Here is a 55,223-nt window from a genome sequence, read left to right on the forward strand (position 1 = left end):
TAAGAGTAAAACGGATGTGCGTAGAGTTACAGGCTCATCGGGCTGTCTCCAGATAGTCGAGCGGATTGTGGACGCGGCGCAGCGAGCGCGACGCTTGCGGCGCCGGTTACTTGCACGACGAAGGGCAACGCCACAGATCGACCTTTGCCGACGATCGCGGTCGTTTTACATAGGCTGCAAAGCTGGTTCGAGTCGAGTGACCGGTTTCGGGTGTCGGCGTGCGTCAGGAACGTCGATAGATTGCTCGCGAGGCTGAAGACGACGAGCTACGACGTAATCGTGCTGAGCTGCAGCATGGAAGGCTCGCCCGCCGACGACTTCGCGTTTTTGCGCGAGGTGCGCCTGGCGTGTCCGGATACGCCGGTCGTTGTTTTTACCAACGCAACCCACGCTCACACGCTTGCCGAGACGCAGCGCGCGGGCGCGGCGGGCCTCGTGAGCACGCACGAGGGCGCGGGCGAGTTCGAACGCGTATGCAAGCGCGTGCTTTCCGGCGCGAGAGGGATCGTCTCGGCGCGCATCGCCGCTTAGACGCCTCCCCCCGCCACGGACCACTAGACAATTCCGATCATGCGCGCAGATACGTGGCTACCACCGCGCTCCTGAGCCGATCGAGTGCTTGCTGCCGCCGTTTCAATATCAGAAGAGATTCGACCATCATCAGATCGTGTTTCAGGCGATCGTCCATTATCGAGGCGGCTTCGATCTGTTTAATCAGCGTGTAAATCCGAACCGCGCACTGTTTGTCGCTCAAAAGCGACGTGTCGAGCTCTTGTTGCAGACATTGAATGGCGCTGACGAGGTCATATTGATTCATGCGGCGGGCATAAGCGAAAGAGGTTTGCAAGCGCGTCTCTCGTAGTAAGCAATGCGTATGCCCTAACGCGGTGAAGCGTGAAAAGCAAAGCACAATAAAACGTTTGTTGCGTGCATTCCGAAGCTTTCTAATTACAGGCTCGAATTCACGACGAGCCGACAAGATGGCTGACCTGACATCCACGCGCGACACCTATCGCTCGGGACACGCGTCTCGCGCGCTGATTTCCAAAGACGTGCTCTACCGATGGCTCTCCTGGACCATCCCCGCAATCGTGGTGCTGCTATGGGAAATCGCGGCGCGCCTCGGACTGATCGCGCCGCAGGTCCTCCCGGCACCGAGCAGCGTCTTCGAAACGGCCGTCCACATGGCGCAAAACGGCGAACTCTTCGTGCACCTGGGCGTGTCGCTGCTGCGCGCCGCGGGAGGCTTCGTCATCGGCGGAACGATCGGGCTCGCGCTCGGCATCGCCGTCGGATTCTCGCCGCTCGCGCAAGCGCTCCTCGACCGCTCGATCCAGATGGTGCGCGCCATTCCTTTCCTGGCGATGCTGCCGCTCGTCATCGTCTGGTTCGGCGTCGGCGAAATCGCCAAGATCTTTATGGTCGCGCTCGCGGTGCTCTTCCCGATCTACATCAACACGATGCTCGGCATTCGCCAGATCGATTCGAAACTGATGGAACTCGCCCGCGTGATCGGCCTGAACCGAACGGCGATCGTGCGACGAATCATCCTTCCCGGCGCGATGCCGTCGATCCTCACCGGCGTGCGTTACGCGCTCGCCCACGCGTGGCTCGCGCTCGTCATCGCCGAGACGCTGGCCACGACGAAAGGCATCGGGTTCCTCGCGATGGACGCCCGCGAATTCCTGAACACCAACGTCATTCTGCTCACCATCATCATCTACGCGATCATCGGCGTCGTCGCGGATGCGCTCGTGCGCCTGCTCGAAGCCCGCTATCTCTCGTGGCACGCGAACTACGCGAAAGGGGCGCGCACATGACGGCCATCGTTACGCGCCGCGACGCGCGCGTCGGTTCGCCGGCGCTGGCGGTGTCCGTGCGCGGACTGCAAAGACGCTATGGCAGCCGCGTCGTCATCGATGCACTGGACCTCGATATTCGCAAAGGCGAATTCGTCGCGCTGCTCGGCGAAAGCGGATGCGGCAAGACAACGCTGCTACGCGCGCTCGCGGGGCTCGATTCCCCCGACGCCGGGTCGATCCGCGCGCCGGAACGTCCGTCCGTCGTGTTTCAGGAGCATCGCCTGCTGCCCTGGTCGACGTTATGGCAGAACGTCGCGCTCGGCTACGAGAATACGATTGGCCGGACGGGCGCGGCGCGCGCGCTGGCCGAAGTCGGACTCGCCGGCCGCGAGGACGACTGGCCGCGCAATCTGTCGGGCGGTCAGGCGCAGCGCGTGGCGCTGGCGCGGGCGCTCATCCACGATCCCGCGCTGCTGCTGCTCGACGAGCCGTTCGCCGCGCTCGATGCGCTCACGCGCATCCGCATGCACGGTCTCGTCAAGGAACTCGTCGCGCTGCATCGGCCAGGCGTGCTGATCGTCACGCATGACGTCGACGAAGCGCTCACGCTCGCCGACAGGATTCTCGTCATGCGCGCCGGACGCATCGCGGCGTCATTCGAACCCGGCGAACACGCGCCGCAGGCACTGCGCCCCGCCCTGCTCGCGGAACTCGGCGTCCGGTCTCACTGATCACTTTTCCATAAGACAAGAAGGACGAGCATGAACGACTCATCGCTGAGCCGCCGCCGGTTGCTGCGCGCGGCGGGAGGCCTCCTGGCCGGCGCCGCGACCGGCGGATTGTTCCCGGCACGCGCGGCCGAGCCGCGCAAGCTGACGCGCAACACCGATACGGTCCGCATCGGCTGGGGTTACGGCAGCCTGCCCGACATCGCGAAGCAGCGCGGCGTGTTCGAGAAGACGCTCGCCGCGAAAGGCATCAAGGTCGAATGGGTCGGCCCTTTCCCGAACCATGCGCCTTCGATACAGGCCGTGGTCGGCGGCAGCGCCGACTTCGGATTCTGGGGATCGACGACTCCCGCACTCGCCGCGATGCTCGCCGGCTCGCCGATCGTCTTCACCGCGTTCGACATCTATTCGCCGCGCTCGACGGCCATCATCGCGAAGAAGTCGAGCGGCATCGAATCCGTCGCCGATCTCGCAGGCCGCAAGGTCGCCGTCAACCGGTCGGGGCTTGGCGAATTCCTGTTGATCGCCGCGCTGGAGAAGCATCGCGTCGATCGCGACAAGGTCCAGTTCGTCTATCTGAATCCGCCCGACGCGGCGCCCGCCTTCGCGCAAGGCAAAGTCGACGCTTGGTCGATGTGGTCGCCCGGCGTCGACATCTCGCGCTTCTCTAACGACGCGAAAGACATCTTCAACGAAGGCCGCGATCTGGATTTTCTGATCGATTACAGCTCGCTCGTCACGCGCCGCAAGTTCACCGAGGAGAATTCCGAGCTGATCCGCGCGGTGATCGATGCGTATTACGTCGAAGGCGCGTGGCAGTCGGCGCATTCCGCCGAAGCCGAATTGCTCGTGCAGCGCGAGGGCAAATATCCGGATCAGGTGCGCGACTATCTCGCAAGCCTCAAGCGCGTCAATCAGTTTCACGAGCCCGACGATGCCGCTTTCATCGCGCAATTTCAGCGCGCCGCCGACTGGCTGGCCGAGCGCAAGATCATCAACTCGCGCATCAAGGTCGCGGATTACAGCATCAAGGTGTGAATCGAGGAGCGCACGAATGTCTGACGTCAACTATCCGACGAGCGCCGGACCGACGCTCGTCTCCCCGCTGTCCGCCGCGCTCGGCTTTTCGGAGATCGTCGGTGACATCGCCGCGACTGCCGCCGAGCGCGAACGCGGGCACCGGCTGCCGCACGAAGAGATTGCAAAGCTCAAGGCGCTCGGCTTCGGCGCGCTGCGTCTTCCCGTCGATGCAGGCGGAAGCGGCGTTTCGCTGAACGGGCTTTTCATCGTCGCACGCGATCTCGCCGCGGCGGATTCGAACATCGCCCACGCGTTTCGCAATCATCTGTGGCAAGTGGAAGCCGCGCTCCGGAGACGCGAGCAACCGTTCCATGCGCGCGTGCTGGAGCTGACCGCGCAGAAGAAGACCATCGGCCTGAGCTTCGTCGACAGCGACGTGGTCGCCGCCGGCGCGCGCCCGACCAAAGTCCTCAGTCGGCTCGAATGGGATGCGTCGCGCGACGTGTACGTCGGCTCCGGCGACAAGATCTACGCGACGGGCAATCTGTATAACGACGCGTTCACCGGCCTCGCCGTGGAAAGCCGCGCGGGCCGCACCGTGCAGTACGTGCTGGAACGCGGCGCGGGCGTCGACGACGACGATGACTGGCAAGGCTTCGGCCAGCGCCTCACAGGTTCGGGAACGGCGCGGTTTCGCGATGTGACGGTTCCAGCCGCGCAGCTTTATCCGCCCGATCCGCCGAAGTCCGATGAAGCCGCGCCCTGGGGCTTCACGTTTCATCAGGTTTATCTCACCAACTGCATCGCGGGCATCGTGCGGCGCGTGGCGCTGGACGCCGTCGACGTGCTGCGCGCGCGGGGACGCAACTTCTATCACGGTGAAGCCGCGCATCCCGTCGATGAACCCGTGCTGCAATCGCTGCTCGGCCGTATCCGCGCGTATTCGGCGAGCGTCGAAGCGATCGCGGATCGCGCGGCCGGCGCGTTGCAGCGCGCATGGGATCGACACGGCACACGCGACGAATACGAGGCGACGCTCGCGGCCACGCTCGCGGCATCGGAAGCCAAGGTCGTGATCGACGATCTCGCCCCGCAGATCGCAAGTTGGCTGATCGATCTCGGCTCGGGCTCCGTCGTGTCGCGCGTCGGCGCGCTGGACCGGCACTGGCGCAACATCAAGGTGATCGCGTCGCACAATCCGCGCGTCTACAAGGAACGCTTTCTCGGACAGAACCTGCTGACCGGGCAATTGCCGCCCACGGGCGCGTTCTTCTGATCGCGCGCGCCGTCCCTTGTCGAAGGCGGACGGGACGGCGCGCTTTCTTAGTCGAGCAGACGTCGCACGCGCGGCACGACTTCGTGCGCGAAGCGGGCCATGTCGGCCTCGAAGGGCTGGAATTGCAGCATGAAGAGTTCGATGCCCGCGCGATGAAAGTCGACGATGCGCCGCGCGACGGTGTCGTAATCGCCGACGAGGTCCGCGGCCGTGCCGCCGTTCGACCCGACGCGCGCCGATCGCGCGAAGGTCTGGTGCATCACCGCGTTCGGATCGGTATTGGCCTTTTGCCGTTCGCGCAGCGGCTTGTCGAGTTCCGCCAGCGCGAACAGATGTTCGAGATGAGCCTGCGCTTCGTCCTGCGTCTCGCGCGCGATCACGAACGCCGACAGGCCGAAGCGCAAAGGCTCGTGCCCCGCCGGGCGCGCGCGGGCGGAGACATCGGCGATCAGGGCCGCAACGTCGTCGTGCGGCTGGCCGTTGATGAACCACACATCGCCATGCGCCGCGACGAGCGAGCGCGCCGGCTCCGACTCGCCGCCGACATAGATGCGCGGACGCGCGCGAAACGGATCGGCGGGCCGTAACTGATAGTCGTCGATCCGGAAGTTGTCGCCGCGATGCTTCACGGCTTCTCCGCGCAGCAACGCATCGACGACCGAGATCCACTCGCGTCCGTACGCATAGCGCTCGTCATGCTCCGCGAAGCCGATGCCCGCGCGCTCCAGCTCCGGACGATTCCACGCATTGACGAGGTTGATCGCGAAGCGTCCGCCGCTGATGTGCTCGATCTGCTGCGCCATCTTCGCGAGCACGACCGGATGATAGAGATAAGGCTTGATCGCCGCGATGATCTCGATGCGCGACGTAAGCGCAGCCAATGCCGCCGATGCCGTCCACGCTTCGAGCTGATCGAGCGAAGGATCGTGCGGATTGATCGTGTGCTGGGCGACGAGCACGGAGTCGTAACCGAGGCGCTCGGCCTCTAGCACGAGCGCCTTGTTGCGCGCCCACGAGGCATCGTAGGGCTCGGCGGGATCCTGCAACGCCGCGCGACTGCCATGCACGAGCGCCCAGACCCCGAAGCGGGGAAGATTGGACATCGCTTGAATGAACCGAAGGACAGGTTGGAGAGGATGCTCATGCTAACGCCGGGCCCGCCCGCGGCGATCCAATTTCTATCGATAAGGAATTATTCATTTCGCATTTGAAGACTCGGGAAACTGTCTTCCTGAGCGCAGTTCTTCCGATAACCATATGACGGCGCACGGCGAATATGCGAAGCACGCGCCGCGTCATTTGCTACGCACGATTGCTTCGTAGCCGCGGCACGCAAAGTGCCTATAGTCGAAGGCTTCACCACATCATTTCGTCCGTTCCATGAAACCTTCGATCCATCGCCGCGCGCTGATCGCCGGCATCGCATCCATCGTTCTCGCTGCTATGGCGCCCGTTCACGCAAACGCCGAAACGCGCGAAGTGGTCATCGGCTATCAGGACATGGTCGTGCCCTGGCGTTATGCGCAGGCGAGCGGCGCCGTCGAGAAAGCCACCGGATACAAGGTCACGTATCGCAAGCTCGGCAGCGGCGCGGATGTCATTCGCGCGCTCGCATCGGGCTCCATTCAGTTGGGCGAAGCCGGCTCCAGCCCGATCGCGGCGGGCTTGTCGCAAGGCGTCGACCTTTCGCTGTTCTGGATTCTCGACAACATCAACGACGCCGAGGCGCTCGTCGCGCGCAACGGCTCGGGCGTAAGCAAGCTCGCGGATCTGAAAGGCAAGACGCTCGGCGTGCCGTATGTGTCGACGTCGCATTTTCATGCGCTCGTCGCCTTGCAACAGGCAGGCGTCGATCCGTCGACGGTGAAGATCGTCAATCTGCGTCCGCCGGAGGTCGCGGCGGCGTGGGAACGCGGCAATATCGACGCGACGTATATCTGGGACCCGGTGCTCGCCAAAGCCAAGCAGAACGGCAAAGTGCTGATCACGTCGGGCGAAGTGGCGAAGGAATCGGGCAAGGCGACCTTCGACGGCTTCGTCGCGTCGCGCAAGTTCGCGCAGGACAATTCGGCGTTCCTGAACGGTTTCGTCAAAGTGCTCGCCGATACCGACGCGCAATACCGCGATCACAAAGCCGACTGGACCGCCGCGTCGAAACAGGTGCAGGCCGTCGCGCAGGAATCCGGCGCGAATCCCGCCGACGTGCCCGCGAGTCTCGCGCTCTACGCCTTCCCGAGCGCGGGCGAGCAGGCGTCGCCGACCTGGCTCGGCGGCGGAGCGCAATCCGGGGCGGCAAAGTCGCTCGCGGCAACCGCTCAGTTCCTCAAACAGCAGGGCACGATTCAGAACGTGCTCGCGGATTACTCCACGGGCGTCGATCCGCGCTTCGTGCAGCAGGCCGCGAAATGACATCGCTTTCCATCCGCAACCTCGGCGTCACGTATGAGGGCGCGAGCACGCCCGCGTTGCAAGGCGTCGACTTGCAGATCGGCAGCGGCGAGTTCGTCGTGGCGCTGGGTGCATCGGGATGCGGCAAGACCACGCTGCTGAATTGTCTCGCGGGTTTCCTGGAGCCGACCGAAGGCGAAGCGTCGCTGAATGGCGAACCGATCGACGGGCCCGGCGCCGAGCGTGGCGTCGTGTTCCAGAAGCATGCGCTGATGCCGTGGCTGAACGTCATCGACAACGTCGCGCTTGGCTTGCGTTTTCGCGGCGTGAAGCGCGACGAGCGCCGCGAGATCGCGCGTCGCACGCTCGCGCTCGTCGGCCTCGCGCAACATGAACACGCGAAGGTCTACGCGCTGTCGGGCGGGATGCAGCAGCGCGTCGGAATTGCGCGCGCGCTCGCGAGCGATCCCGAAGTATTGCTGATGGACGAACCGATGGGCGCGCTCGACGCCCTCACGCGCGAAACCGTGCAGGAACTCGTGCTCGACGTTTGGGCGCGCACCGGAAAGACGGTGTTCTTCATCACGCACAGCGTGGAAGAGGCACTCTTTCTGGCGACGCGCCTCGTGCTGATGACGCCAGGTCCGGGCCGCATCGAAGAGGTGCACGAACTGCCCTTCTCGCGGGACTACGTTCGCAGCCGCGATGCGCGCGCCGTCAAATCGTCGCCCGCGTTCATCGAATGGCGGGAGCGGCTGACGCGCCGCCTGCATCGCACCGAGACGGAGGCGGCGTGAACCGGCCCGCTCACGATGTCCCGCTGCCGAACGCCCCAAGCGCATCGCCAGCCACGCGACGCGTCACCCGCACGAAGCATCGCGCGCGCTATCGCGGAATGCCGGGCGCGGGGCCGACCGCGCTGCCCAGCGCGCTGTGCGTCGCGACGCTCGCGGCATTGTGGTGGGCGGCCACGCATTTCCACTGGCTGCCGCCGCTCTTTCTGCCTTCGCCCGAGGCGGTCTGGCAGGCGTTCATCGACGCGTTGCACGGACGGCTTCAGGGCGGATTGCCGCTCTCGGAGCATCTCTTGTGGAGCGTGATCCGCGTGTTCGGCGCGTTCGCGCTCGCGGTTGTCACGGCGGTGCCGGTCGGAATTCTGATGGGCGTGAGCCGCATCGCGCGCGGCGTGCTCGATCCGCCGCTCGAGTTCTATCGGCCGCTGCCGCCGCTCGCGTATCTACCGCTCGTCGTCATCTACTTTGGTATCGATGAAACCGCGAAGATCGTCGTCATCTGGCTCGCCTGCTTCGCGCCGATCGCGATGGCCGCGCGCGCCGGCGTCAGGAGCGCGACTGCCGAGCAGGTGAACGCCGCGTGGTCGCTCGGCGCGAACTTCGGGCAAGTCGTGCGGTTCGTCGTGCTGCCCGCCGCGCTGCCCGAAATACTGACGGGCCTGCGCATCGCCGTGGGCTTCGGCTGGACCACGCTCGTCGCCGCCGAAATGGTCGCCGCGACCGCCGGCCTGGGCCAGATGGTGCTCAACGCGTCGAGCTTTCTGCGCACCGACGTGGTGGTGATGGGCATCGTGCTGATCGGCGCGATCGCGTGGATTTTCGACTTCGGCATGCGCGCGCTGGAGCAGCGGCTCGTGCCGTGGAAAGGACGCTGAGCCGCAAGGGCCTGGCGTCGCGGCGAACTTGGAATCGGCTGGACTCCTGATCCAGTAAGGGTTCCCTATCCGGCAATAAGGAAAATTAATTATTGACGTACTGCTGCTGAAAGGCAGAATCTCTCGGAAACAATCCTTATAACTATTTCAGCGGCGCGACACGCTGAGAACAGATTTCCTTCCGCCATGCGTTGACGTGGTCTCTATACATGGAGAACAAAATGAGAAGGATACGAGGGATGGTCCTGGCTATTTCATCAGGAGTATTGATCAGTGCATGCGGCGGCGACGCCGGCTCCGATGTCTCAGGCCAGAGCACGAAAAGCATCGCAGGACAGCCGGCTTCACAGACCGAATCGACGACCAAGGGCTACGCGTTGTCGACCGTCATCTGGAGCCGCGTTCCCATCGGCGTGTGCTGGAACATGAACAACGCGGATTTCGCGCGCTTCGCGTCGGCACGAAACTGGAGCCGCCTCGCAGTTCAGGAGACCTGGGAACAGCATTCGGGCGTGCGTTTCACAGGCTGGCAGCAATGCACGAATGACCCCAATTACTTCGGGATCCGAATCAGCGTCGATGACAGCGCGCAGAGCGGGCCGCATACTTTCGGCCTCGGCGCGATGCTGAACAACGCGGTCGGCGGAATGGCGCTCAACTTCACGTTCAGGAACTGGAGTCAAAGTTGCCAGGGACGCGAAGAATACTGCATACGCCGCATCGCCGCGCACGAATTCGGTCACGCGCTGGGCTTCGCGCACGAGCAGAACCGGCCCGACACGCCTTCGACCTGCAACGAGCCCGCGCAGGGCACGAACGGCGACACGACGATCGGCGCGTGGGATGTCGCTTCGATCATGAATTACTGCAATCCCGAATGGAACGGTGACGGCAAGCTGAGCGCCACCGACATCGACATGGTGCAGAAATACTATGGGCCGCCGCCTTCCACTCAGACGGTGTACACGCTGACGCGTGCGCAGGCGCCGGCGCGGATTACCGCCTACGAGTTTCCTTCGCGCGCTGTGAAGGCGTCGATCGATCTTTCGCTGGGCGGCGACTATCAGCGCGTCGATCAGATGTTCGCAAGCGCCGACGGCAAGCGGCTGCACGTGCTGATGGAGCGAAATTCGACGTCCGTCGATCTCGCCACCATCGACACCGCGAGCAACAAGGTCGTGCGCGTCACGCCCATCGGTCCGATGTTGACGACGTTCACCGGCTATGGTTTTCAGCCCGCGTTGACCGGAAATCAGGTCTATCTGTGGAACAAAAATATCATCGACGTCGTCGATACGGATTCGGGAACGCTCGTCAGAAAGCTCGTGCTGCCGAAAGAATTCAGCGTCATCAAGATCGCGACGGCCGCCAATGACAGCGAGCACATCTTCGCGCTCGCGAACGAGCGGGGAACGAGGCTGGAGGTGCTGCGCATCGAATCGGCGAGCGGCTTCATCAGGGGCGGCTATCCGGCCGGTTCGGCGCCGGCGGCGCCGCGCGATGAGTTCACCGTCACGCCGGATGCGAAGAAAGCGTATTTCGTCGGATTCGCGTCGCCGAATGCACAGGGCAATCTCACGGAGATGGACCTGGAGAGCGGCTTCACGCGCGTGCTGACCGATCTGCCGGAGAAGAATCCGAAGTTCATCGCGGCGATCAACAATCAGCAAATCCTCTTCGCCGATGACAATGCCAACAGCCCGAGTTCGGTCATCCTCTACGACGTGACGAGCAGAAGCAAGACGACCGCGCTGAGTTCGTCGAAGTCGATGGCGTATCTCCAGTACGAGCCGAAAACGAAATCCATTCTTCTGGAGCAAGACGGCGTCTGGTCCGTCAATCAGTTGAGGCAGCGCGCGGACGGAAAATACAGAGACGTCGATCTCGGCCTGCGATCGTTCAGCAGCGGTTCGGCGTATGGCGGCGTCGCTCCGTTCGTGCTCGTGACGCGTTGATGTTCAAGGCGGCGCGCCAGTGGCATGATTGTCGGGTCGACCCGATCGTGCAGCGCTGGCCCGGAGGTGGCACATGTCCGTCTTTCTCGAAGTCGAGCACGTCACGACCTATCGCTACAACACGCCGGTGGAATTCTCGCCGCATCGCGTGATGTTCCGGCCGCGCGCCGCGCACGATATCCGCGTGCTGTCGGCGACGCTCGCGGCCGCTCCGCACAGCACGCAGTACTGGATGCACGACGTGTTTTCCAATTCGGTCGCGGTCGTCGAGCCGCGCGTGCCCGCCGACACGCTCGAACTGCGCGCGCGTTTCGTCATCGAGCATTTCGGCATCAGGAATCTGGAGTTGCCGGTCGCGCCCGAAGCCGAGAATTATCCGTTTCAGTACGCCGACGAGGACCGGCTCGATCTGGCGTCTTTCCTGCCGCCGCAGTATCCCGACGATCAGCCGATGCTGCGCGACTGGGTCGCGCAGTTTCTGCCCCGGCGCGGCGTCACGCACACGCGCGACATTCTGGGGAACATCAACGCCGCCATTCGCAGCGACTTTCAGTATCAGTCGCGCGACGCGATGGGCACGCAGCGTCCGTCGGAGACACTGAACCGGCGCAGCGGCACCTGTCGCGATTTCGCGCTGCTGATGATGGAAGTCGTGCGCGGACTCGGACTGGCCGCGCGCTTCGTGTCCGGGTATTTGTACGATCAGGCGCTCGACACGCCCGCTGCGCCGGCCGTCCGCAACACGGGGCTGCAGCAGGGCGCGCGACAGATCGAGAGCCGCGACGAGCCGCTCGTCGTCGGCGCGGGCGCGACGCACGCGTGGCTGCACGTCTTTTTGCCGGGCGCGGGCTGGGTGCCCTACGATCCGACGAACTCGCTCGTCGGCGGCACCGATCTGATCCGCGTCGCGTACACGCGCAAGCCCGAACAGGCGGCGCCGGTGTCCGGATCGTGGTTCGGCGCCGCCGAGGACTTCGCCGGGATGGACGTCAGCGTCAGCGTGCGGCGCATCGAGCCGCCGAGCGAGCCGTTGGCGTCGGCGGCGATCAAAACGGACTGATCCCCGACATGCCGCCATCGACGGCAAGATCGGCGCCGGTCATGTATTGCGATGCATCCGTCGCAAGGAAAAGGATCGCCGATGCGATCTCGGCGGGGTCGGCCGGGCGCTTCATCGGGATGACTTTCGCCCACTCCAGCAATTGCGTCTCCGACATGCCCAAGCTGTCGAAGATCGGCGTGTTCGCGACGCCCGGCGAAATACTGTTGACGCGTATGCCGAGCTCGACGAATTCGGCGGCGAAGCTTTTGGCCAGAGAAACGACAGCCGCCTTCGACGCGCAATATGCGGAGAAATTTTTCGTGCCCTGATTGGCCGCGAGCGATGCCACGAGAACGATCGATGCCGGCCGCGCGAGCGAAGGCAGCGCTTCGCGCACCGTCGCATACACGCCGCCGACGTTGATGTGCAAGACATCGGTGAATTGTTCCAGCGAGGTTTCGCGCACGGGCGTCTGCCGGGAAATGCCGGCGTTGGCGACCAGAACGTCGATCTCGCGCTGAAAATGCTCGACTGCGGTTTTGTAGAGACGCTGCATGTCGGCCGGACTGGCGGCGTCGGCCACGACGCACAGCGCATTCTCGCCGAGCGTTTGCGCGGCCTGACGCAGCTTCTCCTGGTTGCGTCCGCTGATCACGACGCGGGCGCCCTCCGACACGAACCGTTGCGCGGTGGCGAACCCGATGCCCGAGCTTGCGCCGGTCACGACCGCCAGTTTTTTATCGAGCAGCATCGTTTCATCCTTGCAGGTTGATGACGAGGGCGCGACCCGAGCGAAGCGCGCGCGTCGAATGCCCCGAACCTTTCAGATCGCCCGCGACGAACACCGAGCCTTCCGCGAAGCGCCGCGCGATGTCCCCGTCCTGCACCGCGATTTCAAGCTCGCCTTCGAGGACGACGACATACTGGCGCGACGGCGGATTATGACGATCGAGAAAATAGCCTTCGTCGAACTCATGCACCAGCACGCTCTCGCACGGCTGCGGCGGCGATAGCGTCACCGAAATGCCGTTGAACGGCACGGCGACGGTTTCGAACACGCGAATGGTCCTGAATGCCGAGTGCCCGTCGGCGTCGGTGTAGATCTCAGCGCAGTCCATGACGTCTCCTTGTCGACGATCCGCTTCGAAAATGTCACGCCACCGCTCCCTGGCCCATGCGTTCGCGCACCGCGCCGCAATGTTCGACGAGCTTGCCGCGCGTGGCGACGAATCGTTTGAGCTGCGTATCGATGTCGTAGAACCAGATGTTCGCGACGAACCCGTACAGCGCGGCATCGATGCTCGCGGGCGCGTCGCCGAACATGAACGGACCGTCGCCGAGCAGATTCGCTATTGCCTGGAGACTCGCGATGCCGCGCGCATACACGGCGTCCGGCTCGTATCTGCCGATGCCCTGATATCGATAGCGTTCGAAGTTGTATTTGCACGCGCCTTCGAGCGCGTCGGCGCCGATGTCCGGATGCTGCGTCAGGAGCGCATCGCGAAACTGCGGCCAGTAGCGGTCGTCGCGCCAGCGCGAGTACGACATCACCCAGTAAAGATCGTCGAGCGTGCGGCGGACCAGCAGATCGAGATCGCGCTGCGCGGCGCCCAGCGCGTCGTCCAGTTCGATCGCGTGCTTGCTCTTCAGATGCGCGATGATCGCATCGCTGTCGCCGATGGTTTCATCGCCGTCGACGAGATACGGCAACTGCCCGCGCGGCGCGGCGCTCGTGTCCAGCACGTGACGATGCTCGAATGGCAGGGCCGCGAGCTTCAGGAACGCGAACACCTTCAATCCGAACGGATTGTTGTCTTCGAGGCCGAACAACTGAGGATACGAATAGAGCGTGATCATCGACGTCTCCGTGCGTCCGCCAGCAAGGACGCGCCAAGTTCGTTACGATTCCCGGTTGGCCTTGCATCTTCCCGTCACGCGTCGCGCCGCTTCCGCGCGCCGCCACACACGAAAAATACTATGCCCACGCCGCCTCATGCCATCGGTTTTACACTCGATCCGCTCGATCGCGTATCGGAGAAGCGCGACGATGAAACCTACGTCGCCGGCCTGCGCGACGATCCCGCCACGCGCTTTCTGCTGTTCGTGAACAACGTGCCGCTGTTCAAGCGCGCGGACGGTCACGATCCGCTTTTCGTCGCGCAGGAAATCGCGGCGCTCGGCGCGCCCGCGCAGACGGTTCTTCTCGGCCGCGACGCCGACCGCCGCGCGCTGTTCGCCCATTCCTTCGATGCAGAAACGCCGAGCCTCGCCGATGTCGAAGCGGTCGAACTGCGCCCCATCGCGATGCAGGGTCTCGTGTCGCCGCCGCTCGTCAGCGCGCTCGGCGAAGCGCGATCGATGCTCGACTGGCATCGCCGGCATCGCTTCTGCGCGAACTGCGGCCATCCGACCGATTCGGCGGGCGCGGGCTGGCGGCGCATCTGTCCGAACTGCAAGGCGCAGCATTTTCCGCGTGTCGACCCCGTGGTCATCATGCTCGTCACGGATGGCGAACGCTGCCTGCTCGGCCGTCAGCCGCAATTTCTGCCGGGGATGTATTCGTCGCTTGCGGGCTTCGTCGAGCCGGGCGAGACTTTCGAGCACGCGGTGTATCGCGAAGTGCTGGAGGAAGCGGGCATCCGCTGCACGGACGTGCGCTATTTCGCGTCGCAGCCGTGGCCGTTTCCTTCATCGTTGATGATCGGATGCTTCGCGCGCGCCGTCACGACCGATATCACCATCGACAGGAACGAGCTCGAAGATGCGCGCTGGTTCACGCGCGAGGAGATCCGCGCGATGCTCGACGGCACGCACGAACAGGGACTTTCCGCGCCGAAGCCCTTCGCGATCGCGCATCATCTGCTGAAGGCGTTCGCGACGCGCGAGGTGGACTGAGTGGGCAGCTTCGCGGCGCGGCTTCGGCGATCGGTGCAGAATCCGAACCTGTGTTGCGCGGGGCGCGGCGAGAGCATTCATCAGACATCGGGTGAACGACATGAACATGAAAGGCGGCATGCATATCTGGCTGATCCGGCATGGTGAGACCGAGTGGAGCAAGTCGGGCCAGCACACCGGCACGACCGACATTCCGCTCACCGACGAGGGACGCAGACAGGCGCGGGCGCTCGCGCCGGTGCTCGCGTCGCAGTCTTTCGACTTAGTTTTGACGAGCCCGATGGGCCGCGCGATCGAAACCTGCCGGCTCGCGGGTCTGGGCGATCGCGCGACGGTGGAGTCCGAGCTTCACGAGTGGAATTACGGCATCTACGAAGGCCGCACCACGCCGGAAATCCGTGAAGAGGCGCCGGACTGGTCGGTGTGGTCATCGCCGATTCCGGAGGGCGAAAATCTCGCGGATGTCGGCAGGCGCGCGCAGGCGCTCATCGACAAGCTGCTCGCGACGAATGCGATGAACATCGCACTTTTTTCGCACGCGCATTTTTCGCGCGTGTTCGGGGCGCAGTGGGCGACGGGATCGCCGGCTCTTGGGGCGCATCTCGCGATGGATACCGCCGCGATGAGTGTGCTCGGGTTTGAGCGCGACGTCCGCGCTATTGTTAAGTGGAATCTCTTGCCTTTTTGATGTTTTTTGCGATAGGTCCCGTGATCGTGTCGGCCTTTTTTTTCGCCGGATCGCGTTTTCGTGTCGGTGCATTAGGACAGGGGCAACGCCAATAGACCGACACCAACACGGGATCCGGCGAAGAACCATAAAAACCATCATCAGCAAAAAGCCCATACCAACGGTGCCTGCGAAGTTCCTGCGATCCGCCATCAAAACCCCGTCTCCCGCTCTACTTGACGTTGAGCTGAACCGATGCGATCAGTTCCGACAAACCGAGCCAGAGAATTTGCACGCCGATACAAAAGATGATGAACGCGAAAAGGCGCATGGCAATCTGCGTTCCGACGGCGCCAAGCAGGCGCTCCAAATGCCCCGCGAATCGCACGCACACATAGATGCTCGCGCACAGAACGACAAGCCCGACGCCCACGCCGGCGAGATGCACCGGCTGCAGCCCATGACGCGGCGAGCCCGTGCCGAGCGCGATGGCGACCGCGATCGCACCCGGCCCGACGGTGATCGGCAGCGTCAGCGGATAGAACGCCTTCGCACGCAGCGACGCGCCGCCGCGCGGCGTGGGCGCGGGTTCGGCGCCGTCGTCGTCATCGGGCGTCTGAAGCAGGCTCCAGCCCGCCATCGCGACGACGAAACCGCCCGCCACGCGCAACACCGGAATCGAGATCCCGAAAAACGTCAGCACATAAGCGCCGATCAAAAGCGACGCCAGCAAGATCACGAAACTGTTGATGCAGATGCGCCGCGCGAGCTCGGCGCGATCGGCGTCGCCGATATGCGGCAGCATGCTCAGCACGACGAGCGCCGTCGCGGGAGGATTGATGATCGGGAACAATCCGGCGACGATCACAAGGACCGTCTTGGCGAATTCGTTGAGCATGCGCGTCGTTGTCCGTCGTTCGTTGGCGTGCTGCAAGCCCGGACATTGTGCACGCTAAGCCGGCGCGCGTGCGCGCAATGACGGTCCGATCAGACGAACGGTGCGGTGAGAATCAGCGTGCATTCGGTGAGAAACGAGCCGATCCCGACGCCGATCAGCACGCGCGCGACGATCGTCCATACGCGCCGATCGACATTGCCCGCGCAGCGCCACGCGAGCGTGCACCACAGCAGATACAGCGCCGAGCACACGGCGAATACGCCGAGCATGCCGGGCCAGAACCAGACGGTGATCAGCAGAAATGTTTCGGGAGTGACGCCGCTCGTCCAGAGGTCGAGATAGACGAACCACCACGCGAGGTGGATCGGCACGCCCAACAGCCACCAGACTTTCCAGAAGCGTTCTTCTCCGCGCCAGGCCTTGCGCAACATGCGTCGTCGTGAGTGGAAAGAGGCACGCATTTTACTCCACGCGTTGCGCGCCCTTTCCGCGCCTTCAGGCCGACAGGCTGCGGCGTTTCGCTTCCATGCGCGTGATGAGCCGCTGCAGCACGTTCTCCGCGGCGGCCGAAAGCCGCACGAAGCGAAAGCCGACGACGTAACGCACATCGCCGCGCGGCGTCGTCACGGAGCGCGGCGACACGAGTTCGAGATCGACGGGCAAGGCCGCGCCCGGACCGAGATGAAGCACGACATCGCGGAACAAGGTGCCGCGCTCCGTTTCCGCGAGACGCGGCGTGTCCATGCGCAGCGCGATGCCACCGAGCGACAGGTCGTGCACTTCGTGGCGGAACGCTTCGCCGTCGGCGAATGCGCCTTTCGCGTAGAAGGGTTCGAGAACCGGCGTCGGCACGCGGAAGTATTCGCGACGCTGGAACTGATAGAGCTTCTCGGGGAACGGCACTTCGAACGCCTGACGTCCTTCGTGGGTCACGGCGCGCGCGGCGAGCGTCGTGAATTCGACGCGCACGCCGTCCGGCGCACCCTTGAAATACAACTGCCGCGCTTCGAGCAGCACACGATTGTCCGCCTCGACGCCGCCCCAGTCGAACACGATGCACGCTTCGCGCGCGTCGGTTTTCAGCAGTTGCGTAACGATCTGTCCGCGCCCGCTCGTCACGGTGAGCATGTCGCCCCGCTGCACGAGCGTTCGCAGAACGATCGATATTTCAGATGGCGTGTGTCGCGCGAAGCGCTCATGATCTTCCGCGAATTTTTCGATGTCTGTCGTTTGCGGCAACGGTTCGGCGAGCATGATGGTCCAATCTAGTTATCAGTTTGGGACAGCGAGCGACGACTACCTGCTTTGCCTTATGTTGCCCGAAAAAAAACGGCTTCAGTACATCGGTAACGACTAGATTTTCACGGCAATTCAGCGTTTTGCAGAGCAGCAAACCATTTGTCTTACGGATAACGTTCTAAAAATGAGAAGGCCGGGCGCGAACACCCGGCCTTCTCGCGCTTCATGCGACACGCGTCACGCGAGCGTATCGAGTTCGCTTGCGAGCGCGCGGCGTCGGATAGGCGCGAGCGCAGCGCCCATGCGTTCGCCCTGCGCCTCGCTGATGAGGCTCATCAGGATTTCGCCGAAGCGCGGTTCGTCCACGCCCGAGATGATGTACTGCCACCGATACGCATCGACCAGTCCCGCATGCACGCGCGCCTCTTCGTCGGCGGAAAGCGCGCGGTCGAGTTGCGATACGAAGTAATGCGCGTCGGCGGCGGCTTGCGCCTGCATCATCCCGTCGATGGCCGCGACTAGCTCGATCAGATCGCCGATCGCGGCATCGCGCGCGTCGTCGTCGAGCCGCGCGTCTTCGCGCATCCACTCGAGTTCGTCGATGATCGCGTGCTGCGACTCCTCCTTCCAGTGGAACAGGAAGATGTCCTTGAATAGCGGCGACAAGCTCGCGTCGCTTTCCATGCTCTGCCGGTAATGCACCTGCGTGACGATTTCGACGCAACACGTCAGCGCGAGAATCGACCACGTCGATTTGCCGAGCACGAACGCGGCAACCTCGTCGGCCTGCGCGATGAAGCGATAGCCCGGCGGCAGCGTTTGCGCGGCGAGCGCTTCCACGCGGCGAAACAATTCCTGATGCTTCAGCTCTTCGTCGGTGAACCGCACGATCGCTTCGAGCGCGGTCTGATCGCCGAGCGCATGATCGCGGCCGACCTCGAGCATCTTCGCGCCGACGAAACGCTCGATCATGCCGAACATGTTGGCGTACGTGCGGCCCTGAACCTGCGACATCAGACGGCGTTCGCGCGCGTCGAGGAACGGCAGACGATGCACTTCGGATAGTCCGTCGGGCATGAACTTGTGCGCGGGATCGAAATGACGGCCGCGCAATACGTCGCGATCGATGTCCCAGCGGATGCGGCGGGACACTTCGATGCACTTCGCATAACGTTGCTGCGGGGTGATTTTCCTGGATTGAGACTCGTGCTGAACGGCTTCCATGTGCGAACTCCGGAACGACTCTGCGTCGATGACTCTGATGAATGCGCGCCCTGCAATCCGCGCGCTGCGTCGAACAGGTCTGCGTAGGGTCGTGCGCCGCGTCACCGTTCTGCGAATCATTCTCTGCAACGGCCCGCTCTCGCACATGAGGCGCATGTCCCGGCTGCGCACCGGGACACGGCATTTGGCGGCAATGAAGGGGGACGCAGGTCCCGAAGCGCTCAGGCGGCGGGCGCGTCGAAGCCCGCGCGGCGCGCGAGCACGATGGCCTGCGCGCGGTTTTCGACTTCGAGCTTCGCGAAAATGCTGGTGATGTGATTGCGCACGGTCTTCTCGCTCAACGCGAGTCGCGCGGCGATCTGCGCGTTGTCGCGCCCGCCCGCGAGCAATTCGACGATATCGCGCTCACGCGGCGTCAGCGCGGAGAACGCCGGATCGCTCACGTTCGATGACGGCAGAAACCCCCGCACTTCCTCGCGCCAGCGTTGCCACGCAGGCTCGGATTCGAGCGTGATGTGATTTTCGCTATCGAGCGGCACGAAGCGCGCGCCGGCAATCTGCCCGGCGAGCAGGCGGCTTTCGTCGAACGGCACGCGCGCATCGCCGCTCGCGTGCAGCACGAGCGTCGGACATTGCACGCGCGGCAGCAGCGCCACCACGTCGATCTCGTTGAACACGCGCATGATGCGCGCGGCGTTGCGCGGCGTGGTCGTCAGACGTTCGAGTTCGTTGAACCAGTGATGCTGCTCCGGCGTGCCGCCGGGAATGAACTGCGTCGTGAAGAACTGGCGAAACGCCGGATTCTGCTTGCCCCAACCGAGTTCGGCGAGCTTCACGAGCATTTCGGCTTCCTCGTGCAACGCCGGATCGCACGAGCGTTTCAAACGGCCGCGCGCGTAGCCGCCATGCAGCACGAGATGCGTGACCCGCTCCGGATGCGCGACCGCATACGCGATGGCAATCGACGCCCCCTGCGAAATTCCCAGCAGCGGAAAGCGTTCGAGGCCGCTCGCATCGGCGACGGTTTCGAGATCGCGCAGCCAGGCGTCGAAGGAAATTTCGCCGACGTCGCGATCGGAGAGACCGCAGCCGCGCTGATCGTAGCGAATCAGCGTGTGACGGCCGCACAGTTCGAGCATCAGATGGTTCCAGACCGGGCTCGTGAAATCGAGCTCCAGATGACTGAGCCAGTTCGCCGCCTTGATGAGCGGCGGGCCGGAGCCGCACGTCGCGTACGCGATGCGCACGCCGTCGCTCGCCGTGCAAAGGCGGATATGCTGCCGAGGCGTGGACGGGCGCGGCATCATCGGAACGATGTGTAAGTAGGGACTACCTAAAAAATCGATGCACGCGCGGCGGCTCGCGCGATTGCTCATGCTTGCGCGTAAAGCTTTGGAAAGTCAAGGAATAGACAGTCAGGGACGGCGCGCGCCGCGCATCTGGCTCGTCAGGTCGCCGTGATGCATGATGAGCGCGCGCAGCGACGGCCACATATGCATGTAATGCACCATGAAGCTGTCGCGCGACTGAAGCTGATACGGCGTGTTGATGGTCGCGCAATCGAGCAGATGGCGCGAGTCGGCAAGGCCATGCCGTGCGAGCACCTTGATGAACACGTCCTGGTCGCCGCCGCTCGCATAGGTCGACGATTTATCCGCGATCGCGCCGATGCTCTGCTCGATTTCCGTCAGCACGTCGAGATTTTGCGGCGTGTTGCGAAAACCCATGATGCCCGAGTTGAACTGCCAGCTTACGTCCGTCGCGAGCACGCGATCCCGCTTCTCGCATAGCGGTTCGAGCCGCCGGCTCTGATCGGCGACGAGCACGTCGGCATCGATCCAGAAGACCCATTCGTGTTCCGGCAAATGGCGCAGCAACACCCAGGGCTTGATCCAGTTGCCGCTCGCGCCTGCGCCCGCTTCGGTCGGCACGTCGCGATAGAGATGCAGCGCGTAGCCGTGACGCTCGCAATAGCGGCGCACGTTGCGCTCGGCGATCGCGCCGTATTCGCGGATATTCGGCGTATGAAGCATCGCGAGCGCGATGGACGCGCTTCGGTTCGACGCTTCGTAGCGTGTTTCATCGGCTTCCGGCTGCGGCAAGGCGAGATACGGCAGGCCGCGCGCCTGACACTCGTTGATGTGCTCCGCGAACAGATCGCGCAAGTCGGCGAAGACCGGCTGATTCTTCGGCGCATCGGGCATATCGGCGAGCGCAAGAGAGAACGCGGGCCATTCCGCCCATATCGGCGACACGTTCAGCGCCGCGAGCACAACGGGATGATGGCCTTCGATCGCCTCAGTGAACGGCCGAGGTCCTAGCGCACTCAGCAACTGCGCTTCGCTCGCGAGCGCCCTGCCGAACCTGGCGCCCTCGCAGATGCGTTGGACCTGCTCGCGCGCGGCCGCCGTGTTGCGCCAAAGCTGAAACGCCGCCATGACGTCGCCGGGGTTATCGTCACGATACGAGACGATCCAATCGCGGTTTTCCCCGCGCATGAGCGTCTCGCACGGAATGTCGCGTAACAGCAGGCAATCCTGCGTGATCAGCAACACGAGATCGCCCTCGGCACACGCGCGCAGCTTGCGCAACAACACCTGATACTTCAACAGCATTCGCAGATGTGCCCAGCCGATCGCGGCCGTATCGACATACTCGTGCGGATAAGCAAGACGCGCGCAATAGCGGCGATGATTTTCGAACGACGCGCGCGCGGTGTCGTCGGCAAAAAAACTGATGACGTGAGTCGTCATGGCGATGCTCCAAAATGCCGGGTGTCGGGGATTTTGGTCCCGTCATCGGCGCGCGGGCAAGCGCAAGGACACTTTGTTTCGTCGTCGATTGTGACGGCTGCGAACGTTTCGCTCAGCGCTTCGCGCGCAGCGGCAGCGTCGCGATGAACTGATCGACCGCCGCGAAAAGCGCCGCACGCCGCACGCCGTCCTGCGCCTGAATCGACAGACCCGCGAACAATGTCATGCACAGCGCGGCGAGCGCCTGAACATCGGTGCGAGCGTCGAGCTCGCCATTTTCGACGCCCTGCGCGAGCCGCGCCGCGACGATCGACGCGACCTTGCGCCGGCGCTTCTGCATCTCGGCGCGCAATTGCGTGTGCTCGCCGCCGACGGACATCGCGCCCAGAAAGATCATGCAGCCACGCGGAGTCTTCCTGCCGGTGAACAATTCGACGCTCGCGCGGAACATCGCGCGCAGGCCGTCGCGCACGGATTCGTGCGCCTGCAACTGCCTGAGCGCCGCGCCGCCTTCGGCTTCCGTGTACAGCTCGACCGCCTCCCGATACAGATCCTCCTTGCTGCCGAACGCGGCATAAAGGCTCGGCGAATTGATGCCCATTGCTTCGACGAGATCGGCCATCGAACAGGTGTCGTAGCCTTTCGCCCAGAACAGTTCCATCGCGTTTCGCAACGCCGCTTCGCGGTCGAATGCGCGCGGCCGGCCGCGCGCCCTGTGCTGCGTCTCGTGCATTTCCGACGACATGTCTCACTCCTTTTCGATGCCTGCGATTAGTGCGTCCATCGAAATTCTGAATTATGTGTCGATCGTAACAAAATAACTGGACGCTGTCGCACGCCGATGCTTAAATATCTGTATCGATCGTCACATAAACATCGGAACCATCTCAGGAGTGTCGCCATGAAATCGACTTTGTCCGCGCTCGCAGCCGCTTTGCTGCTGGCAAGCCCGCTGGTGTCGTTTGCGCAAGCCACGGAAACGGCTGCATCGCCTGCGCCGTATTCGGTGTTCGTCGATCAACCCACCGGCTTCACGTTCGTGAAAATGCCGTCGGGCTGGAAGTTCGTCGGCGCGGTCTCGCAGGAAGAGGCGCAGCATGTGCCGGCGAACGTGTTCACGTCGGTGTTGCCCGCGGATTCCGCGCGCAAGATCGACACGGTATCGGTCAGATAGGCGTTGGGCTGGAAACCGCATCGATTTCGATATCGAGCAAAGCCGAGCTCATCGACTTGCCGTGCGCGTCGAGCGCGAGCGAACGCGTGACGCCGCCGCCGAGCGCATCGCGCAAAACGAAATTGAACGCGTGCAAGAGCGGCAGTTCGTAACGCACGACATCGCCCTTCACGACATCGGCGAGATGCGCTTTCACGCGCTCGGGCGTCAGTTGCGCGCGCAGATGCGCGTAGTGCTTCGCGTCGAAGCAGATCACCGACACGTTCGACGTGTTGCCTTTGTCGCCGGTGCGGCCGTGCGCCAGTTCACGCAGTTTCATCGCTTGCCTCCACGAATTCGAAAAGGGGCTTCACGTGTTCGCGCGCGAGCAGCACGGACTGCACCGCGATGACTTCCCGCGTCGCCTTCGTCACGCCGCCGCCGCCCGCCGGGCCGTTGGTATAGAGCGTTTCGATCTCGTTGCCGATGCGCGCCGCCTCCTTCGCGCTCGACGTGCGTCCCGCGACGCGCACGCGCACTTCATACGGCTCTTCGGCGTTCGATGCGAGCGCGTCGCCGTAAAGCGAATTGACGCCGATGAGGTCGAAGCGCAGTTCGCTCGTATCGATGCACATGATCGACAGCCGTTCGCGCGCGATATCGAGCGCGAGCCGCGCGCGTGCGACCGCGCCCGGACCGCCGTAGGAAATCTGACCTTCGCCGATATAGCCATCGACATAAGCGACCGATGTCTTCAGCGTATCCGTGCGCGCGTGGCCGCGTCCGCCGGTCACGCGCACGCGGTCGCGCGCTTCCTGCGCGACGCGAACTTGCGTGAAATCCGCGACGACGTCCGGCTGAAAATAACGCGCCGGATCGTGAATCTCGTAGAGCAGTTGTTCCTTGCACGTCGCTTCGGTCACGCAGCCGCCTGCGTGCGGCACCTTCGTCACGATGACAGAACCATCCGCGCTCACTTCCCCGATCGGGAAGCCGAGACGCGCGAGATCGTTCACGTCCTTGTAACCGGGGTCGGCGAAATAACCGCCCGTCACCTGACCCGCGCATTCGAGCAAATGACCGACGACGGTCGCCTGTCCGAGCGTCGTCCAGTCGTCCATCTTCCAGCCGAATTCGTGGATGAGCGGCGCGGTGAATAGCGACGGATCCGCAACGCGGCCGGTCAGCACGATGTCCGCGCCCGCCGCGAGCGCAGCGACGATCGGCGCCGCGCCGAGATACGCATTCGCCGACACGATGCGGTCCGCGTACGCGCTCACATCGTCGCCGGATTCCTCGAAGCGCAGACGCGAACGCAAAACGACATCGAGCACGTCGTCGCCGGTGACGGCTGCGATTTTCAATCCGTCAAGGCCGAGCTCGCGCGCGATCCTCGCGGTCTTCTTCGCCGCCGCACGCGGATTCGCGGCGCCCATGTTCGAGATGATCCGCACGCCATTTTTCGCCGCGACGGGCAGCACGGCGCGCATGCGCGTTTCGAGCAACGGGTCGTAACCGAGTTCGGGATCGTTGCGGCGCGACTGCTGCGCGATCGCGATCGTGCGTTCGGCAAGGCATTCGAACACGAGATAGTCGAGCGCGCCGTGCTCCGCGAGTTCGACGGCAGGCTCGATGCGATCGCCCGAATAACCCGCGCCCGCGCCGATTCTGATGATGTCTTTCATGGTGCTTTTCCTTTACAGCGGGAACACGCCCAGCACGACGCACGCGATCGTCATGACGACCGACGCGCCGAACAGCAGCGGGAACGTGAACTTCTGATGATCCGCGAGATCGATGCCGCACAAGCCGACGACGAGAAACGTCGCGGGCGTGAGCGGGCTCACGGGAAAGCCGGTCGTCATCTGACCGAGGAGCGCCGCCTGGCCGACATGCACCGCCGGCACGCCGAGTTGCGACGCCACTTCGGCGATCACCGGCAACACGCCGAAATAGAACGAATCGGGATCGAAAAGCATCGAGAGCGGCATGGACAGCAGGCCGAGCACGACCGGAATGTGGCCGGCAAAAGCGGGCGGCACGAAACCGACCGCCGCCTGCGCCATCGCCTTCAACATGCCGCTGCCCTGCATGATGCCGGTGAACACGCCCGCCGCGAGCAGAATGCCGGCCATCATCAACGCGGCGCGAGCGTGCGCGTCGATGCGCTTTCGCTGCATGTCGACGTTCGGATAGTTCACCATCAGCGCAATGCACAGCCCGACCATGAACATGATGGCGGGCGGAATCTTTTCGCCCATCGCGACCATCGTGCCGAGCACGACGACCGTCAGCACGATGTTGAACCAGAAATTCTTCGGGCGGCGCAGCGACTGTTCTTCGGGCGTCAGTTCGCGCTTCGGAAGCGGAATCGCGCCGTTCGCGCTCGAATAGCCGAGACGCTTTTCCTCGCGGCGGCCGAGCCACCACGCCATGCCGAACACGAACACGAGCCCGACGGCCTGCACCGGAATCAGCGGATTGAACAGCAATGAAATCGGCAGATGCAGCGACGCCGATGCGCGGATCATCGGCCCGGTCCACGGCAGAAAGTTGATGCCCGCCGCCATCGAAACGGCCGCGGCGAGCACGCGCTTGTCCATGTTCAGGCGATCGTAGAGCGGCAGCATCGCGGGAATCGTGACGAGAAAGCAGACGGCGCCCGAGCCGTCCAGATGAATCAGCAGCGCGAGCAGCGTCGTGCCCATCACGATGCGCGTCGGTTTCGTGCCGACCGCGCGCAGGATGCGATCGATGATCGGATCGAGCGTGCCCGCGTCCGTGATCGTGCCGAAGTAAAGGATCGCGAACACGAACATACCGACGACCGGCGCGAGGCTCTTCAATCCGTCGATGACGAACCTGCTCGTCGAAAGCCCGAAGCCGCCGATCAGCGACGCCACGATCGGCACGATGATGAGCGCGACGAGCGGCGACATCCGTTTGGAAAGGATCGCCCCGAGCAGGACGACGATGGTGGCGAGGCCGAGCATCGGCAGCATGAACGTGTCTCCGAATATTGTCTTTTGGTGCGGTCCAGAGTAAGTTCGGAGCGGCGATTACACAATTGAAATGATTTGATCGCAGCTATCACGGACCATAATGGATCTGAATCTTCGCGATATACGCGCGCTCGTCGCCGTGGCCGAGGCGGGCAGTTTCACGCGCGCCGCCGAACGCCTGCATTTGTCGCAACCCGCGCTGACCGTGCAGATACGCCGCCTGGAGGAAGCCGTCGGCGCGCGGCTTTTCGACCGCAACAGCCGCAACGTCGCGCTGACGCCGACCGGACGCGAACTGCTGCCGCTCCTGCGCAAGTCGTTGCGCGACATGGAGAACGTGCTGCGCGATGCCCGCGCGATGGGCATCGGCGAAAGCGGCACGATCCGCATCGCGTGCCTGCCGACGTTCGCGGCGAGCGTGTTGCCTGAGTTGATCATCGGCATGAAGCGCGAGGTGCCGCGCGTCGCATTTCAGATTCGCGACGTCGTGGCGAGCACCGTGAATGCGCTCGTGCGCAGCGAGGAAGCCGATATCGGGCTGACCGGCGGCGATGTGGCCGATCCGTTGCTGGAAGTGCTGCATGCGGGCGTGGACCGGCTCGTCGCGGTGTGTCCGAAGGCGCATGCGCTCGCGAAGAAACGCCGCATCTCGCTCGACGAGCTCGCGCGTTCGCCGCTCGTGCTCACCGCGCCAGGCACGAGCGTGCGCGCGGTCGTCGACGCCGCGCTCAGCGAGACGCGCGAAACGCTCGAGATAGCGTGCGAGCCGACTTACATGATGACCGCCGTCGCGATGGTGCGCGGCGGCCTCGGCGTGACGATCCTGCCGGAAACCGCGCGCGAGGTGCGCGCGGAACCGGGGCTCGTCGCGAAACCGATCGACCATCCGGCGTTCGTGCGGCCGATCGCCATCGTGAAGAAGCGCGGCAGGACGCTGCCGGCAGTGACGGAACGCTTCGTCGAAAGCATGCGCGAGGCGATGACATCGCCCCGCTGATACAGGCTTACTTTTCCATCGTCGCCATGTCGATCACGAAGCGATACTTCACGTCGCTCTTCAACATGCGCTCGTAAGCCTTGTTGACTTCGTCCATGCGAATCATCTCGATGTCGGACGTGATGCCGTGCTTGCCGCAGAAATCGAGCATTTCCTGCGTTTCCGCGATGCCGCCGATCAGCGAGCCCGCGAGCGAGCGGCGCTTGAAGATCATGTTCATCACCGAAGGCGACGGATGCGGATGCTCCGGCGCGCCGACGAGCGTCATCGTGCCGTCACGCTTGAGCAGCGACATGAACTGATCGAGATCGTGCGACGCGGCGACCGTGTTCAAGATGAAATCGAAGCTGTTCGCGTGCGCGGCCATCTGATCCGGATCTTTCGACACGACGACTTCATGCGCGCCCAGACGCTTCGCATCCTCGATCTTGCCCGGCGACGTGGTGAAGAGCACGACATGCGCGCCCATTGCGGCGGCGATCTTCACGCCCATGTGACCGAGACCGCCGAGACCGACGATGCCCACCTTGTGCCCCTTCTGCACGTTCCAGTGGCGCAGCGGCGAGTACGTGGTGATGCCCGCGCACAGCAACGGTGCAACGGCCGCGAGTTCGAGGTTCTCGGGGATGCTCAGCACGAACGCCTCGTCGACGACGATGTTCGTCGAATAGCCGCCGAAGGTCACGCCGCCCGACTTCTTATCCGGCGAGTTGTAGGTTTGCGTAAAGCTTTCCGGGCTCTCGCAATATTGTTCGAGTCCTTCCTTGCACGCATTGCAGACGCGGCATGAATCGACCATGCAGCCGACGCCCGCCAGTTGCCCGACCTTGAACTTCGACACGTCGGAACCGACTGCCGCGACGCGACCGACGATCTCATGGCCCGGCACGACCGGATAGTTCGTGCCGCCCCATTCGTTGCGCGCCATATGCAGGTCGGAATGACAGACGCCGCAGAACAGAATGTCGATGCGGACATCGTTCGGACCGACATCGCGGCGTTGAATTTCGAGCGGACCGAGCGGCTTGTCGGCTGCGGATGCTGCATAGGAATACGCTTTCAGCATGGTTTGCTTCCCTCTTTGATTTGCATCTGTGAACAGGACCGGCGCTTGCTCCTGCCGGAGAAGCGCGGCTATTGAATCAGACGTGCTGGATGGTCTTTGTGTGCGGCAGCGAACGTTCGCCATCATGCTCCGCCACGCGTTGCGAGCGACTTGCCGATCGCGCCGGTAGTTAGGCGGAGACGCGCAACGTCAGTACTGTATGCCTATCGGGGATTATCTGCCGAAACGACCGCGCGCCAGGCGCGTCGCCGGAGAATTTGACAATCGGCGCCGTGAGGATCGACCTCGCGGCGGAAGCATTTCGAGAGACCAGAACGATGAAAGCGAAAGCCATTACGGCCAGCATCGGCATGCCGGGCGGCGCGGTCAGCGCCGAGTTTCATATCGATACGGGGCGGCTCAGGATCTTCGAGCGCGGCATGCTGCGCGTCGAATTGTTTCCGCCGCAATCGTGGTTCACGGTGGCGTCGGTGGCGGGAAACAGCCGCTGGGGCACGCGGCCGCTGGAAGCGGATATGCGTCTCGTCGTCGAGAGCTTTATCCTGCAGCGCTTCGGCATGAAGGCGTATCGGGGCGAGACTTCCAGCGCGCAACGCGTATTCGATTCGCGATCCGAATCTTTAGCGGATCATCTCTGACTGCGCGCGGGCGGCTGATAGCCCGGAACCTGATGCAGCGCGCAATCGCACGCCGCGGAGAGCGCCGCCAGCCGCTCGATGTTCTCGCGCAAGTCGGCCTGCGTGCGCGCAATCGTTTCACGCAGCGCTTCGACCCGCGGCATGATCTGTTCCGCGATCACGCTGCTTTCTTCTTTCTTGCCGAGCCACGCTTCGGCGTCTTCGCGCGCTTCGCGCAGTTCCATCACCGAGACTTCGGTCTGTGCCTGAAGACGCGCATAGGTCTGCGCGAGTTCGCCGAGCCCCATCGATTCCATGCGTTCGACGAAATCGCGCGTCGAATGCATTGCGAGTTCACCGGCGTCGTAAGCCATGAACTGGGCATCGTCGATTGAAAGCGAGATGCGGCCTTCGGGCGTGGCGAATTCGAGCTTGATCGGCATGATGCGTGGATGTCCGTAATCGAAGAAGTGACCGGATTCTAGAAAGCCGCGCATGAAGCGACATTCAGAACAAGATGAAAGCCATATCGCGCGCGTGAAAAGGAGCATTAACGTCATTGCGATTCGTTCGAGCGCGCGAAACGATGCACGGCGATTAATTCGAATTGCGCCACATTTGGCGCGATGGAAATTTATCGACAGTTGCAAAACCCGCCCTCGACGCCGTGCGATTTTCAACTTGAAAAGATGCATTTCTTAAACCAACAATGGATCCATCTTTCGCGCTGGCCACTCCACTTCGCCAACCGAGATCTGACGCGCCCCATGGATGAGAAAGACGAAATACGCAAATCCGAAGAGTTGCGCAGCTTTCTGTTTCTGACCGTCGTCATGGTTCCCGTGCTCACGGTCATGATCATCGCCACTTACGGATTCGCGGTCTGGTTCTATCAGATGCTGATCGGCGGACCGCCACATCATTAACGAGCGTCGCGACTATTTGAATTAAATGGAGCTCAAACCCGTCGATATCAACGATCGTTACGCCGACAAGACCGACGAGTCTTGCGAGTTTCACATAGCCGGCGTCGTTGTATTCGGCCGTATAGAAGCGCTGCAACGAATTACGCGCGCGCTCGCGGCTTTGCCTGGCGCGCAAGTTCACGGATCGAGCGCCGACGGCAAGATCGTTCTCACGCTCGAAAGCGATCGCTCCGCTTGCGTCGCCGAACAATTGCAGGCGGTGCAATCCATTCCCGATGTCATCAGCACCGCGCTCGTCTATCAGCATCACGAAGCCGCCGATCCGCTCACCGAGGACATCGACGATGAAACTGACTCGTCGCGCGTTCATTAAGCAGACGGCCGCCACCACGGCGGCCGCATCCGCGGGCATCACGCTGCCCGACATGCACGCCGTCGCGCAGAGCGACGACATCGCCTGGTCGAAAGCGCCCTGCCGCTTCTGCGGAACGGGATGCGGCGTGCTCGTCGGCGTGAAGGGCAATCAGGTCGTCGCGACACAGGCCGACCCGCAGGCGGAAGTCAACCGCGGACTCAACTGCGTGAAGGGCTACTTCCTCTCGAAGATCATGTACGGCCAGGACCGTCTGACGACGCCGCTCATGCGGATGAAAGACGGCAAATACGACAAGAACGGCGAATTCCTGCCTGTGTCGTGGGATGTCGCGTTCAACGTGATGGCCGAGCAGTTCAAGCGCGTGCTGAAGGAGAAAGGGCCGACGGCCGTCGGCATGTTCGGTTCGGGGCAATGGACCGTCTGGGAAGGCTACGCAGGCGTCAAGCTGATGAAGGCGGGATTTCGCAGCAACAATATCGATCCGAACGCGCGGCATTGCATGGCATCGGCCGTGACGGGCTTCATGCGGACCTTCGGCATGGACGAGCCGATGGGCTGCTACGACGACATCGAAGCCACCGACGCCTTCGTGCTGTGGGGCTCCAATATGGCCGAGATGCATCCGGTGCTGTGGTCGCGCGTGACGGCGCGGCGGCTTTCGAATCAGGACGTGCGCGTCGTCACGCTGTCGACGTTCGAGCATCGTTCGTTCGATCTCGCCGATCAAACCATCGTCTTCACGCCGCAATCCGATCTCGCGATCATGAATTACATCGCGAACTACATCATCAAGAACGGCAAGGTGAACCGCGATTTCGTCGACAAGCACACGAACTTCAAGAAGGGCAACGCGGACATCGGTTACGGGCTGCGGCCCGACCATCCGCTGCAAAAGGCGGCGAAGAACGCGGGCGATCCGAACGGCTCGCAGCCGATCACCTTCGACGAATTCGCGCAGTTCGTCTCGCGCTACGACGCTGCCTACGTGACGAAAATTTCCGGCGTGCCGAAGAACAAGCTCGACCAGCTCGCGCAGTTGTACGCGGACCCGAAGACGAAAGTCGTGTCCTTCTGGACGATGGGCTTCAATCAGCACACGCGCGGAACCTGGGCCAACAACATGGTCTACAACCTGCATCTGCTGACGGGAAAGATATCGACGCCGGGCAACAGCCCGTTCTCGCTGACGGGCCAGCCGTCCGCGTGCGGCACGGCGCGCGAAGTCGGCACGTTTTCGCATCGGCTGCCCGCCGATATGGTCGTGACCAACCCGAAGCATCGCGAGGAAGCGGAGCATATCTGGAAGCTGCCCGCGGGCACCATCCCCGACAAGCCGGGCTTTCATGCCGTGCTGCAAAACCGCATGCTCAAGGACGGCAAGATCAACGCTTATTGGGTGATGGTCAACAACAACATGCAGGCTGCCGCGAATATCAACAACGAAGCGCTGCCGGGGTATCGCAAGGATTCGAATTTCGTCGTCGTGTCGGATGTGTATCCGACGGTCACGGCCGTCGCCGCCGATCTGATCCTGCCATCCGCGATGTGGGTCGAGAAGGAAGGCGCCTACGGCAACGCGGAACGGCGCACGCAGTTCTGGCATCAGCTGGTACAGGCGCCAGGCGGCGCGCATTCGGATCTCTGGCAGATCGTGGAATTCTCCAAGCGCTTCAAGGTCGAGGAAGTCTGGCCCGCCGAACTGCTCGCGAAAAAGCCCGAATACAAGGGCAAGACGCTCTACGACATCCTGTATCGCAACGGCCAGGTCGACAAGTTTCCCGCTTCGCAAGTCGATCCGAAATATCGCAACAACGAGGCTGCGGCGTTCGGCTTCTATATCCAGAAAGGTTTGTTCGAGGAATACGCGAGCTTCGGACGCGGCCACGGCCACGATCTCGCGCCGTTCGACATGTATCACCAGGCGCGCGGCATCCGCTGGCCGGTCGTCGATGGCAAGGAAACGCGCTGGCGTTACAAGGAGGGCTCCGATCCGTATGTGAAGGCGGGCGCCGACTGGCAGTTCTACGGCAATCCGGACGGCCGCGCGGTGATCTACGCGCTGCCTTACGAGCCGCCCGCCGAATCGCCGGACAAGGACTATCCGTTCTGGCTCGCGACGGGCCGCGTGTTGGAGCACTGGCATTCGGGATCGATGACGCGCCGCGTGCCCGAGCTGTATCGCGCGTTTCCGAACGCGGTGTGCTTCATGCATCCCGACGACGCGAAAGCGCTTGGCCTGCGACGCGGCGTCGAGGTGCGCGTGATATCGCGGCGCGGCGAGATGCGTACGCGCGTCGAGACGCGCGGCCGCGACAAGCCGCCGCGCGGGCTCGTCTTCGTGCCGTGGTTCGATTCAAGCCAGCTCATCAACAAGGTGACGCTCGACGCCACCGATCCGATCTCGTTTCAGACCGACTACAAGAAGTGCGCGGTCAAGATCGTGCGGGTCTAGGGTCCGGGAGCCGACGCCATGCGTACGTTGACAGCCATCGTCATTGCATCGCTTCTTGCGCTGGCCGTGCTCGCGATCGCGCAGCCCACGGTGCCCAGTCTGCCGTTCCACGATTCGCTGCGCGGCACGGCGCCGCTCGATGAGGAACCGAAAGCCCCGCTCATCGCGCCGACCGAAAACAAGGACGTGATACGCGGACTCAACTACGCACAGCAGCCGCCGACGATCCCGCACAAGATCGACAACTATCAGCTCGACAAGAACGCCAACCGCTGTCTCGGGTGTCACGCGCGCAGCCGCGCCGAGGAAAGCGGCGCGGTGCCGGTGGCGGTGTCGCATTACATGGATCGCGAGGGCGGCGTGTCCGGGCATTTGTCGCCGCGACGCTACTTCTGCACGCAATGCCACGTCCCGCAGGCCGATACGAAACCGCTCGTCGGCAATACGTTCGTCGCCGTCGAAGACGTCAGGCAGCAGCCGGACAAAACCAAGAAGCGATAGACGATAAACAAGCGACCATCATGTGGGCACTGATCAAGCGCTACTGGATCACCATTCGCCGGCCGAGCCTCTATTACAGCCTCGGCTTTCTGACGCTGGGCGGCTTCGTCGCCGGCGTGGTGTTCTGGGGCGCCTTCAACACGGCGATGGAGCTGACCAACACCGAAGTCTTCTGCACCGGCTGTCACGAGATGCGCGACAACACCTACGCCGAACTGAAGAACACGATCCACTTCAGCAACCGCACGGGCGTGCACGCGAAGTGCTCGGACTGCCATGTTCCCCACAACTGGACCGACAAGATCGCCCGAAAGATGCAGGCGTCAAAGGAAGTGTGGGCGAAGATTTTCGGCGCGGTGAACACGCGCGAAAAGTTCCTCGACAAGCGGCTCGAACTGGCCGAGCACGAATGGGCGCGCTTCAAGGCGAACGACTCGCTCGAATGCCGCAATTGCCACTCGTTCCAGTACATGGACTTCACGCGGCAAAGCCCGCGCGCGCAGCAGGCGCATCAGCGCTTTCTGGAGACTGGCGAGAAGACGTGCATCGATTGCCACAAGGGCATCGCGCATGAACTGCCGAACATGGCGAAGGCGCAGGAAATCGACGACAGAAAGAAGCAGTAAACAACGCCAAGAGAGGAAACATTCATGCTCAGCGCCCGGCAACTCGACGTGATGCGCGGCAGCCGCACGATCGTCGCCGGCGTGAATCTGTGCGTCGATGGCGGCGCGGCGTTGCTCATCCACGGCGCGAACGGCAGCGGCAAGAGCTCGTTGATCGCCGCGCTCGCGGGTCTGTTGCCGCCCGCCGCGGGGAAGGTGTCGTGGCGCGGCGTGAACATGCGCGACGATCCGGCGCGCTTCAGACGCGACCTCGCGTATCTCGGCCACGCCGACGGCTTCAACGGCGAACTGACGGTCGCGGAAAACCTGCGCTTCGCGGCGTTGCTCGGCGCGAACGCCTTGCGCGCGAACGAGCGCGACGTGCTCGAGCGCGCCGGTTTGCGGCCGCTGATGCACGCACGCCTGAACCGGCTGTCGGAAGGTCAGCGGCGGCGCGTGGCGCTCGCGCGGCTCGTGCTCGCGGCCAAGCCGCTGTGGCTGCTCGACGAACCCACCGAAGCCGTCGATGACGCGGGCGCGCTCTGGTTCGCCGCATGCATCGACGATCATCTGCGCGAAGGCGGCGCGCTCGTCGCGACGACGCATCGCCCGCTTGCCGTCGATGCCGCGCGCGCACGTCATCTGCATCTCGAACGGAGCGCGGCATGATCGCGCTGACGCTTCGGGTGATCCGGCGCGAGCTGCTCTTGAACTGGCGCTCGCGCACCGTGACGCTTTCCGTGCTGCTCTTCTTCGTGCTGGCGTCGAGTCTGTTTCCGCTCGGCGTCGGTCCCGATCCGAAGCTGCTGCACGCAATCGCGCCGGGCGTGCTGTGGGTCACGGCGCTGTTCGCGGCGCTGCTTTCGGCTGGCCAGCTCTTCAGCAACGATTTCGCGAGTGGCGCGCTCGAACAGATGCTGCTTTCGCCGCAGCCGCTCGCGGGCATCGTGCTCGGCAAGATCGCCGCGCACTGGATCACGACCGGTCTCGCGCTCGTCGTGCTCGCGCCCGTCGTCGCGCTCGAATACGGGCTCGATGCGCGCACGATCCTCATGCTGATGGCGTCGCTCCTGATCGGCACGCCGCTGCTTTCGCTGATCGGTTCCATGGGCGCGGCGCTCACGCTCGGCGTGCGCGGCGGCAGCGTCGTGCTCGCATTGCTGATTCTGCCGCTCTACGTGCCGGTGCTCGTATTCGGCGTCGGCGCGGCCGATCCCGCCGCGAGCGCCGCATGGGCGAACGCGAATTTCTCGCTGCTCGCGGCGGCGTTGTGCATCGCGCTATGGCTGTGTCCGTTCGCGAGCGCGGCGGCCCTGCGCATATCGATGGAATAGCGCCTATGAACTGGTTCCGCTACGCGTCCGCCCGCAACTTCGAACGCTTCGCCGCGCGCGCGACGCCGTGGTTCGCGTTCGCGTCGGTCGTGTTCATCGCGATGGGACTCGTGATCGGCCTCGGCGTCGCGCCCGCCGATGCGCTGCAACGCGACATCTACCGCATCATGTTCGTGCATGTGCCCGCCGCGTGGATGTCGATGCTCATCTACCTCGTGATGGCCGCGTACAGCGCGCTGCATCTCGCGATGAACGCGCGCCTTTGCGCGATGATGGCCCGCGCGCTCGCCCCGACCGGCGCGTCGTTCACGGCGATCGCGCTGATTTCGGGCGCGTTGTGGGGCAAGCCGACGTGGGGCACATGGTGGGTCTGGGACGCGCGGCTCACGTCGGAGTTGATCCTGTTCTTCCTGTACGTCGGCTATCTCGCGCTGCACGCGGCCATCGACGGCACCCGCCGCGCCGATCGCGCGTGCTCGGTGCTCGCGCTGATCGGCGTCGTGAATGTCCCGATCATCTATTTTTCCGTGCAATGGTGGTACACGCTGCATCAAGGACCGTCGCTCGGATTCGGCAGCGGCGTCGCGATGGAAACGTCGATGGCTTGGGGCATCGTCGTGATGACGGCGGGATTCTGGTCGTATGCGATCGCCGTGGCGTTGGCGCGCGCGCGCGTCATCCTGCGCGCGGCCGAACGCGTGCGCGCGAGCGACGAGCGTCCGTCGCGAATCGAGGAGCGTGCCGCATGAACACGCTCGCATCCGTCCCGACGATGCTCGCCGCGAATCCGCTGCTTTGCGCCGCGTTCGCGATCACTTTTCTGCTGATGGGCGCGGAGGCGTGGCTCGTCCACCGCGCGCTGCGCCGATGAAAGCGCGCCATCGCCGCTTCGCGTTCATCGCGCTCGGCCTCGCGAGCGCCGCGCTCGCGTGCGCGTTCGTCCTCAACGCGTTCCGCGCCAACGTGATGTTCTTCGTCAGCCCGAGCGAGATCGCGTCGCACGAGGAAACGCGCACGCAGCGCTTCCGGCTCGGCGGACTCGTCGAACGCGGATCGCTCTTGAAGCACGCCGACAGCCGCACGGTGAGCTTCGTCGTCACGGACGGGCGCGCGTCGATTCCTGTCGTCTACACGGGCGCGCTGCCCGATCTCTTTCGCGAAGGCAGCGGCGTCGTCGCGCAAGGCACGCTCGGCGCCGACGGACGTTTTCACGCCGACGAAGTCCTGGCCAAGCACGACGAAAAGTACACGCCGCCGCCACTCGAACGCGCGCTGCGTGAAGCGCGCGCATCGGCGGACGGGAACGCGGGAGCGCGCCGATGATCCCCGAGATCGGCCATTTCGCGCTCATCCTCGCGATGCTGCTCGCGCTCGTCGCGGGCATCGTGCCGATGCTCGGCGCGCGACTTGCCATCGAAGGATGGATGCGCGTCGCCGCGCCCGCCGCGTGCGGGCAATTCGGCTTCGTCGCGATCGCGTTCGGCTGTCTCGCGGCGTCGTTTCTCGACGACGATTTTTCCGTGATCTACGTCGTCGGCAATTCGAACTCGGCGCTGCCGGCCATTTACCGGTTCACCGCGGTCTGGGGCGGTCACGAAGGCTCGCTGCTGCTGTGGGCGCTGCTGCTCACGCTCTGGATGAGCGCGGTCGTGTGCTTCGGCAAGCGCCTGCCGTTGCCGTTCGCGGCGCGCGTGCTCGGCGTGATGAGCTGGATCGACGCGGGCTTTCTGCTTTTCATGCTGCTGACGTCGAATCCGTTCACGCGCATCATGCCGCCCGCGATGAACGGCCGCGATCTCAATCCGCTGTTGCAGGATCCCGGCATGGTGATTCATCCGCCGCTGCTGTACATGGGCTACGTCGGCTTTTCGGTGGCGTTCGCGTTCGCCATCACCGCGCTGCTCGATGGCAAGCTCGACTCCGCCTGGGCGCGCGCCTCGCGCGCGTGGACGCTCGCCGCGTGGACGTTCCTGACGCTCGGCATCATGCTCGGCAGCGCGTGGGCGTACTACGAACTCGGCTGGGGCGGATGGTGGTTCTGGGATCCGGTCGAAAACGCGTCGTTCATGCCGTGGCTCGTCGGCACCGCGCTGATCCATTCGCTCGCCGCGACCGCCAAGCGCGGCGCGTTCCGCGCGTGGAGCGCGCTGCTCGCGATCTGCGCGTTCTCGCTCTCGTTGCTCGGCACGTTTCTCGTGCGCTCGGGCGTCGTGACATCGGTGCACGGCTTCGCGTCCGATCCGGCGCGCGGCGTGTTCATCCTCGCGTTGCTCGCGCTGTTTTCGGGCGGCGGTCTCGCGCTGTTCGCGTGGCGCGCGCCGCGAGCCGTGTCGGCGGTCGGTTTCGAGCCCGTATCCCGCGAGGCGTTGCTGCTGTCGAACAATCTGCTGATGCTCGTCGCCGCTGCATCGGTGATGCTCGGCACGCTCTATCCGATGGTCCTCGACGCGCTCGATCTCGACAAGATTTCCGTCGGCGCGCCGTACTTCGACAGCGTGTTCGTCCCGCTGATGACACCCGCGATCTTTCTGATGGGCGTCGGGCCGCTCGCGCGCTGGAAGGCCGCGCGTCTGCCGCAGCTTGCCGTGCGGCTGCGCTGGGCCGCGCTCGTGAGCGTGGCGAGCGCGTTCGTGCCCGGCGTGTCGCGTCCGTTCGTGAGCCTCGGCTTGCTGCTCGCCGCGTGGACGTTCGCGACGATCGCGACGAGCGTGATCGAGCGCATCATCAAGGGACGGCAGCGCGTGCGGCTCGCGACCGTCGGCATGTGGCTCGCACACGCGGGCGTCGGCGTGTTCGTCGTCGGCGTGACGATGGTGAAGGGCTTTCCCGTCGAACGCGACGCGCGGCTCGCGCCCGGCGAGAGCGTCGATGCGGGCGGATATCGCTTCCGGCTCGACGACGTTCGCGCGATCGACGGACCGAACTATCGCGCGACGCGTGCGACGATCGCGGTGACGCGCGACGGCAAAGCTATCGCGACACTGCATCCGGAGAAACGCGAATTCCTCGTCTCCAACACGCCGACGACCGAAGCCGCCATCGATCGCGGCGTGCTGCGCGATCTGTACGTCGCGCTCGATCAGCCGGCGGGCGGCGGCGCGTGGACCGTGCGCATCCAGATCAAGCCGTTCGTGCGCTGGATCTGGGGCGGCTGCGTGTTGATGGCGCTCGGCGGCCTGCTCGCGGCGGCGGATCGGCGTTACGCGAAGCTGCGCGCGCCGCAACGGGCCGCCGCCGTTGCGATTGCCGTGGAACCGCCGCGAAGCATCGGCGAGACAGGACGATGAAGCGCTTTCTGATTCCGCTCGCCGTGTTCGGTCTGCTCGTCGCGGTGCTCGCGGCCGGTTTGCGCCACGATCCGCGTCGCCTGCCTTCCGCGCTCATCGGCAAACCCGCGCCGGAGTTCGATCTGCCGCGTCTCGATGCCGCGAACCGGACGATGTCGTCGCACGCGCTGCGCGGACAGGTGTGGATTCTGAACGTGTGGGCGTCGTGGTGCGAAGCGTGCCGCGATGAGCATGCCGTCCTGATGGATTTCGCGGCGAGCGGCGCGGCGCCGGTGTACGGCCTGAACTACCGCGACGAACGTGCGCCTGCGCTGCAATGGCTCGAGACGGCGGGCAATCCGTACGTGACGTCGTTCGTCGATCGCGACGGGCTCACCGGCATCGACTATGGCGTGTACGGCGTGCCGGAGACGTTCGTGATCGATCGCGCGGGCGTCGTGCGCTATCGGCAGGCGGGTCCGCTCACGCGCGCGTCGATCGATGGCGTGATTGGTCCGCTCGTCGGCAAGCTGCAAAAGGAGAACGCGCGTGATTAGGCGGCTTGCGTGGATGATCGCTGCGTGCATCGGGTGCGCTCAGGCGCAGCAATCGCCCGATGACGAACGCGCGCGCCATCTCGCGGAGCATTTCCGCTGCGTGGTGTGCCAGAACCAGAGCCTCGCCGATTCGACCGCCGATCTCGCCGCCGATCTGCGCGCGCGCATTCGTGAGCAAGTCGGGCAAGGCGCGAGCGACGAGCAGATTCAGGCGTACATGGTGCGCCGATACGGCGACTTCGTGCTGTATCGGCCGCCCGTGAAGCCCGTCACGTGGGCGCTGTGGTTCGGGCCGTTCGCCGTGCTCGCGGCGGGCGCGGTTGCGATGGCGCTGCATATCCGGCGCGCGCATCAGACCCGAAGAAAAAGGAGCATGAGCCGATGATCCCGTTCTGGCTGATCGTTGCCGCGATGCTCTTCGCCGCGCTCGCATGCGTCGTGCCGCCGCTGTTGCGCGCGCGCGTCGCGAATCAGCGAACGACGCACGCCGCGCTCGCCGGCTTGCTGATCGCGCTCGTGCCGGCGTCCGCGCTGACGCTTTACATGCGTGTCGGCGATCCGGCGGCGCTCGCGATTCAAGCGGCGGCGGGTTCATCGGCGAGCGAACACGCGGACACGCCCCGGTCGATGGAAGCGGCCGTCAGTCTTCTGGCCGCGCGGTTGCGGCGCAATCCCGACGACGCCCAAGGCTGGACGATGCTCGCGCGTTCGTACATGGTGCTGACGCGCGCCGACGATGCCGCGCAGGCGTATCGGCGGGCGGTTGCGCTGAATCCGCGCGATGCCGAATTGCTTGCCGATTACGCCGATGCCATCGCGAGCGCGACCGGCGGCGATCTCAACGACGCGGCGCTGGAGGTCATCCACTCGGCGCTCGCGCTCGACGCGACGCAGCCGAAAGCGCTGGCGCTGGCTGCATCGGCGGCATTCGACCGGCGCGAATACACGCAAGCCATCGGATACTGGGAGCGTTTGAGGCAGGTGCCGGATCTCGCGCCGCAGATCGCGCAGCAGGCGCAGAAGAATATCGACGAAGTGCGGGCGATCGCGGACGGCACCGGTTCGGCGTCGATCGAAGTCCGCGTGCAGTTGAGCCCTGAGTTCGCGTCGCGCGTCCGTCCAACGGATACGGTCTTCGTCTACGCGCTCGCCGATGATGGCTCACGCATGCCGATCGCGGTCCAGCGCCTGAGCGCGAACCAGCTTCCTGCGACGGTTTATCTCAACGATTCAATGTCGATGACGCCGAACCGCCGCCTCTCGGATTTCGAGCGCATCGACATCGCTGCGCGCGTGTCGGGGTCCGGGAAAGCGCGGCCATCGCCCGGCGATCTGAGCGGATCGAGCGGACGGGTATCGACGAAAGATGCGGGCGTGATTGAAGTGACGATCGGCGAAATCGTGCGCTGAAGTCGCGATTCAGCGCGCTTTGGCGACGGACGGTTGAATCGACTTGGCGTTGTCGGCGATTTCGAGGCCCCAATCGCCTTGCTCGTACCAGTCTTCGCCAAGCAACTCGGCCGGATGCTGCGTCCGGCTCGAACCGTTTCCGCAACGCATGGCGTCCGTCGCGCAATAGTGATCGCAGCCCCAGCAATTGCGCTCGGGATGCTTTGGGTTCAGGGGAAAGCGCTTCGACATCGTGCGGTACTCCGTGGATTGCGGCGTGCGAGCCAATCGGCATCAAGCCTAAGATCGGCCCCGTTCCGAGCCAATAGGAACGGGACGATCGGTCACGGCTCGCAGCGAAACACGATGTTTCCGCTTCTCAGCACGCCGCCGGGGACGATTTCGTCGCGCCCGTCAACAGGAGTTCGATCAGATCGCGCACGTTGCGGATCGCTGCGCCGAACGGCAGTTTTTCGCGCCCGCGGAAGAACAGTCCATTGCCGACGTCGCCCCGCAATGCCGCGGCAAGCCGCGTATCGATGCAGAAATGCCCGAATTTCTCGATGCCATCGCGCAAGCCGCACGCGCTCAGGCATTCGAGCGCCGACGGACACGTCTGTTTGCGCGCGCCGATTTTCGTTCGAATGCGTTCTTCGTTGCGCAGATAGCGCATGAGCCACGGCGTCTTGACGGCGCGCGCGGGCAGGCCGGTCACGCTGATGAACTCGACGATATCTTCGGGCTCCGCCTCGACCAGCACGCGCTTGAACTCCGGATGCGCGTCGCCTTCCTCGGTGACGGCGAACGGCGTGCCGACCTGCACGCCGTTGGCGCCGGCCGTGAGCCACTTGCGCACGGCTTCATGGCTGTTGATGCCGCCCGCGACGATCACCGGCACGTCTTCGCGCTTGAGTCCGAGCGCCGCAAACGATGCATCGAGTTCCTTCAGAACGCGCTCGAAGCCGAAGCGCTCGTCGTTCATATCGGCGACGTCCGCGACGCCGAGATGGCCACCCGCGTGTCCGGGATGCTCGATCACGATGGCGTCGGGCAAGCGGCCTTTCTTCATCCATTTCTTGAGGACGAGCGTGACGCCGCGGCTATCGGAGAGAATCGGAATGAGCGCGATATCGCAACCTTGCGTGAGATCGGGCAAGTCGAGCGGCAGGCCCGCGCCCATCACGATGGCATCGGCGCCCTCTTCGCACGCCACGCGCACGTAATCGGCGTGCGCGCTCACGGCTTTCATCACGTTCACGGCGATCATGCCGCGTCCTTGCGACAACTCGCGCGCCGACTTGATCTCGCGCGCGAGCGCGATGAGGTTGGCGCGCTCGAGCGTCGGCCGCGAGTGGTCTTCGCGGCACATGGCGAGCAAGTCTTCGTGATGATGACGCAAGTCGATGCTCGCGATGGTGCCGACCGCGCCTTCTCGCGCGACGCTGCCCGCGAGCCGATGCGCGGAAATGCCGACGCCCATGCCGCCCTGCACGATCGGCAGCAGATTGCGGCCGCGAATCGTGAGCGGCGCGAAAGAATGATCGTGAGAGGTCATGGGCAAATCAGTTTGATGTGAATTCATGGTGTACAGCTTGATGTGATCCGAGCTTCGATGCAGCGCGACGACCGTTCAAACGGCTTCCGTTGCCTGCACCGCATCGTGCCCGACCGCGTATATCGCGACCTGCACGCGGCTCGTGAGATTGAGCTTGCGCAAAATGTTGCGCACGTGGATCTTCACCGTGCTTTCCGCGAGCATCAGCGAGCGCGCGATTTCCTTGTTGCTTGCACCGTGCGACAGTTCGCGCATGATGTCGCGCTCGCGCGTAGTGAGTGGATCGGCGGCGACCGCTGGAGCGGGAACCGGCGCTGCCTTCGGTGCACGCATGCTTGCGATGAGCTTCGCCGTCATGTCGTCCGCGATGACGGGCTGGCCCCCCGCCGCCTTGCGGATCGCGCTTGCGAGCGTCTCCGTTTCGATGCTCTTGAGCAGATAGCCGCACGCGCCATCGCGCAATGCCAATGAAAGTTCGTCGAGATCTTCGGATACGGTCAGCATGACGACCGCCGTTTCCGGTACGTCCTGCACGAGCAACTTGAGCGTTTCGAGGCCGGATAGTCCGGGCATGTTGAGATCGAGCAAAATCACGTCCGGGCGAAATTGCTTGGCGCGCTTGAGACCTTCGAGCCCGTCGGACGCTTCGCCGACGACTTCGAAGTCTGACTGCCGTTGCAGGAGCGCGTGAACGCCTGAGCGAAATAACGCGTGGTCGTCGATCAACAGAATGCGGATGGTCATGACACAACTCGAAGCAGCTCTCGAAGCGAGCGCGCGTGACCATATTCAGACAGCCTGACGCGCCGGGGCGGGCAAGACGAGTTCGACGCGCGCCCCGCATGCTGGCGCTCCGGTCAGCCGCAGAATTGCGCCGAGCCTTTGCGCGCGCTCGCGCATGATATGAAAGCCGACATGCGTCTCGCCAAGGACGGCCATCTCCTTTGGATCGTAGCCCTGACCATCATCTTCGACAAGGAGGCTAAAGTCACGACCATTGACGATCGTCACGAAAACGCGCTGAGCTTCCGCGTGTTTGCGAATGTTCGACAGCGCCTCCTGCAAAATGAAAAGCACTTGCAACTGCTGATCCGGCGGCAAAGGCAAGCCGCCTTCCTCCCGATAATCGAGCGATGGCGCAATGCCCGTTTGCATGCCAAAGCGTTCGACGGATTCGTTTACCGCCCGCCTCAGATCGCCGGTGCCGAGCCTGGTGCGGAAATTCATCAGGAGTTCCCGCACGTCGTCGTAGCTTTCCGCCAATCCGCCTGTAAGCATAGGCACGATTTCGCGGATTTCGTCCATGCGTTCTTCGCGCGTGGCCGCATCCAGAAGATGTACCTGCATCTTCATGAAGTTCAGGCTTTGCGCGATGCTGTCATGCAAGCCCTGCGCAACGAGATTTCGCTCCTCCGACACCGCAAGCTGCCGCGCCAATGCCGCAAGCCGTCGGTTCTTGAGCGCTGTGCCGAAGTGCGTGCCGAGTGTTTCGAGCAAGTGCGCTTCGGTTGCGGGAATAGTCCGCTCGCCGCCGAAGTGCAGCGAGAACGCGCCGAGCTTCTCGCCTTGCGAAACGATGCTGAACGCCGCGACGCTCGCGAAACCCGCGCGTTGGCATGAACGCTGCGCGCATGCGCAGGCGTCTGCGGCGAAGCAACTTTCGTCCTGAAGCAGCGCGGCCGGCAATCCTTCCGAGCCGATCAGACGCACTTGACCATCTTCGGTGAAGAGACGAACCGCCGCGCCGTCGGCGTCGAATTGACGCATGAGGCGTGCAAGAAAGCCTCGGCACAGCGCGTCGACGTCATTCGGCTGATTCACGAAAGCCGCCATTTCATAAAGGGCCGTCAGTTCGCGGTTCTGCGCGGCCAGCTCGGCGGTCTTCGCTTCGACCCGGCCCGCAAGGTCGCGATAGAGCGTCTGCAATTCCGCGGCCATGCGATTGAAGCCCGCGGCAAGATGTCCGAACTCGTCCTGCGTTTCGACGGGCAGACGCGCATCGAACTCGCGTGCCTCGATGCGCGCAAGCCCGTCCTGCAAGCGCTGAACGGGCACGACGATCCACAAGAAGAGCAAATAGACGATCGCCGCGGTGCCGATACACGCCATCGCCGCAAGCGCCATCTGCGACGTGCGCAGCCACGCGGTCTTGCGTGCGTTCTCCCGCTCGATCAAGCCGACGAGGTCGTCGGCGCCAGTGACGAAAGTCCGCAATTGCAGCAGATAGCGCGCTACCGCCTGTGGGTCTGCGCTCGCCATGCCCTCGCGAACATCGGGTTCGAGTCGCGAATGCCACGCGTTCGCGACGTGATCGAACTGTCGGCGCACATCGACATCGTCTGGAAGGAAGAGCGGGCGCGCTGGATCGCCTTTACGCAGGCGGTCGAGCGTTGCGTTCATCTGCTCGATCTGCAGTTGCAGCAACGGCGATGGCGCCTTTTCACCCTTCAATAGCGCAATTGCGACTGCGTTCGCGCGCATGCGCAGGCTGCCTGCGTCGTTGATCGCGGCGCCTGCACCCTGCAGTTGCCATGAGAGCCAGAGTGTCCCGCCGATCATCGCGAGCACGAGAACCAGCGACACCATCGACAGCGTGACGATGCGTGTGGTTAGACGTTCGCGAAACGACGACAGGAACATGCTTCTCGATCAAGGGAATCAGCGGCTGCGGACCAATTGCCAGGCCCGCCCAAGATAGCCGAGCGAAGCGAAGCCGCTCCACACATGCACGAGACGCGTGAACGGGAATATCACGAAGAGACTCATGCCCATGAACAAATGTATACGGAAGAGCAGCGGCGCATCTGCGACATAGTGCGCGGCATCGGCTCTGAACGTGAAGATGTGCTGGGCCCAGGTCATGAGCCGCACCATCATCGAGCCGTCCATGTGACCGGCCGATACGCCAATCGTCGATAGACCCAGGAGCAGCGTGATCAAGATCCACAGCAACAACACGCGGTCGCCGACTTTCGTCACGGCGGACAGGCGCGCGCTCGTCAAGCGTCGATGCAGCAAGATCAGCAATCCTGCGAGGCATAACGTGCCCATTACACCCCCAGCGATCATTGCGAATACCTGCTTGACGCTATGCTGGACGCCGAGGGCGTCCCATACGGCGACCGGCGTGAGCAGGCCGACGAGATGCCCGAAGAACAGCCCGAGAATCCCGACGTGAAACAAGATGTTGCCAAGTCTGAGATTGCCGCGATCGACGAGTTGGGTGCTATCCGCCTTCCACGAATATTGCTCGCGTTCGAAACGCACGAAGCTGCCGAAGAGAAAGATGCTGGCGGCGATATACGGATAGATACCGAAAAAGAAGGAGTTGAGCATGTTCATCGTGCGTCCTTTGCGGCAAGAGCGGCCGCGCCGGCAGTCATTGCGCCGCGCGGATGAAAGCGAATGGTCTGCGTATCCTGGCGCATGTGCGGTGCGAGCAGCGGCTCGACGCCGTCCGCGCCGGGACCGAAGGTTTCGAGCATTTCGTCCATGTCGCGCACGGGCGGCTGCGTGAGCGGACGCGGCTCGACCGTCGCGAGCTCGCGCAACACCGCGAAAACCCTGGCATACGGGCTCTCATTGCGCGCGAGACGTTCACCGATGGCATCGAGCACATGAATGGCGTCATTGAGCAGCGACTGCGCGCGGGCCGGCTCGATCGCGCCCAGCGCTTCGAGAAAAAGCGGCACGTAGTCGGGCAGTTCGTTCGATTCGATATCGAGGCCGAGACCGCGATACTCGTCGAGCAGATCGACCATCGCCTGACCGCGATCGCGGCTTTCGCCATGAACGTGTTCGAACAGATGCAGCGAATGCGACGGATTGCGGTCGAACGTGGCCACGTATGTAAGTTGCACTTCGATCAGCGGACGCTTCAGCGACGCGATGAGCGGTGCAAGGCGCGTTTGGGCCTGCGGCCAGTCGTGCAACGCGGCTTCGATTTCTGGCAGCGCGTCAAGAAGCGCGGGCTCGGGATAATCGAGCAGCGCGGAAAGTATGGAATAGAGCGACATGTGTGATCCTCGGTCAGCCTTCCTGCAGTGCCTTCTTGCGCGACTTCGGCAACGCCGCGTAACTTACTTCGCCGTGCGTTCGCGATCCGAAAAGCGATCCGTCCGATACCCCCGATGATCCGCAATTGCCGAACGAGAAACCGCAACTGCCCTTTTCGTCAAAGCTGTCCTGCGCCATTTCCTTGTGCGACGACGGCACGACGAAACGGTCTTCGTAGTTGGCGATCGCCATCAATTGATACATCTCTTCCACTTGCGACGCGGTGAGGCCGACATCGTTCAGCACGGCGTCATCGTTCACGTTGTTCACGTTCTGCGCACGCTTGAACGCGCGCATCGCGAGCATGCGGTTCAGCGCGGAGACGATCGGCGCCTCGTCGCCGGCGGTGAGCAGGTTCGCGAGATAGCGCATGGGAATGCGCAAGCTCTTCACGTCCGGAATCACGCCGTTCATGCCCATGTGACCGGCATCCGCGGCCGACTGGATCGGCGAGAGCGGCGGCACGTACCAGACCATAGGCAGCGTGCGGTATTCCGGATGCAACGGGAACGCGACCTTCCACTCGCACGCCATGCGATACACCGGCGAGCGCTTCGCCGCGTCGAGCCAGCTTTGCGCGATGCCCTGACGGAGCGCTTCGGCCTGAACTTGCGGGTCGTGCGGATCGAGGAACAGATCGAGTTGCGACTGATAGAGATCCGTCGTCGCTTCGACCGACGCAGCCTCGGCAATGCGGTCCGCGTCGTACAGCATCACGCCGAGATAGCGGATACGGCCTACGCAGGTTTCCGAGCACACCGTCGGCTCACCCGCTTCGATACGCGGATAACAGAACACGCACTTCTCGGCCTTGCCCGACTTCCAGTTGAAATACATCTTCTTGTACGGGCAACCGGACACGCACATGCGCCAGCCGCGGCACTTGTCCTGATCGACGAGCACGATGCCATCGTCTTCGCGCTTGTACACCGAACCCGACGGGCACGACGCCACGCATGCCGGATTCAGGCAGTGCTCGCACAGTCGCGGCAGATACATCATGAAGGTGTTCTCGAATGTCGAGTACATCTCCTTCTGCACGTTTTCGAACAGAGCGTCGCGTCCGCGCGAATCGAATTCGCCGCCGAGATCGTCTTCCCAGTTCGGGCCCCAATGGATCTTGTCCATCTTCTTGCCCGTGATCGCGGACACCGGGCGCGCCGTGGGCGGCGTTTCCGAAAGCGGCGCGTTCTGCAGGCGCTCGTAGTCGTATGTAAACGGCTCGTAGTAGTCGTCGATGGCAGGCAGATTCGGATTCGCGAAAAGGTTCGCGAGCACTTTCAGCTTGGGCCCTTGGCGCGGCTCGATGCGTCCGTCGCTTTTGCGAATCCAGCCGCCGTTCCACTTCTCCTGGTTCTCCCACTGCTTCGGATAGCCGATGCCCGGCTTCGTCTCGACGTTGTTGAACCACGCGTACTCGACGCCATCGCGCGATGTCCACACGTTCTTGCACGTCACCGAACACGTATGGCAGCCGATGCACTTGTCCAGATTCAGGACCATCGCCACCTGGGCGCGGATCTTCATGATGCTGCTCCTTCCTTCAGCGGGCCTTCGAGCCAGTCGACTTTCTTCATCTTGCGCACGATCACGTATTCGTCGCGGTTGCTGCCCACGGTGCCGTAATAGTTGAAACCGTAAGCCTGTTGCGCATATCCGCCGATCATGTGCGTCGGCTTGAGCACTGTGCGCGTGACCGAGTTATGGATACCGCCGCGCATGCCGCTCGTCTCCGCGCCCGGCACATTGATGATCTTTTCCTGCGCGTGATACATGAGGCACATTCCGCGCGGCACCCGCTGACTGACGACGACGCGCGCCGTCAGCGTGCCGTTCACGTTGAACACTTCGACCCAGTCGTTGTCCCTGAGACCGGCTTCCTTTGCTTCCGCTTCCGAGACCCACACATGCGGGCCACCGCGCGACAGCGTGAGCATGCGCAGGTTGTCCGTGTACGTCGAGTGAATGCCCCATTTCTGGTGCGGCGTGATCCAATTCAGCACCAGTTCGTGCTCGCCGTTAGGCTTTGCACCGAGCATCGGCGCAATGGTTTTCGTGTCGATCGCGGGCTTGTAGACGCACGAGCCCTCGCCGAAATCGAGCATCCAGCGGTGATCCTGATAGAACTGCTGACGCCCCGTGAGCGTGCGCCATGGAATCAGTTCGTGAACGTTCGTGTAGCCCGCGTTGTAGCTGACTTCTTCCGACTCGAGCCCGGACCATGTGGGCGCGGAAATGATCTTGCGCGGTTGCGCCTGAACGTCGCGGAAACGGATCTTGTCGTGCTCGCGACCGAGCGCGAGGTGCGAATGATCGCGTCCCGTGATCTTCGAGAGCGCTTCCCACGCCTTCACCGCGACGTGGCCGTTCGTTTCAGGCGCAAACGTGAGAATCATCTCGGCGGCGTCGATGGCCGTCTCAAGACGCGGACGTCCCTTGCTCTGACCGGATAGATTCCCGAGCTCTTCGACTTCGTACGCCGTATTCCAGTTGATGCCCTTGCCGCCGTTCCCTAGTTTCTCCAGCAGCGGACCGACCGACGTGAACTTCTCGTAGATCGCGGTGTAGTCGCGCTCGACGACCGTCATCGAGGGCGCCGTCTTGCCGGGGATCAGGTCACATTCGCCGCGACGCCAGTCCTTCGGCTCGAACGCCTGGCCGAGTTCGCCCGGCGTGTCGTGCATGAGCGGCGTGCAGACGAGGTCCGTGCGCGTGCCGAGATGCTTTCCGCCGATTTCCGCAAACTTCTTCGCGATGGTCTTATAAATTTCCCAGTCGCTCTTGCTTTCCCATAACGGTTGCACCGCTTCTGACAGCGGATGGATGAACGGATGCATGTCCGACGTGTTGAGGTCGTTCTTCTCATAGAACGTCGCGCTCGGCAGCACGATGTCGCCATAGAGGCAAGTCGTGCTCATACGGAAATCGAGCACGGTCAGCAGATCGAGTTTGCCTTCCGCCGCGTCGCGCACGTTCACTTCGCCGGGTTTGATCGCGTCGGCCTCATCGCCGAAGAGCGCGTTCTGCGTGCCGAGAAGATACTTCAGGAAGTATTCGTGTCCCTTGCCGGAGCTGCCCAGAATATTCGACCGCCACACGAACATGTTGCGCGGGAAGTTCGCCGGATTGTCGGGGTCGTCGCATGCGAAATCGAGCTTGCCCGACTTGAGTTGCTCCACCGTGTATTCAATCGGATCGCGACCCGCGCGCTTCGCGGCGTCGACGATATCGAGCGGATTCGCACCGAGTTGCGGCGCCGAGGGCAACCAGCCCATGCGCTCGGACTTCGCGTTCATGTCAAGCATCGAGAGATTCTCGTAACGCGACTTGTCGGCGGTCGGCCCGAGAATTTCGTCGACGGCGACTTTCTCGTGACGCCATTGGCTCGTATGGTTATAGAAGAACGACGTGCCGTTCATCTGGCGCGGCGGACGGGACCAGTCGAGTGCGAACGCGAGCGGCGCCCAGCCGAATTGCGGACGGAGCTTTTCCTGGCCGACGTAATGCGCCCAGCCGCCACCGCTCTTGCCGACACAGCCGCACATCATCAGAAGGTTGATGATGCCGCGATAAATCATGTCGTTGTGATACCAGTGATTCAGCGCTGCGCCGACGATCACCATGCTCTTGCCTTGCGTACGGTCCGCATTGTCGGCGAACTCACGCGCCACCTGGATCACGAGATGGCGTGGCACGGTCGTGTGCTTTTCCTGCCATGCGGGCGTGTACGGGGTGTCGTCGTCATAGGACGTCGCGACGTTCGCGCCACCGAGGCCCTGATCCACGCCGTAGTTCGCCATCTGCAAGTCGTACACGGTCGCAACGCGCGCGCCCGTGCCGTCTGCGAGCGTGATGCGCTTCACCGGCACGCGACGCGCGAGCAGTGCGTCATGCTCCGCGCCGAAGTATGGAAAGCTCACCTCTGCAATTTCGTCATGAGCGTCGATCAGCGACAGGCACGGATCGATGTCGCGACCCGAACCGCCGTCCTTCTGTTCGAGGTTCCAGCGGCCGACTTTCGCGCCGTCGTTGTGATTCGCCTCGCCCCAGCGGAACCCGATCGTGCCGTTCGGCGCGACGATCTTGCCGCTCGTCTCGTCGATGACGAGCGTCTTCCATTGCGGATTGTTCGCTTCGTCGAGATCGTTCTGCAGTTGCGATGCGCGCAGGAAATGATCGGGCACGAGCGTGCCTTCGTGTTCGCGCAGCACGACGAGCATCGGCATGTCGGTATAGCGCTTCACGTAGTCACGGAAGTACGCTGACTTGCCGCTCGCGTGGAATTCCTTCAGCACGACGTGGCCCATCGCCATGGCGAGCGCGGCGTCCGTGCCCTGCTTCGGCGCGAGCCAGATGTCGCCGAACTTCACCATTTCGCCGTAATCCGACGACACCGCGACCGTCTTCGTGCCCTTGTAGCGCACTTCGGTGTAGAAGTGCGCGTCGGGCGTGCGCGTCTGCGGCACGTTCGAGCCCCAAACCATCAGGTACGTGGAGTTGTACCAGTCGGCGGATTCGGGCACGTCGGTCTGCTCGCCCCAGATTTGCGGCGATGCGGGCGGCAGATCACAGTACCAGTCGTAGAACGACAGGCATGCGCCGCCGATCAGGCTCAGATAGCGCGCGCCGGCCGCATAGGAAACCATCGACATCGCTGGAATCGGCGAGAAACCGATCACGCGGTCAGGCCCGTACTTGCCAATGGTGTACGCATTCGCCGCCGCGATGATCTCGCTCGCGGTGTCCCAGTCGGCGCGCACGAAACCGCCGAGGCCGCGCACGCTCTTGTAGCGCTTTGCCTTCACGGGGTCTTCGCAAATGGACGCCCACGCCGCGACCGGATCGAGCGTCTTGCGCGCTTCGCGCCACATTTCGATGAGACGGCCGCGAACCATCGGATGCTTCACGCGCTGCGCGGAATACACGTACCAGCTATACGACGCGCCGCGCGGACACCCGCGCGGTTCGTGATTCGGCAAATCGGGGCGCGTGCGCGGATAATCCGTCTGCTGCGTTTCCCACGTGATCAGGCCGTTCTTCACGTAGACCTTCCACGAGCACGAGCCCGTGCAGTTCACGCCATGCGTGGAGCGCACGATCTTGTCGTGCTGCCAGCGGCTGCGATAGCCGTTTTCCCATTTGCGGTCTTCGTTCACGACCGCGCCATGTCCATTCGAGAACGTGGACTTGATGCGCGACATGAACTTCAGCCGATCCAGAAAGTGACTCATCCGTTTCTCCGGGCGTGGCGGCCATGCGCCGCCATGAATACGTTGATTCGAGTGTAGGGACGCGATCGCCGCGCGCCCATTCCCCGAAAGGAGGCGTCGACGCGCATCAGACGGACTAGTGCGCGTACTCCTTTCGGACTAGGTCTATCTCCGCGCACGCGGACGAACTTGAGGCCCGACTACGCGCCCCGCGTGCCGGAGGGTTCAGCAAGGCATGTCCGCATTGCGGCGTGCATAGCAGAACCACGTCACCGCCGCGCACAGCGCATAGAAGGCGATGAAGCACCAGAGCGCGGTGTCGGGCGAGCCGGTCATGCTCATCGACGTGCCAAAGCTGCGCGGAATGAAGAAGCCGCCGTACGCGCCGATTGCACCGGCAAAGCCGAGCACCGCCGCCGATTCCTTTCCCGCTTCGTGCAGCGCCTGCTTTTTCGCCGAGTCGGATTCGCCTTCGGCTTCGCGCTGCTTCTGCGTCAGAAAGATCACGGGGATCATGCGGAAGGTCGAGCCGTTGCCGATGCCCGTCAGCGCGAACAGTGCGATGAACATCGCGAGGAAGCCGGCGAAGTTGCCGCTCGCGCCGTCGTGCGGCAGAAACGCCATTACGCCGAACACCGCCGCGATCATCGCGATGAAGGTCCACAGCGTCACGCGCGCGCCGCCGAGGCGATCCGAGATCCAGCCGCCGACCGGCCGCGTGAGCGCGCCAGCGAGCGGCCCGAGGAACGCGTAAGCAGTGGGATTGACCGATGGGAACTCAGCCTTCGTCAGCAACGCGAGGCCCGCCGAAAAGCCGATGAACGAACCGAACGTGCCGATGTACAACAGGCACATGAGCCAGTTGTGCTTGCGCCGGAATATGACGGCCTGTTCGGCGAACGAGGCTTTTGCATCGGCGATGTCGTTCATCCCGAACCAGGCCGCGAGCGCCGAGATGACGATGAACGGCACCCAGATGAAGCCCGCATTCTGCAGCCAGATGCTGTGCTCGACGCCGTTCACGTCGTAGGACTGGCCTGCGCCCGCGAATGCGCCGAACACGCTCGCCGAGATCACGAGCGGCGTCACGAACTGAACGATCGACACGCCCAGATTGCCGATGCCCGCGTTCATGCCCGTCGCGAAACCCTTCTTCGCCTTCGGGAAAAAGAAGCTGATGTTCGCCATCGACGAACTGAAATTCGCGCCGCCGAGGCCGCACAGCAACGCCAGAACGAGCAGCGTCGGATAGCCCGTCGACGGATCGCGCAGCGCCAAGCCCATGCCGAGCGCTGGAATCAGAAGACTCGCGGTGGAGAACGCTGTAAAGCGGCGTCCGCCGAATATCGGCACGAGAAACGAGTAGAAGATGCGCAGCGTCGCGCCAGAAAGCGGAGGCAACGCGGTGAGCCAGAACAACTGGTCCTTCGTGAAGTGAAAACCACCCTTATCGAGATTGACGACGACGACGCTCCATAGCGACCACACGGCGAACGCCAGCGCGAGCGCGGGAATCGAGATCCAGAGGTTGCGGCGGGCGACCGATTCGCCCGTTGCGCGCCAGAAGGCGGCGTTCTCGGGATCCCAGCGAGTGAGCAGATAGCGTGAAGACATGGTTAGTGCTTGGGTTGAAACGTGAAGTGCATGCAGATGAGACTGACCGCGGTCGCGCCGAACATCAGCATGAAACAGGTGGTACGCACGCCGGTGAGGTCGACGAGCAAGCCAAAAAGAATCGGCAACAGGAAGCCGGCAAGTCCGCCCGCGAGGCCGACGATGCCCGACACGGCGCCGATGTTCGTCGAGAACTCGTCCGACACGAACTTGAACACCGACGCCTTGCCGACCGCCATCGCAACGCCGACGACAAACATGAGCACCGTATAGGCGACCGGTCCCATTTCGATGTGGAACGTGCGCGGGCCGTCTTTCGCGTGGACGACGAAATCCGTCACCGGATAGCTCAGCAGGAAGAAGCATGCGAGCGCGACCCACATGACGATCCAGGTCGTGCAGTACGCGCCGAAGCGGTCCGACATCCAGCCGCCGAGCGCGCGCAGCACGCCGCCCGGCAACGAGAAGCAAGCGGCTAGAAACGCGGCCTGTTCAATGCCGAAGCCGTACTGATTCACGTAGTACTGCGGCATCCACAATGCGAGGCCGACGTAGCCGCCGAACACGACCGAGTAGTACTGCGCGTAACGGAGCACGCGCCGGTCTTTCAGCACGGTCATCTGCGCGGCGAAACTCTGCGTGCTGGCGCTGCGATGCGCGGGATTGGACGCCGACACGAACCAGAAGACGATCGCGGTGAAGAGCATCGCGACGGAATAGACCTTCGGCACGATCGTCCATGTGCCCGCCGCGAGAATCAGCACGGGCGCGACGAACTTGGTCAGCGCCGCACCCGAATTGCCCGCGCCGAAGATGCCCATCGCGAGGCCTTGACGCGACTTCGGGAACCAGCGCGCGACATACGGCGTGCCGACTGAAAACGACGCGCCCGCGACGCCGACGAACAAGCCGAGCACGAGGAATTGCCACAGTTCCGTGGCATAGCCGATCAGCCAGATTGGCGCGATAGTGACTGCCATCGTGCAGAAAAAGACGATGCGGCCGCCGAAACGGTCGGTCCAGATGCCGAGCGGCACGCGCAGCAACGAACCCGTGAGAACCGGCGTCGCGGCGATGAGGCCGAACTCGGTATCGGTGAGATGAAGCTGCTTTTTGAGAGGGATGCCGAGAATGGCGAAGACCATCCAGATGGCGAAGCAGATCGTGAATGCGAAGGTGCTTGCGCCGAGCACGCGCCAGGCGCGCGTGTCGGTCGATGCTTTTGTAGCGAGGGTTGAGTCGACGACGCTCATCGTCCTTTCCTTGTCGTTGTAACTTTCCCGACAAGGGTAAGGAGCGTCGCGCGAGACGCCTATCCGCCGTGCGGATGCGGCGGCGGTGTGCCGCTAGCTCATGCGGCGTAGTCCGGACGGAGTAGTGCCTGTCGCGTCACGCGTTCTGCGATGCCAGCGCGATGCAACTCGCCGGATCGATCGAAAAATGGATGGTCTCCCGGACCGGCGTTTTGTGCGATGGATGCACACGCGCGAGCACGATCTCTCCGCCGATCATGAAATCGGTCGTGCCGAAGCTCGAAACGCATCCTGTCGCGTAGCTTTGCGTCGAGGTTCGAGAGCGGTTCGAACACCATGCCGGACTTGCGGCGATTCGGCGGCACAAAGGTCTCGTCGCGCGCCGAGAAAACGGTCACGCTGTTCACCGAAATCGATCCGCCGACCGGACGTTCCAGCCCGGCAATGGAGCGCAGCGTCGTCTTGCCGCATCCGCTCGGGCCGAGCCGCGTGGAACGCGATATGGCTGCTTTCATCGCGTCGAATGTCAGTTCCAAGCATGGCGCCCGGCGAGCGCGCCTTTTTTTAACCACCGCATCGTCAAAGAGTGTCAACCGACGGTGTAACGGTCAACGCCGGACGCAAAACACCGTTATCCGCAATGACGAATTGCCGCTTCGCCTCGTGCAATTTGAGATAGAGCGATATTCAGCAGATTCGAACTCGCTGTTCCGCCGCCGCTGGCTTTTGCCGGCGTCGCATCCGCCAAACAATCCGATCAACACCACCAGCGCGGCATGGCAAAAGTGCGCCACTTCGCCTCTTTGCCGGCACCGAAGCTCAAAGAAGTCCAAATGATTAGCTCTGTCCAATCGCGCCGCCTGTCGTGCGCAGCATGTCTTGCCGTCGTCTTCAGCTTCGTTCTTGGCGGATGCGCCAGTCGAACGCTCGAGCAGACCGCGACCAAGCCAGCTTCGCAAACCGACGCTGCCGCTGCGCCGGCGGCACCTGCCGGCTTCTACCGCGTCACAGGCGCGGACACCCTCGCTTCGATCGCAGCCGCCTACGGTCGCGACCCGAACGCGATTGCCGCCTGGAACGGGCTTTCCGCCAGCACTCCACTGACGAACGGCCAACTGCTGCGGGTCGGTCCGCCATCGGCATCGGTTGCCGGCTCGGACGATTCCACGCAGCGGAGTGTGAACGCAACACGCTGCCGATCCGATTCCTTGTCCTGGCCGATAAAGGGCCCAATCCTGAAGCGCTTCGGTGTGGACGGGGTCCGGGGCGTTGTCATCGGTGGCGCAGCGGGAGACACGATCCGTGCGGCGAAAGGAGGGCGCGTGGTGTATGCGGGTAACGAGATCGCGGGCTACGGCAGCCTCGTAATACTGAAACATGACAGTCGCTACCTGACTGCCTATGGCCATATCCAAAACGTTCTGACCAAGGAAGGGGCCGACGTAACGAAGGGGCAAGCCATCGCGACGATGGGCGCTCAAACGAATGGTCAGCCATCGCTGCTTTTCGAGGTGAGACGGGATCGTCAGCCAGTCGATCCCCTGCCCTATCTTTCCGACTGCGCTTCGTGATCCGTCGAACGTCAGGTCAGGTTACTTGCTCTCGAACAAAGCGATATGCACCGAATGAACATGCTTCAGCCGCGCATCCTCAGCGCCTTCGCCTGCATCCTGTTGATCGCCGGATGTGCAGCCTCTCTGTCGGAGCAAGGCAATGAGGGCGCTTCGACAAACCAACC

Annotated in this window: 58 protein-coding genes and 1 pseudogene (1 of these 59 cut by a window edge); 31 read left to right on the forward strand and 28 right to left on the reverse strand. The window is 63.5% G+C overall.

Annotation, left to right across the window (positions count from 1 at the left end; genetic code table 11):
- Window positions 1-144: 144 nt before the first annotated feature.
- The gene (locus NCS67_RS23600; protein WP_284504146.1) at window positions 145-531 is read left to right on the forward strand and encodes a response regulator; all 387 of its coding nucleotides are present in this window, start codon (window positions 145-147) and stop codon (window positions 529-531) included.
- Window positions 532-568: 37 nt separating this feature from the next.
- Here NCS67_RS23600 and NCS67_RS23605 read toward each other — a convergent pair whose 3' ends face one another.
- Window positions 569-847 carry a hypothetical protein gene (locus tag NCS67_RS23605; protein ID WP_250436873.1) on the reverse strand — a complete coding sequence of 93 codons (279 nt, stop codon included), beginning with the start codon at window positions 845-847 and terminating at the stop codon, window positions 569-571.
- A gap of 133 nt (window positions 848-980) precedes the next feature.
- Between NCS67_RS23605 and NCS67_RS23610 the strand changes: the two genes are divergently transcribed.
- Genes NCS67_RS23610 through NCS67_RS23625 form a run of 4 tightly spaced genes read left to right on the forward strand, consistent with a single transcriptional unit; the run spans window position 981 to window position 4,826 of the window.
- Window positions 981-1,820, forward strand: a complete 840-nt coding sequence (locus NCS67_RS23610; protein ID WP_008348998.1) for an ABC transporter permease subunit — start codon at window positions 981-983, stop codon at window positions 1,818-1,820.
- A complete protein-coding gene (locus NCS67_RS23615) occupies window positions 1,817-2,533 on the forward strand; it encodes an ABC transporter ATP-binding protein (RefSeq protein ID WP_008349001.1) in 717 nt (238 codons plus the stop codon). The genes NCS67_RS23610 and NCS67_RS23615 overlap by 4 nt, the downstream gene beginning before the upstream one ends.
- 30 nt (window positions 2,534-2,563) lie before the next feature.
- Entirely contained in the window at window positions 2,564-3,568 is a 1,005-nt protein-coding gene (locus NCS67_RS23620) for an NrtA/SsuA/CpmA family ABC transporter substrate-binding protein (RefSeq protein WP_033536495.1), read from the forward strand.
- Between the two features lie 16 nt (window positions 3,569-3,584).
- Window positions 3,585-4,826, forward strand: coding sequence for an acyl-CoA dehydrogenase family protein (locus tag NCS67_RS23625; RefSeq protein WP_250436874.1), 1,242 nt, complete (start codon window positions 3,585-3,587; stop codon window positions 4,824-4,826).
- 47 nt (window positions 4,827-4,873) lie between these two features.
- Here NCS67_RS23625 and NCS67_RS23630 read toward each other — a convergent pair whose 3' ends face one another.
- Window positions 4,874-5,929, reverse strand: coding sequence for an LLM class flavin-dependent oxidoreductase (locus NCS67_RS23630; protein ID WP_008349006.1), 1,056 nt, complete (start codon window positions 5,927-5,929; stop codon window positions 4,874-4,876).
- Window positions 5,930-6,269: 340 nt separating this feature from the next.
- Here NCS67_RS23630 and tauA point away from each other — a divergent pair, with 340 nt between their 5' ends.
- The 5 genes from tauA to NCS67_RS23655 all read left to right on the forward strand — a co-directional run bounded on the left by tauA (window position 6,270) and on the right by NCS67_RS23655 (window position 11,898).
- Entirely contained in the window at window positions 6,270-7,235 is a 966-nt protein-coding gene (tauA, locus tag NCS67_RS23635; RefSeq protein WP_372492545.1) for a taurine ABC transporter substrate-binding protein, read from the forward strand.
- On the forward strand, window positions 7,232-8,011 hold the full coding sequence (locus NCS67_RS23640; RefSeq protein WP_008349010.1) for a taurine ABC transporter ATP-binding protein: 780 nt from the start codon (window positions 7,232-7,234) through the stop codon (window positions 8,009-8,011). The genes tauA and NCS67_RS23640 overlap by 4 nt, the downstream gene beginning before the upstream one ends.
- A complete protein-coding gene (locus NCS67_RS23645) occupies window positions 8,008-8,883 on the forward strand; it encodes an ABC transporter permease subunit (protein ID WP_250436875.1) in 876 nt (291 codons plus the stop codon). The genes NCS67_RS23640 and NCS67_RS23645 overlap by 4 nt, the downstream gene beginning before the upstream one ends.
- 266 nt (window positions 8,884-9,149) lie before the next feature.
- Entirely contained in the window at window positions 9,150-10,838 is a 1,689-nt protein-coding gene (locus NCS67_RS23650; RefSeq protein ID WP_250436876.1) for an ATPase, read from the forward strand.
- A 73-nt stretch (window positions 10,839-10,911) separates the two neighbouring features.
- Entirely contained in the window at window positions 10,912-11,898 is a 987-nt protein-coding gene (locus NCS67_RS23655) for a transglutaminase family protein (RefSeq protein WP_008349015.1), read from the forward strand.
- Here the strand turns inward: NCS67_RS23655 and NCS67_RS23660 are convergent.
- Genes NCS67_RS23660 through NCS67_RS23670 form a run of 3 tightly spaced genes read right to left on the reverse strand, consistent with a single transcriptional unit; the run spans window position 11,885 to window position 13,737 of the window.
- Window positions 11,885-12,631: an SDR family NAD(P)-dependent oxidoreductase gene (locus NCS67_RS23660; RefSeq protein ID WP_250436877.1), complete on the reverse strand. Its 747-nt coding sequence runs from the start codon at window positions 12,629-12,631 to the stop codon at window positions 11,885-11,887. The genes NCS67_RS23655 and NCS67_RS23660 overlap by 14 nt on opposite strands.
- Window positions 12,632-12,635: 4 nt before the next feature.
- Window positions 12,636-12,998, reverse strand: coding sequence for a cupin domain-containing protein (locus NCS67_RS23665; RefSeq protein ID WP_008349017.1), 363 nt, complete (start codon window positions 12,996-12,998; stop codon window positions 12,636-12,638).
- A 34-nt stretch (window positions 12,999-13,032) separates the two neighbouring features.
- Window positions 13,033-13,737: a glutathione S-transferase family protein gene (locus tag NCS67_RS23670; protein WP_250436878.1), complete on the reverse strand. Its 705-nt coding sequence runs from the start codon at window positions 13,735-13,737 to the stop codon at window positions 13,033-13,035.
- Between the two features lie 120 nt (window positions 13,738-13,857).
- Here NCS67_RS23670 and nudC point away from each other — a divergent pair, with 120 nt between their 5' ends.
- Both nudC and NCS67_RS23680 read left to right on the forward strand, forming a co-directional pair.
- The gene (gene nudC, locus NCS67_RS23675) at window positions 13,858-14,775 is read left to right on the forward strand and encodes an NAD(+) diphosphatase (RefSeq protein ID WP_250436879.1); all 918 of its coding nucleotides are present in this window, start codon (window positions 13,858-13,860) and stop codon (window positions 14,773-14,775) included.
- Window positions 14,776-14,875: 100 nt separating this feature from the next.
- Window positions 14,876-15,463, forward strand: coding sequence for a histidine phosphatase family protein (locus NCS67_RS23680; protein ID WP_033536518.1), 588 nt, complete (start codon window positions 14,876-14,878; stop codon window positions 15,461-15,463).
- Between the two features lie 211 nt (window positions 15,464-15,674).
- Here NCS67_RS23680 and NCS67_RS23685 read toward each other — a convergent pair whose 3' ends face one another.
- The 7 genes from NCS67_RS23685 to NCS67_RS23715 form a co-directional block, all read right to left on the reverse strand.
- The gene (locus NCS67_RS23685; RefSeq protein ID WP_008349021.1) at window positions 15,675-16,340 is read right to left on the reverse strand and encodes a MarC family protein; all 666 of its coding nucleotides are present in this window, start codon (window positions 16,338-16,340) and stop codon (window positions 15,675-15,677) included.
- Between the two features lie 89 nt (window positions 16,341-16,429).
- Entirely contained in the window at window positions 16,430-16,771 is a 342-nt protein-coding gene (locus NCS67_RS23690; protein WP_008349022.1) for a hypothetical protein, read from the reverse strand.
- A 64-nt stretch (window positions 16,772-16,835) separates the two neighbouring features.
- On the reverse strand, window positions 16,836-17,594 hold the full coding sequence (locus tag NCS67_RS23695; RefSeq protein ID WP_250436880.1) for a flagellar brake protein: 759 nt from the start codon (window positions 17,592-17,594) through the stop codon (window positions 16,836-16,838).
- Window positions 17,595-17,816: 222 nt separating this feature from the next.
- On the reverse strand, window positions 17,817-18,803 hold the full coding sequence (locus NCS67_RS23700) for a hypothetical protein (protein WP_175982634.1): 987 nt from the start codon (window positions 18,801-18,803) through the stop codon (window positions 17,817-17,819).
- A gap of 221 nt (window positions 18,804-19,024) precedes the next feature.
- The gene (locus NCS67_RS23705; protein WP_033536494.1) at window positions 19,025-20,110 is read right to left on the reverse strand and encodes an alpha/beta fold hydrolase; all 1,086 of its coding nucleotides are present in this window, start codon (window positions 20,108-20,110) and stop codon (window positions 19,025-19,027) included.
- A 108-nt stretch (window positions 20,111-20,218) separates the two neighbouring features.
- Window positions 20,219-21,556 (reverse strand): glycosyltransferase family protein, encoded by a 1,338-nt coding sequence (locus tag NCS67_RS23710; protein ID WP_250436881.1) that lies wholly within the window; start codon window positions 21,554-21,556, stop codon window positions 20,219-20,221.
- Window positions 21,557-21,668: 112 nt separating this feature from the next.
- A complete protein-coding gene (locus NCS67_RS23715; protein ID WP_250436882.1) occupies window positions 21,669-22,301 on the reverse strand; it encodes a TetR/AcrR family transcriptional regulator in 633 nt (210 codons plus the stop codon).
- A gap of 156 nt (window positions 22,302-22,457) precedes the next feature.
- Between NCS67_RS23715 and NCS67_RS23720 the strand changes: the two genes are divergently transcribed.
- The gene (locus NCS67_RS23720) at window positions 22,458-22,730 is read left to right on the forward strand and encodes a hypothetical protein (RefSeq protein WP_250436883.1); all 273 of its coding nucleotides are present in this window, start codon (window positions 22,458-22,460) and stop codon (window positions 22,728-22,730) included.
- On the opposite strand, the gene NCS67_RS23725 is transcribed toward NCS67_RS23720, so the two are convergent.
- From NCS67_RS23725 to NCS67_RS23735, 3 genes are read right to left on the reverse strand one after another with little or no spacing between them, the layout of a single operon-like run.
- Window positions 22,723-23,049: an AtuA-related protein gene (locus NCS67_RS23725; RefSeq protein WP_250436884.1), complete on the reverse strand. Its 327-nt coding sequence runs from the start codon at window positions 23,047-23,049 to the stop codon at window positions 22,723-22,725. The two genes, NCS67_RS23720 and NCS67_RS23725, sit on opposite strands and share 8 nt — an antisense overlap.
- A complete protein-coding gene (locus NCS67_RS23730) occupies window positions 23,036-24,394 on the reverse strand; it encodes an acyclic terpene utilization AtuA family protein (RefSeq protein ID WP_250436886.1) in 1,359 nt (452 codons plus the stop codon). The genes NCS67_RS23725 and NCS67_RS23730 overlap by 14 nt, the downstream gene beginning before the upstream one ends.
- Before the next feature lie 12 nt (window positions 24,395-24,406).
- Window positions 24,407-25,711, reverse strand: coding sequence for a CitMHS family transporter (locus tag NCS67_RS23735; protein WP_250436888.1), 1,305 nt, complete (start codon window positions 25,709-25,711; stop codon window positions 24,407-24,409).
- Window positions 25,712-25,811: 100 nt separating this feature from the next.
- On the opposite strand from NCS67_RS23735, the gene NCS67_RS23740 reads away from it, so the two are divergent.
- Window positions 25,812-26,708 carry a LysR family transcriptional regulator gene (locus NCS67_RS23740; RefSeq protein WP_250436889.1) on the forward strand — a complete coding sequence of 299 codons (897 nt, stop codon included), beginning with the start codon at window positions 25,812-25,814 and terminating at the stop codon, window positions 26,706-26,708.
- A gap of 7 nt (window positions 26,709-26,715) precedes the next feature.
- Here NCS67_RS23740 and NCS67_RS23745 read toward each other — a convergent pair whose 3' ends face one another.
- A complete protein-coding gene (locus NCS67_RS23745) occupies window positions 26,716-27,774 on the reverse strand; it encodes an NAD(P)-dependent alcohol dehydrogenase (RefSeq protein WP_008349042.1) in 1,059 nt (352 codons plus the stop codon).
- Window positions 27,775-28,091: 317 nt separating this feature from the next.
- On the opposite strand from NCS67_RS23745, the gene NCS67_RS23750 reads away from it, so the two are divergent.
- Window positions 28,092-28,412, forward strand: coding sequence for a hypothetical protein (locus NCS67_RS23750; protein WP_008349044.1), 321 nt, complete (start codon window positions 28,092-28,094; stop codon window positions 28,410-28,412).
- Here the strand turns inward: NCS67_RS23750 and NCS67_RS23755 are convergent.
- Window positions 28,403-28,888 carry a hypothetical protein gene (locus tag NCS67_RS23755; protein WP_235366259.1) on the reverse strand — a complete coding sequence of 162 codons (486 nt, stop codon included), beginning with the start codon at window positions 28,886-28,888 and terminating at the stop codon, window positions 28,403-28,405. The genes NCS67_RS23750 and NCS67_RS23755 overlap by 10 nt on opposite strands.
- Window positions 28,889-29,158: 270 nt before the next feature.
- Between NCS67_RS23755 and napE the strand changes: the two genes are divergently transcribed.
- Genes napE through NCS67_RS23820 form a run of 14 tightly spaced genes read left to right on the forward strand, consistent with a single transcriptional unit; the run spans window position 29,159 to window position 39,818 of the window.
- Window positions 29,159-29,317: a periplasmic nitrate reductase, NapE protein gene (gene napE, locus NCS67_RS23760; protein WP_008349047.1), complete on the forward strand. Its 159-nt coding sequence runs from the start codon at window positions 29,159-29,161 to the stop codon at window positions 29,315-29,317.
- Between the two features lie 25 nt (window positions 29,318-29,342).
- A complete protein-coding gene (locus NCS67_RS23765) occupies window positions 29,343-29,690 on the forward strand; it encodes a chaperone NapD (protein WP_008349049.1) in 348 nt (115 codons plus the stop codon).
- Window positions 29,662-32,145, forward strand: coding sequence for a periplasmic nitrate reductase subunit alpha (napA, locus tag NCS67_RS23770; protein WP_008349051.1), 2,484 nt, complete (start codon window positions 29,662-29,664; stop codon window positions 32,143-32,145). Before NCS67_RS23765 ends, napA begins: the two co-directional genes overlap by 29 nt.
- A gap of 18 nt (window positions 32,146-32,163) precedes the next feature.
- Window positions 32,164-32,646, forward strand: coding sequence for a nitrate reductase cytochrome c-type subunit (locus NCS67_RS23775; RefSeq protein ID WP_008349053.1), 483 nt, complete (start codon window positions 32,164-32,166; stop codon window positions 32,644-32,646).
- Window positions 32,647-32,666: 20 nt separating this feature from the next.
- Window positions 32,667-33,272 carry a NapC/NirT family cytochrome c gene (locus tag NCS67_RS23780; RefSeq protein ID WP_008349056.1) on the forward strand — a complete coding sequence of 202 codons (606 nt, stop codon included), beginning with the start codon at window positions 32,667-32,669 and terminating at the stop codon, window positions 33,270-33,272.
- A 24-nt stretch (window positions 33,273-33,296) separates the two neighbouring features.
- Window positions 33,297-33,920, forward strand: a complete 624-nt coding sequence (gene ccmA / locus NCS67_RS23785) for a cytochrome c biogenesis heme-transporting ATPase CcmA (RefSeq protein ID WP_250436890.1) — start codon at window positions 33,297-33,299, stop codon at window positions 33,918-33,920.
- Window positions 33,917-34,585 carry a heme exporter protein CcmB gene (ccmB, locus tag NCS67_RS23790; RefSeq protein WP_008349060.1) on the forward strand — a complete coding sequence of 223 codons (669 nt, stop codon included), beginning with the start codon at window positions 33,917-33,919 and terminating at the stop codon, window positions 34,583-34,585. The genes ccmA and ccmB overlap by 4 nt, the downstream gene beginning before the upstream one ends.
- Before the next feature lie 5 nt (window positions 34,586-34,590).
- Window positions 34,591-35,334, forward strand: coding sequence for a heme ABC transporter permease CcmC (gene ccmC, locus NCS67_RS23795; RefSeq protein ID WP_008349063.1), 744 nt, complete (start codon window positions 34,591-34,593; stop codon window positions 35,332-35,334).
- Window positions 35,331-35,456: a hypothetical protein gene (locus tag NCS67_RS31940; protein ID WP_268811663.1), complete on the forward strand. Its 126-nt coding sequence runs from the start codon at window positions 35,331-35,333 to the stop codon at window positions 35,454-35,456. Before ccmC ends, NCS67_RS31940 begins: the two co-directional genes overlap by 4 nt.
- Entirely contained in the window at window positions 35,453-35,908 is a 456-nt protein-coding gene (ccmE, locus tag NCS67_RS23800; protein ID WP_175982644.1) for a cytochrome c maturation protein CcmE, read from the forward strand. Before NCS67_RS31940 ends, ccmE begins: the two co-directional genes overlap by 4 nt.
- On the forward strand, window positions 35,905-37,872 hold the full coding sequence (locus tag NCS67_RS23805; protein ID WP_250436891.1) for a heme lyase CcmF/NrfE family subunit: 1,968 nt from the start codon (window positions 35,905-35,907) through the stop codon (window positions 37,870-37,872). Before ccmE ends, NCS67_RS23805 begins: the two co-directional genes overlap by 4 nt.
- Window positions 37,869-38,408: a DsbE family thiol:disulfide interchange protein gene (locus NCS67_RS23810; protein WP_250436892.1), complete on the forward strand. Its 540-nt coding sequence runs from the start codon at window positions 37,869-37,871 to the stop codon at window positions 38,406-38,408. The genes NCS67_RS23805 and NCS67_RS23810 overlap by 4 nt, the downstream gene beginning before the upstream one ends.
- On the forward strand, window positions 38,401-38,793 hold the full coding sequence (locus NCS67_RS23815) for a cytochrome c-type biogenesis protein (protein ID WP_008349071.1): 393 nt from the start codon (window positions 38,401-38,403) through the stop codon (window positions 38,791-38,793). The genes NCS67_RS23810 and NCS67_RS23815 overlap by 8 nt, the downstream gene beginning before the upstream one ends.
- Window positions 38,790-39,818, forward strand: coding sequence for a tetratricopeptide repeat protein (locus tag NCS67_RS23820; protein ID WP_250436893.1), 1,029 nt, complete (start codon window positions 38,790-38,792; stop codon window positions 39,816-39,818). Before NCS67_RS23815 ends, NCS67_RS23820 begins: the two co-directional genes overlap by 4 nt.
- A 9-nt stretch (window positions 39,819-39,827) precedes the next feature.
- Here the strand turns inward: NCS67_RS23820 and NCS67_RS23825 are convergent, their stop codons facing one another.
- The 11 genes and pseudogenes from NCS67_RS23825 to NCS67_RS23875 all read right to left on the reverse strand — a co-directional run.
- Complete coding sequence (locus tag NCS67_RS23825) at window positions 39,828-40,049, reverse strand: DUF3079 domain-containing protein (protein WP_008349074.1); 222 nt, start codon at window positions 40,047-40,049, stop codon at window positions 39,828-39,830.
- A 127-nt stretch (window positions 40,050-40,176) separates the two neighbouring features.
- Complete coding sequence (locus NCS67_RS23830; protein WP_175982648.1) at window positions 40,177-41,352, reverse strand: NAD(P)H-dependent flavin oxidoreductase; 1,176 nt, start codon at window positions 41,350-41,352, stop codon at window positions 40,177-40,179.
- 75 nt (window positions 41,353-41,427) lie between these two features.
- Window positions 41,428-42,096 carry a response regulator gene (locus NCS67_RS23835; RefSeq protein WP_175982649.1) on the reverse strand — a complete coding sequence of 223 codons (669 nt, stop codon included), beginning with the start codon at window positions 42,094-42,096 and terminating at the stop codon, window positions 41,428-41,430.
- Between the two features lie 45 nt (window positions 42,097-42,141).
- Window positions 42,142-43,992 (reverse strand): type IV pili methyl-accepting chemotaxis transducer N-terminal domain-containing protein, encoded by a 1,851-nt coding sequence (locus NCS67_RS23840; protein ID WP_008349083.1) that lies wholly within the window; start codon window positions 43,990-43,992, stop codon window positions 42,142-42,144.
- An 18-nt stretch (window positions 43,993-44,010) separates the two neighbouring features.
- Window positions 44,011-44,694: a respiratory nitrate reductase subunit gamma gene (gene narI, locus NCS67_RS23845; protein WP_250436894.1), complete on the reverse strand. Its 684-nt coding sequence runs from the start codon at window positions 44,692-44,694 to the stop codon at window positions 44,011-44,013.
- Window positions 44,691-45,368 (reverse strand): nitrate reductase molybdenum cofactor assembly chaperone, encoded by a 678-nt coding sequence (narJ, locus tag NCS67_RS23850; RefSeq protein ID WP_250436895.1) that lies wholly within the window; start codon window positions 45,366-45,368, stop codon window positions 44,691-44,693. The genes narI and narJ overlap by 4 nt, the downstream gene beginning before the upstream one ends.
- Window positions 45,369-45,381: 13 nt before the next feature.
- Window positions 45,382-46,935, reverse strand: coding sequence for a nitrate reductase subunit beta (gene narH / locus NCS67_RS23855; RefSeq protein ID WP_250436896.1), 1,554 nt, complete (start codon window positions 46,933-46,935; stop codon window positions 45,382-45,384).
- Complete coding sequence (locus tag NCS67_RS23860; protein ID WP_250436897.1) at window positions 46,932-50,639, reverse strand: nitrate reductase subunit alpha; 3,708 nt, start codon at window positions 50,637-50,639, stop codon at window positions 46,932-46,934. Before NCS67_RS23860 ends, narH begins: the two co-directional genes overlap by 4 nt.
- 204 nt (window positions 50,640-50,843) lie before the next feature.
- On the reverse strand, window positions 50,844-52,232 hold the full coding sequence (locus NCS67_RS23865) for a NarK family nitrate/nitrite MFS transporter (RefSeq protein WP_034472401.1): 1,389 nt from the start codon (window positions 52,230-52,232) through the stop codon (window positions 50,844-50,846).
- Between the two features lie 2 nt (window positions 52,233-52,234).
- Window positions 52,235-53,485 (reverse strand): MFS transporter, encoded by a 1,251-nt coding sequence (locus NCS67_RS23870; protein ID WP_250436898.1) that lies wholly within the window; start codon window positions 53,483-53,485, stop codon window positions 52,235-52,237.
- Between the two features lie 317 nt (window positions 53,486-53,802).
- Window positions 53,803-53,970 (reverse strand): annotated as a pseudogene (locus tag NCS67_RS23875) (ATP-binding cassette domain-containing protein); the annotation flags it as partial.
- 291 nt (window positions 53,971-54,261) lie between these two features.
- On the opposite strand from NCS67_RS23875, the gene NCS67_RS23880 reads away from it, so the two are divergent.
- Together NCS67_RS23880 and NCS67_RS23885 are read left to right on the forward strand one after the other, a co-directional pair.
- Complete coding sequence (locus tag NCS67_RS23880; protein ID WP_175982683.1) at window positions 54,262-55,056, forward strand: peptidoglycan DD-metalloendopeptidase family protein; 795 nt, start codon at window positions 54,262-54,264, stop codon at window positions 55,054-55,056.
- Window positions 55,057-55,110: 54 nt separating this feature from the next.
- A protein-coding gene (locus NCS67_RS23885) for a septal ring lytic transglycosylase RlpA family protein (protein WP_372492540.1) crosses the window boundary here: on the forward strand, window positions 55,111-55,223 show its 5' portion. 412 nt of this gene lie beyond the right edge of the window; 113 of the gene's 525 nt are visible here — the first part of the coding sequence; the start codon lies at window positions 55,111-55,113; the stop codon falls past the right edge of the window.

This window comes from Caballeronia sp. ATUFL_F2_KS9A, assembly GCF_023630765.1.
In the GTDB taxonomy this organism is placed as follows: Bacteria; Pseudomonadota; Gammaproteobacteria; order Burkholderiales; family Burkholderiaceae; genus Caballeronia; species Caballeronia zhejiangensis.

What these genes read in the sequence shown, in the direction of transcription:
- narI (WP_250436894.1), bottom strand. Translation starts at nt 44,694, where the DNA reads ATGAACATGCTCAACTCCTTCTTTTTCGGTATCTATCCGTATATCGCC.
- NCS67_RS23670 (WP_250436878.1), bottom strand. Translation starts at nt 13,737, where the DNA reads ATGATCACGCTCTATTCGTATCCTCAGTTGTTCGGCCTCGAAGACAAC.
- NCS67_RS23660 (WP_250436877.1), bottom strand. Translation starts at nt 12,631, where the DNA reads ATGCTGCTCGATAAAAAACTGGCGGTCGTGACCGGCGCAAGCTCGGGC.
- ccmC (WP_008349063.1), top strand. Translation starts at nt 34,591, where the DNA reads ATGAACTGGTTCCGCTACGCGTCCGCCCGCAACTTCGAACGCTTCGCC.
- NCS67_RS23880 (WP_175982683.1), top strand. Translation starts at nt 54,262, where the DNA reads ATGGCAAAAGTGCGCCACTTCGCCTCTTTGCCGGCACCGAAGCTCAAA.
- NCS67_RS23820 (WP_250436893.1), top strand. Translation starts at nt 38,790, where the DNA reads ATGATCCCGTTCTGGCTGATCGTTGCCGCGATGCTCTTCGCCGCGCTC.
- NCS67_RS23725 (WP_250436884.1), bottom strand. Translation starts at nt 23,049, where the DNA reads ATGAAACTGCGTGAACTGGCGCACGGCCGCACCGGCGACAAAGGCAAC.
- nudC (WP_250436879.1), top strand. Translation starts at nt 13,858, where the DNA reads ATGCCCACGCCGCCTCATGCCATCGGTTTTACACTCGATCCGCTCGAT.
- NCS67_RS23740 (WP_250436889.1), top strand. Translation starts at nt 25,812, where the DNA reads ATGGATCTGAATCTTCGCGATATACGCGCGCTCGTCGCCGTGGCCGAG.
- NCS67_RS23860 (WP_250436897.1), bottom strand. Translation starts at nt 50,639, where the DNA reads ATGAGTCACTTTCTGGATCGGCTGAAGTTCATGTCGCGCATCAAGTCC.
- NCS67_RS23665 (WP_008349017.1), bottom strand. Translation starts at nt 12,998, where the DNA reads ATGGACTGCGCTGAGATCTACACCGACGCCGACGGGCACTCGGCATTC.
- NCS67_RS23810 (WP_250436892.1), top strand. Translation starts at nt 37,869, where the DNA reads ATGAAGCGCTTTCTGATTCCGCTCGCCGTGTTCGGTCTGCTCGTCGCG.
- NCS67_RS23700 (WP_175982634.1), bottom strand. Translation starts at nt 18,803, where the DNA reads ATGGAAGCCGTTCAGCACGAGTCTCAATCCAGGAAAATCACCCCGCAG.
- ccmA (WP_250436890.1), top strand. Translation starts at nt 33,297, where the DNA reads ATGCTCAGCGCCCGGCAACTCGACGTGATGCGCGGCAGCCGCACGATC.
- NCS67_RS23750 (WP_008349044.1), top strand. Translation starts at nt 28,092, where the DNA reads ATGAAAGCGAAAGCCATTACGGCCAGCATCGGCATGCCGGGCGGCGCG.
- NCS67_RS23705 (WP_033536494.1), bottom strand. Translation starts at nt 20,110, where the DNA reads ATGATGCCGCGCCCGTCCACGCCTCGGCAGCATATCCGCCTTTGCACG.
- narH (WP_250436896.1), bottom strand. Translation starts at nt 46,935, where the DNA reads ATGAAGATCCGCGCCCAGGTGGCGATGGTCCTGAATCTGGACAAGTGC.
- napE (WP_008349047.1), top strand. Translation starts at nt 29,159, where the DNA reads ATGGATGAGAAAGACGAAATACGCAAATCCGAAGAGTTGCGCAGCTTT.
- NCS67_RS23620 (WP_033536495.1), top strand. Translation starts at nt 2,564, where the DNA reads ATGAACGACTCATCGCTGAGCCGCCGCCGGTTGCTGCGCGCGGCGGGA.
- ccmE (WP_175982644.1), top strand. Translation starts at nt 35,453, where the DNA reads ATGAAAGCGCGCCATCGCCGCTTCGCGTTCATCGCGCTCGGCCTCGCG.
- NCS67_RS23870 (WP_250436898.1), bottom strand. Translation starts at nt 53,485, where the DNA reads ATGAGCGTCGTCGACTCAACCCTCGCTACAAAAGCATCGACCGACACG.
- NCS67_RS23825 (WP_008349074.1), bottom strand. Translation starts at nt 40,049, where the DNA reads ATGTCGAAGCGCTTTCCCCTGAACCCAAAGCATCCCGAGCGCAATTGC.
- narJ (WP_250436895.1), bottom strand. Translation starts at nt 45,368, where the DNA reads ATGTCGCTCTATTCCATACTTTCCGCGCTGCTCGATTATCCCGAGCCC.
- NCS67_RS23865 (WP_034472401.1), bottom strand. Translation starts at nt 52,232, where the DNA reads ATGTCTTCACGCTATCTGCTCACTCGCTGGGATCCCGAGAACGCCGCC.
- NCS67_RS23710 (WP_250436881.1), bottom strand. Translation starts at nt 21,556, where the DNA reads ATGACGACTCACGTCATCAGTTTTTTTGCCGACGACACCGCGCGCGCG.
- NCS67_RS23690 (WP_008349022.1), bottom strand. Translation starts at nt 16,771, where the DNA reads ATGTTGCGCAAGGCCTGGCGCGGAGAAGAACGCTTCTGGAAAGTCTGG.
- NCS67_RS23720 (WP_250436883.1), top strand. Translation starts at nt 22,458, where the DNA reads ATGAAATCGACTTTGTCCGCGCTCGCAGCCGCTTTGCTGCTGGCAAGC.
- NCS67_RS23685 (WP_008349021.1), bottom strand. Translation starts at nt 16,340, where the DNA reads ATGCTCAACGAATTCGCCAAGACGGTCCTTGTGATCGTCGCCGGATTG.
- NCS67_RS23765 (WP_008349049.1), top strand. Translation starts at nt 29,343, where the DNA reads ATGGAGCTCAAACCCGTCGATATCAACGATCGTTACGCCGACAAGACC.
- NCS67_RS23640 (WP_008349010.1), top strand. Translation starts at nt 7,232, where the DNA reads ATGACATCGCTTTCCATCCGCAACCTCGGCGTCACGTATGAGGGCGCG.
- NCS67_RS23610 (WP_008348998.1), top strand. Translation starts at nt 981, where the DNA reads ATGGCTGACCTGACATCCACGCGCGACACCTATCGCTCGGGACACGCG.
- NCS67_RS23615 (WP_008349001.1), top strand. Translation starts at nt 1,817, where the DNA reads ATGACGGCCATCGTTACGCGCCGCGACGCGCGCGTCGGTTCGCCGGCG.
- NCS67_RS23780 (WP_008349056.1), top strand. Translation starts at nt 32,667, where the DNA reads ATGTGGGCACTGATCAAGCGCTACTGGATCACCATTCGCCGGCCGAGC.
- tauA (WP_372492545.1), top strand. Translation starts at nt 6,270, where the DNA reads ATGGCGCCCGTTCACGCAAACGCCGAAACGCGCGAAGTGGTCATCGGC.
- NCS67_RS23655 (WP_008349015.1), top strand. Translation starts at nt 10,912, where the DNA reads ATGTCCGTCTTTCTCGAAGTCGAGCACGTCACGACCTATCGCTACAAC.
- NCS67_RS23835 (WP_175982649.1), bottom strand. Translation starts at nt 42,096, where the DNA reads ATGACCATCCGCATTCTGTTGATCGACGACCACGCGTTATTTCGCTCA.
- NCS67_RS23715 (WP_250436882.1), bottom strand. Translation starts at nt 22,301, where the DNA reads ATGTCGTCGGAAATGCACGAGACGCAGCACAGGGCGCGCGGCCGGCCG.
- ccmB (WP_008349060.1), top strand. Translation starts at nt 33,917, where the DNA reads ATGATCGCGCTGACGCTTCGGGTGATCCGGCGCGAGCTGCTCTTGAAC.
- NCS67_RS23805 (WP_250436891.1), top strand. Translation starts at nt 35,905, where the DNA reads ATGATCCCCGAGATCGGCCATTTCGCGCTCATCCTCGCGATGCTGCTC.
- NCS67_RS23680 (WP_033536518.1), top strand. Translation starts at nt 14,876, where the DNA reads ATGAACATGAAAGGCGGCATGCATATCTGGCTGATCCGGCATGGTGAG.
- NCS67_RS23745 (WP_008349042.1), bottom strand. Translation starts at nt 27,774, where the DNA reads ATGCTGAAAGCGTATTCCTATGCAGCATCCGCAGCCGACAAGCCGCTC.
- NCS67_RS31940 (WP_268811663.1), top strand. Translation starts at nt 35,331, where the DNA reads ATGAACACGCTCGCATCCGTCCCGACGATGCTCGCCGCGAATCCGCTG.
- NCS67_RS23775 (WP_008349053.1), top strand. Translation starts at nt 32,164, where the DNA reads ATGCGTACGTTGACAGCCATCGTCATTGCATCGCTTCTTGCGCTGGCC.
- NCS67_RS23755 (WP_235366259.1), bottom strand. Translation starts at nt 28,888, where the DNA reads ATGCGCGGCTTTCTAGAATCCGGTCACTTCTTCGATTACGGACATCCA.
- NCS67_RS23735 (WP_250436888.1), bottom strand. Translation starts at nt 25,711, where the DNA reads ATGCTGCCGATGCTCGGCCTCGCCACCATCGTCGTCCTGCTCGGGGCG.
- NCS67_RS23625 (WP_250436874.1), top strand. Translation starts at nt 3,585, where the DNA reads ATGTCTGACGTCAACTATCCGACGAGCGCCGGACCGACGCTCGTCTCC.
- napA (WP_008349051.1), top strand. Translation starts at nt 29,662, where the DNA reads ATGAAACTGACTCGTCGCGCGTTCATTAAGCAGACGGCCGCCACCACG.
- NCS67_RS23840 (WP_008349083.1), bottom strand. Translation starts at nt 43,992, where the DNA reads ATGTTCCTGTCGTCGTTTCGCGAACGTCTAACCACACGCATCGTCACG.
- NCS67_RS23730 (WP_250436886.1), bottom strand. Translation starts at nt 24,394, where the DNA reads ATGAAAGACATCATCAGAATCGGCGCGGGCGCGGGTTATTCGGGCGAT.
- NCS67_RS23695 (WP_250436880.1), bottom strand. Translation starts at nt 17,594, where the DNA reads ATGCTCGCCGAACCGTTGCCGCAAACGACAGACATCGAAAAATTCGCG.
- NCS67_RS23630 (WP_008349006.1), bottom strand. Translation starts at nt 5,929, where the DNA reads ATGTCCAATCTTCCCCGCTTCGGGGTCTGGGCGCTCGTGCATGGCAGT.
- NCS67_RS23830 (WP_175982648.1), bottom strand. Translation starts at nt 41,352, where the DNA reads ATGACCTCTCACGATCATTCTTTCGCGCCGCTCACGATTCGCGGCCGC.